The sequence below is a fragment of the Marinobacter sp. genome (assembly GCF_048259445.1).
In the GTDB taxonomy this organism is placed as follows: domain Bacteria; phylum Pseudomonadota; class Gammaproteobacteria; order Pseudomonadales; family Oleiphilaceae; genus Marinobacter.
The window spans coordinates 1-47,063 of the sequence record NZ_JBLXHQ010000032.1; the positions used below are offsets into that span (position 1 = coordinate 1).

42 protein-coding genes, 1 tRNA gene and 2 riboswitches are annotated in these 47,063 nt (G+C 55.6%); of the genes, 27 read left to right on the forward strand and 16 right to left on the reverse strand.

Going from position 1 to position 47,063, the window contains the following annotated elements; translation table 11 throughout:
• The first annotated feature begins 28 nt into the window (after window positions 1-28).
• From ACN0RL_RS17560 to ACN0RL_RS17610, 11 genes are all read left to right on the forward strand, one after another.
• Window positions 29-823: an IclR family transcriptional regulator gene (locus tag ACN0RL_RS17560; protein ID WP_417519216.1), complete on the forward strand. Its 795-nt coding sequence runs from the start codon at window positions 29-31 to the stop codon at window positions 821-823.
• Window positions 824-974: 151 nt separating this feature from the next.
• Window positions 975-3,068, forward strand: a complete 2,094-nt coding sequence (locus tag ACN0RL_RS17565) for a 3-hydroxyacyl-CoA dehydrogenase NAD-binding domain-containing protein (RefSeq protein WP_417519137.1) — start codon at window positions 975-977, stop codon at window positions 3,066-3,068.
• A gap of 217 nt (window positions 3,069-3,285) precedes the next feature.
• The gene (locus tag ACN0RL_RS17570) at window positions 3,286-4,470 is read left to right on the forward strand and encodes an acetyl-CoA C-acyltransferase (protein WP_417519139.1); all 1,185 of its coding nucleotides are present in this window, start codon (window positions 3,286-3,288) and stop codon (window positions 4,468-4,470) included.
• A gap of 195 nt (window positions 4,471-4,665) precedes the next feature.
• Window positions 4,666-5,775, forward strand: coding sequence for a zinc-binding dehydrogenase (locus tag ACN0RL_RS17575; protein WP_417519141.1), 1,110 nt, complete (start codon window positions 4,666-4,668; stop codon window positions 5,773-5,775).
• Window position 5,776: 1 nt separating this feature from the next.
• Window positions 5,777-6,757 carry an NAD(P)H-dependent flavin oxidoreductase gene (locus ACN0RL_RS17580; protein WP_417519143.1) on the forward strand — a complete coding sequence of 327 codons (981 nt, stop codon included), beginning with the start codon at window positions 5,777-5,779 and terminating at the stop codon, window positions 6,755-6,757.
• 321 nt (window positions 6,758-7,078) lie between these two features.
• Window positions 7,079-8,125, forward strand: coding sequence for a polyamine ABC transporter substrate-binding protein (locus tag ACN0RL_RS17585; RefSeq protein ID WP_417519145.1), 1,047 nt, complete (start codon window positions 7,079-7,081; stop codon window positions 8,123-8,125).
• Between the two features lie 32 nt (window positions 8,126-8,157).
• The gene (locus ACN0RL_RS17590) at window positions 8,158-9,234 is read left to right on the forward strand and encodes a polyamine ABC transporter substrate-binding protein (RefSeq protein ID WP_417519147.1); all 1,077 of its coding nucleotides are present in this window, start codon (window positions 8,158-8,160) and stop codon (window positions 9,232-9,234) included.
• Window positions 9,235-9,240: 6 nt separating this feature from the next.
• Complete coding sequence (locus tag ACN0RL_RS17595; protein WP_417519149.1) at window positions 9,241-11,715, forward strand: EAL domain-containing protein; 2,475 nt, start codon at window positions 9,241-9,243, stop codon at window positions 11,713-11,715.
• A gap of 48 nt (window positions 11,716-11,763) precedes the next feature.
• Window positions 11,764-12,471 (forward strand): VWA domain-containing protein, encoded by a 708-nt coding sequence (locus ACN0RL_RS17600; RefSeq protein WP_417519151.1) that lies wholly within the window; start codon window positions 11,764-11,766, stop codon window positions 12,469-12,471.
• A gap of 46 nt (window positions 12,472-12,517) precedes the next feature.
• The gene (locus tag ACN0RL_RS17605; protein WP_417519153.1) at window positions 12,518-13,243 is read left to right on the forward strand and encodes a molecular chaperone DnaJ; all 726 of its coding nucleotides are present in this window, start codon (window positions 12,518-12,520) and stop codon (window positions 13,241-13,243) included.
• Between the two features lie 41 nt (window positions 13,244-13,284).
• Window positions 13,285-14,217 carry a formate/nitrite transporter family protein gene (locus ACN0RL_RS17610; protein ID WP_417519155.1) on the forward strand — a complete coding sequence of 311 codons (933 nt, stop codon included), beginning with the start codon at window positions 13,285-13,287 and terminating at the stop codon, window positions 14,215-14,217.
• Window positions 14,218-14,272: 55 nt separating this feature from the next.
• Here ACN0RL_RS17610 and ACN0RL_RS17615 read toward each other — a convergent pair whose 3' ends face one another.
• From ACN0RL_RS17615 to ACN0RL_RS17640, 6 genes are all read right to left on the reverse strand, one after another.
• Window positions 14,273-15,355, reverse strand: coding sequence for an alpha/beta hydrolase (locus ACN0RL_RS17615; protein WP_417519157.1), 1,083 nt, complete (start codon window positions 15,353-15,355; stop codon window positions 14,273-14,275).
• A gap of 29 nt (window positions 15,356-15,384) precedes the next feature.
• Window positions 15,385-15,771: a hypothetical protein gene (locus ACN0RL_RS17620; RefSeq protein WP_417519159.1), complete on the reverse strand. Its 387-nt coding sequence runs from the start codon at window positions 15,769-15,771 to the stop codon at window positions 15,385-15,387.
• Between the two features lie 323 nt (window positions 15,772-16,094).
• A complete protein-coding gene (gene atzF / locus ACN0RL_RS17625; protein ID WP_417519161.1) occupies window positions 16,095-17,888 on the reverse strand; it encodes an allophanate hydrolase in 1,794 nt (597 codons plus the stop codon).
• 7 nt (window positions 17,889-17,895) lie between these two features.
• Window positions 17,896-18,681 carry an ABC transporter ATP-binding protein gene (locus tag ACN0RL_RS17630; protein ID WP_417519163.1) on the reverse strand — a complete coding sequence of 262 codons (786 nt, stop codon included), beginning with the start codon at window positions 18,679-18,681 and terminating at the stop codon, window positions 17,896-17,898.
• The gene (locus tag ACN0RL_RS17635) at window positions 18,681-19,496 is read right to left on the reverse strand and encodes an ABC transporter permease (protein ID WP_417519165.1); all 816 of its coding nucleotides are present in this window, start codon (window positions 19,494-19,496) and stop codon (window positions 18,681-18,683) included. The genes ACN0RL_RS17630 and ACN0RL_RS17635 overlap by 1 nt, the downstream gene beginning before the upstream one ends.
• Before the next feature lie 66 nt (window positions 19,497-19,562).
• Window positions 19,563-19,676, reverse strand: a riboswitch (guanidine-I (ykkC/yxkD leader).
• Window positions 19,677-19,881: 205 nt separating this feature from the next.
• Window positions 19,882-20,913 (reverse strand): alpha/beta fold hydrolase, encoded by a 1,032-nt coding sequence (locus ACN0RL_RS17640; RefSeq protein ID WP_417519167.1) that lies wholly within the window; start codon window positions 20,911-20,913, stop codon window positions 19,882-19,884.
• Window positions 20,914-21,069: 156 nt separating this feature from the next.
• Between ACN0RL_RS17640 and glnT the strand changes: the two genes are divergently transcribed.
• Window positions 21,070-22,428, forward strand: a complete 1,359-nt coding sequence (gene glnT / locus ACN0RL_RS17645; protein WP_417519169.1) for a type III glutamate--ammonia ligase — start codon at window positions 21,070-21,072, stop codon at window positions 22,426-22,428.
• A gap of 20 nt (window positions 22,429-22,448) precedes the next feature.
• On the opposite strand, the gene ACN0RL_RS17650 is transcribed toward glnT, so the two are convergent.
• The 5 genes from ACN0RL_RS17650 to ACN0RL_RS17670 form a co-directional block, all read right to left on the reverse strand.
• Window positions 22,449-23,060: a TetR family transcriptional regulator gene (locus ACN0RL_RS17650; RefSeq protein WP_417519171.1), complete on the reverse strand. Its 612-nt coding sequence runs from the start codon at window positions 23,058-23,060 to the stop codon at window positions 22,449-22,451.
• Between the two features lie 99 nt (window positions 23,061-23,159).
• Window positions 23,160-24,227: a putative urea ABC transporter substrate-binding protein gene (locus ACN0RL_RS17655; RefSeq protein ID WP_417519173.1), complete on the reverse strand. Its 1,068-nt coding sequence runs from the start codon at window positions 24,225-24,227 to the stop codon at window positions 23,160-23,162.
• A gap of 27 nt (window positions 24,228-24,254) precedes the next feature.
• Complete coding sequence (gene uca, locus ACN0RL_RS17660; RefSeq protein ID WP_417519175.1) at window positions 24,255-27,881, reverse strand: urea carboxylase; 3,627 nt, start codon at window positions 27,879-27,881, stop codon at window positions 24,255-24,257.
• Window positions 27,872-28,510, reverse strand: coding sequence for an urea amidolyase associated protein UAAP2 (locus ACN0RL_RS17665; protein ID WP_417519177.1), 639 nt, complete (start codon window positions 28,508-28,510; stop codon window positions 27,872-27,874). Before ACN0RL_RS17665 ends, uca begins: the two co-directional genes overlap by 10 nt.
• A gap of 13 nt (window positions 28,511-28,523) precedes the next feature.
• Entirely contained in the window at window positions 28,524-29,249 is a 726-nt protein-coding gene (locus ACN0RL_RS17670; RefSeq protein WP_417519179.1) for an urea amidolyase associated protein UAAP1, read from the reverse strand.
• Window positions 29,250-29,307: 58 nt separating this feature from the next.
• Window positions 29,308-29,413: riboswitch (guanidine-I (ykkC/yxkD leader) on the reverse strand.
• A 356-nt stretch (window positions 29,414-29,769) separates the two neighbouring features.
• Between ACN0RL_RS17670 and ACN0RL_RS17675 the strand changes: the two genes are divergently transcribed.
• Both ACN0RL_RS17675 and ACN0RL_RS17680 read left to right on the forward strand, forming a co-directional pair.
• Window positions 29,770-30,720 carry a 7TM diverse intracellular signaling domain-containing protein gene (locus ACN0RL_RS17675; protein WP_417519181.1) on the forward strand — a complete coding sequence of 317 codons (951 nt, stop codon included), beginning with the start codon at window positions 29,770-29,772 and terminating at the stop codon, window positions 30,718-30,720.
• Entirely contained in the window at window positions 30,692-31,282 is a 591-nt protein-coding gene (locus ACN0RL_RS17680) for a GGDEF domain-containing protein (RefSeq protein ID WP_417519218.1), read from the forward strand. Before ACN0RL_RS17675 ends, ACN0RL_RS17680 begins: the two co-directional genes overlap by 29 nt.
• Before the next feature lie 243 nt (window positions 31,283-31,525).
• Here the strand turns inward: ACN0RL_RS17680 and ACN0RL_RS17685 are convergent, their stop codons facing one another.
• A complete protein-coding gene (locus ACN0RL_RS17685; RefSeq protein WP_417519183.1) occupies window positions 31,526-31,705 on the reverse strand; it encodes an RSP_7527 family protein in 180 nt (59 codons plus the stop codon).
• A gap of 126 nt (window positions 31,706-31,831) precedes the next feature.
• On the opposite strand from ACN0RL_RS17685, the gene gcvA reads away from it, so the two are divergent.
• The gene (gene gcvA, locus ACN0RL_RS17690) at window positions 31,832-32,773 is read left to right on the forward strand and encodes a transcriptional regulator GcvA (RefSeq protein ID WP_417519185.1); all 942 of its coding nucleotides are present in this window, start codon (window positions 31,832-31,834) and stop codon (window positions 32,771-32,773) included.
• A gap of 125 nt (window positions 32,774-32,898) precedes the next feature.
• On the opposite strand, the gene ACN0RL_RS17695 is transcribed toward gcvA, so the two are convergent.
• Window positions 32,899-32,975 (reverse strand) — tRNA-Arg (locus tag ACN0RL_RS17695).
• A gap of 99 nt (window positions 32,976-33,074) precedes the next feature.
• On the reverse strand, window positions 33,075-33,614 hold the full coding sequence (locus ACN0RL_RS17700; RefSeq protein WP_417519187.1) for a YaeQ family protein: 540 nt from the start codon (window positions 33,612-33,614) through the stop codon (window positions 33,075-33,077).
• 75 nt (window positions 33,615-33,689) lie between these two features.
• Between ACN0RL_RS17700 and ACN0RL_RS17705 the strand changes: the two genes are divergently transcribed.
• From ACN0RL_RS17705 to ACN0RL_RS17760, 12 genes are all read left to right on the forward strand, one after another.
• Entirely contained in the window at window positions 33,690-34,055 is a 366-nt protein-coding gene (locus ACN0RL_RS17705) for a CidA/LrgA family protein (protein ID WP_144778689.1), read from the forward strand.
• A complete protein-coding gene (locus ACN0RL_RS17710; RefSeq protein WP_417519189.1) occupies window positions 34,048-34,770 on the forward strand; it encodes an LrgB family protein in 723 nt (240 codons plus the stop codon). Before ACN0RL_RS17705 ends, ACN0RL_RS17710 begins: the two co-directional genes overlap by 8 nt.
• 204 nt (window positions 34,771-34,974) lie before the next feature.
• Window positions 34,975-36,537 carry an ABC transporter substrate-binding protein gene (locus ACN0RL_RS17715; RefSeq protein ID WP_417519191.1) on the forward strand — a complete coding sequence of 521 codons (1,563 nt, stop codon included), beginning with the start codon at window positions 34,975-34,977 and terminating at the stop codon, window positions 36,535-36,537.
• Between the two features lie 81 nt (window positions 36,538-36,618).
• On the forward strand, window positions 36,619-37,668 hold the full coding sequence (locus ACN0RL_RS17720) for an ABC transporter permease (protein ID WP_417519193.1): 1,050 nt from the start codon (window positions 36,619-36,621) through the stop codon (window positions 37,666-37,668).
• Complete coding sequence (locus ACN0RL_RS17725) at window positions 37,665-38,597, forward strand: ABC transporter permease (RefSeq protein ID WP_417519197.1); 933 nt, start codon at window positions 37,665-37,667, stop codon at window positions 38,595-38,597. The genes ACN0RL_RS17720 and ACN0RL_RS17725 overlap by 4 nt, the downstream gene beginning before the upstream one ends.
• Window positions 38,598-38,602: 5 nt before the next feature.
• The gene (locus ACN0RL_RS17730; RefSeq protein ID WP_417519199.1) at window positions 38,603-39,613 is read left to right on the forward strand and encodes an ABC transporter ATP-binding protein; all 1,011 of its coding nucleotides are present in this window, start codon (window positions 38,603-38,605) and stop codon (window positions 39,611-39,613) included.
• Window positions 39,610-40,620: an ABC transporter ATP-binding protein gene (locus tag ACN0RL_RS17735; protein WP_417519201.1), complete on the forward strand. Its 1,011-nt coding sequence runs from the start codon at window positions 39,610-39,612 to the stop codon at window positions 40,618-40,620. Before ACN0RL_RS17730 ends, ACN0RL_RS17735 begins: the two co-directional genes overlap by 4 nt.
• A 128-nt stretch (window positions 40,621-40,748) precedes the next feature.
• Entirely contained in the window at window positions 40,749-41,663 is a 915-nt protein-coding gene (locus ACN0RL_RS17740; RefSeq protein WP_417519203.1) for a LysR family transcriptional regulator, read from the forward strand.
• Window positions 41,656-42,948 carry a Xaa-Pro dipeptidase gene (gene pepQ, locus ACN0RL_RS17745; RefSeq protein ID WP_417519205.1) on the forward strand — a complete coding sequence of 431 codons (1,293 nt, stop codon included), beginning with the start codon at window positions 41,656-41,658 and terminating at the stop codon, window positions 42,946-42,948. Before ACN0RL_RS17740 ends, pepQ begins: the two co-directional genes overlap by 8 nt.
• Before the next feature lie 98 nt (window positions 42,949-43,046).
• Window positions 43,047-43,253 (forward strand): bacterioferritin-associated ferredoxin, encoded by a 207-nt coding sequence (locus ACN0RL_RS17750; protein ID WP_144778698.1) that lies wholly within the window; start codon window positions 43,047-43,049, stop codon window positions 43,251-43,253.
• Between the two features lie 180 nt (window positions 43,254-43,433).
• Complete coding sequence (gene bfr, locus ACN0RL_RS17755) at window positions 43,434-43,910, forward strand: bacterioferritin (protein WP_417519208.1); 477 nt, start codon at window positions 43,434-43,436, stop codon at window positions 43,908-43,910.
• A gap of 8 nt (window positions 43,911-43,918) precedes the next feature.
• Window positions 43,919-45,274 (forward strand): phosphomannomutase, encoded by a 1,356-nt coding sequence (locus ACN0RL_RS17760; protein WP_417519210.1) that lies wholly within the window; start codon window positions 43,919-43,921, stop codon window positions 45,272-45,274.
• A gap of 179 nt (window positions 45,275-45,453) precedes the next feature.
• Here ACN0RL_RS17760 and ACN0RL_RS17765 read toward each other — a convergent pair whose 3' ends face one another.
• Window positions 45,454-46,581 (reverse strand): phospholipase A, encoded by a 1,128-nt coding sequence (locus tag ACN0RL_RS17765; RefSeq protein WP_417519212.1) that lies wholly within the window; start codon window positions 46,579-46,581, stop codon window positions 45,454-45,456.
• 13 nt (window positions 46,582-46,594) lie between these two features.
• Window positions 46,595-46,933, reverse strand: a complete 339-nt coding sequence (locus ACN0RL_RS17770; RefSeq protein ID WP_417519214.1) for a hypothetical protein — start codon at window positions 46,931-46,933, stop codon at window positions 46,595-46,597.
• Window positions 46,934-47,063: the final 130 nt, after the last annotated feature.

Here is a 47,063-nt window from a genome sequence, read left to right on the forward strand (position 1 = left end):
TAAAGCAAAAACCTTTTCACCGGAACTGATGGCAGCCTCCGGTGACGGCGAACCGGTGAAGCCGGAGAAAGATCGGAAATTCGTCGAGGCGCTGTCGCGTGGTCTGGATGTGTTGCGTGCTTTCAGTCAGGGTTCGGTGATTCTCGGTAACCAGGATATTGCCCGGCTTACCGGCCTGCCCAAGCCAACCGTGTCCCGTATGACCTATACGCTGACCAAACTGGGGTATCTGAGTTACAACACCCAGCTGGAAAAATATCAGCTCAGCTCCGGCGTGCTGGCGCTGGGTTATGCGTATGTGTCCAACCTGAAAGTTCGTCAGCTGGCCAAGCCTTACATGGATGAGTTTGCCCGCCAGAATAATATGTCTATCGGCCTGACCTGCCATGATCGCCTGCATATGATTTATGTGGAAAACCGCCTGCCGCCGGAAGCCTCCCTGTTGCGCATGGATATAGGTAAAAAATTGCCTTTGGCGACGACGTCTGCGGGCAGGGCTTATTACTGTGCGATTTCAGACAAGGGGCGAAAGGTTATTGATGACGCGATGGCGGTGAAATATGGCTCGGAAGCCTGGCCTGAGAAAAAGGAAGGCCTGGATCGCGCCATGGAAGACTATAAGAAGCATGGCTTCTGCCTTTCACTCGGTGAGTGGGATCGCAACATCAACTCTGCGGGTGTCCCCGTTCATTTGCAAGACGGAACGACCATGGCATTGACCTGTGCAGCACCGTCCTACCTGGTTCCAGCTGAAAGGCTTCGCGACTCGATTGCGCACCAGCTGGCGATGCTGGCAAGTGACATTGAATCGCTGGGCGTTTAACCCGGCCGCATAAAAAAACCGCAGGATTCCCTCCTGCGGTTTTTTTATGCACGGTATTAAATGGTGGTTGAAACCCGGAGAGAACTTGTATTAAATCGTACAGATGTTTCGCTTGTTAAAACTAAATTCCATATAAAGCGAGGAAAAGATTATGTCTGAAGTCGTAACTTACAGTCTTGAAGGCAATATTGGCGTGATTACAGTGGATTACCCGCCGGTCAATGCCCTCAGCCATGCGGTGCGTTCAGGCCTGGTTGCCGCGCTGGAACAAGGGCAAAAGGATTCTGAGGCCAAGGTGCTTTTGCTGGTGTGTGAAGGACGTACCTTTATTGCGGGTGCCGATATTCGTGAGTTTGGTAAGCCTATGCAGGACCCCGGTTTGCCTGCGGTAGTTGAACAATTCGAGAACAGCGACAAGCCCCTTGTAGCTGCGATCCACGGCACGGCGCTGGGCGGCGGGCTGGAGACAGCACTTGGTTGCCATTACCGGGTTGCACTGAGCAGCGCCAAAGTGGGCCTGCCGGAAGTAAAGCTCGGCCTGCTGCCTGGTGCCGGTGGTACTCAACGTTTGCCGCGCCTGGCTGGCGCGCAGAAAGCACTGGAGATGATCACCACAGGCGAGTTCGTCGCAGCCAAAGATGCGCTGGCCTTCGGCATTGTGGATGCCGTTGATGATGGCAATGATGTTAAAGCGGCCGGTATGGCCTATGCACAGAAGATTGCCGACGAGGGCAGGCCTGTTCGCCGGGTTCGTGACCTGACGGACAAGATTGCGGCCGACAAGGGCAGCGACGTGTTTGAGCAGTTCCGTGCGGCTCTTCAAAAGAAGGCTCGCGGTCAGTTTTCTCCGTTCAAGTGTGTGGATGCCGTTGAAGCAGCGTTTAACCTGCCGTTCCCGGAAGGTATGAAGCGCGAACGAGAACTGTTCATGGAGTGCATGGACTCACCGCAGCGCGCCGGGCTGATTCACTCCTTCTTCGCAGAGCGCCAGGTTTCCAAAGTAAAGGGCTTGCCCAAGGATACGCCAGTACGTGATGTGAACAGCGTTGGCATCATTGGTGCAGGCACCATGGGCGGCGGCATTGCCATGAACTTCGCTAACGTTGGTATCCCCGTCACCATCGTGGAAATGAAGCAGGAGGCCCTTGATAAAGGGTTGGGCATTATCCGCAAGAATTACGAAAGCTCCGCAAAGAAAGGTCGTATCACCCAGGAGCAGGTGGAAGACCGGATGGCGCTGATCACCGGCAGCCTGAACTATGACGATTTCAAGGACGTGGACCTGGTGATCGAGGCTGTGTTTGAAAACATGGCGGTTAAAAAAGAGATCTTTGCCAAGCTGGACAGTGTCTGTAAGCCCGGAGCCATTCTGGCCTCCAACACGTCTACGCTCGACATTGATGAAATTGCCTCTGCGACGAAGCGCCCGGAAGATGTTGTAGGTATGCACTTCTTCAGCCCGGCCAATGTGATGCGGCTGTTGGAGAACGTTCGCGGTAGCAAGACCTCTGATGAGGTGAAGGCGACAGTGATGGCCGTTGCCAAGAAAATCAAGAAAGTGGGTGTGCTGGTAGGTAACTGCCACGGTTTCGTGGGCAACCGCATGTTGCACAAGCGCGGTACTGAAGCCATGGCGCTGGTTAATGAAGGCGCTACACCACAGCAGGTCGACAAGGTGCTGACGGATCTGGGTTACCCTATGGGTCAGTTTGCCATGTCGGATCTGGCTGGTATTGATGTGGGGTATCGCATTCGTGAAGAGTTGCGTAACGCCGGCGAAGATGTAGCGCCCAGCTGGATGGACAAGCTTGCAGAACAGAATCGCCTGGGCCAGAAGACCATGGCGGGTGTTTACAAGTATGAGGAAGGCAGCCGTAAGCCGATTCCGGATCCTGAGGTGGAGCGGATTATTGAGGATTTCCGCAAGGAGCAGGGTATTGCTTCCCGTGAGATTACGGATCAGGAGATTCTTGAGCGCTGCATGTATGTGATGGTGAATGAGGCAGCGAAGATTCTGGAGGAGGGTATTGCTGACCGGGCTCTGGATATCGATGTGGTCTGGATTTATGGCTATGGTTTCCCGGCTTATCGTGGTGGGCCTATGTTCTGGGCGGATCAGGTTGGGCTGGATGTGATTCTGGCTGCGGTGGAGAAGTATCACGCTTCGGTTGGTGGGGAGCAGTGGAAGCCTGCTGGTCTGCTGAAGCAGTTGGTTGCTGATGGTCGGAAGTTTAGCGACTTGTGAGGCCGTTTGAGGTTTGTGCTGGCCTCTGATTGATCAAGCTTCGGGGGCTGGCTCGGCGCGGGTGGTCTTTTCTTCTGGAAAAAACAACTCGCTGCGCTCAGACATTTTTTTCCGGCAGAAAAGACCACCCGCACCAAGCCGGCTTGGTTAGGGCATTTGTATCGTTTTCGTACCCTTCGGCGGGGTAGTACTTCATTTTTATTTTGAGGCAATTTTTATGTCAGATGCGCTTATTGTTTCTACTGCACGTACCGGTCTTGGGAAGTCATACCGCGGCGCTTTGAACGCCACGCACAGTGTGGATCTTGCAGGGCACGTTATTGAACACGCGGTTGCTCGTGCGGGTATTGATCCGGCGATTGTTGAAGATGTGATTCTTGGGGCCACGTTCCACGAGGGCGCTCAGGGCAAGAACATGGCGCGTTTGGCGGCTATTCGTGCGGGTTTGCCGGTGACCACTGCCGGATTGTCGATCAACCGTTTTTGCAGTTCGGGTTTGCAGTCGATCACTATCGCCGCACAGCGGGTGGTTTCCGAGAAGGTGCCGGCGATGGTGGCCGGTGGCGTGGAGTCTATTTCTCTGGTGCAGAACGATAAGCTCAACAGCTTTCATGCGACCAATGAGTGGTTGATGAAGAACAAGCCTGAGCTGTACATGTCGATGATTGAAACGGCCGATATCGTCGCCCAGCGTTACAACGTGAGCCGTGAGTCTCAGGATGAATACGCTCTGATCTCTCAGCAGCGCACGGCTGCCGCCCAGGAAGCGGGCAGGTTCGATGATGAGATCGTGCCGTTCGACGCCACGATGATGGTGAAGGACAAGGAAACGGGTGAAGTCAGTAAGAAAGACGTCACTCTCACACGTGATGAGTGCAATCGCCCGAACACGACGCTTGAGGGCCTGCAGAGCCTGAACGCGGTGCGCGGTGAGGGCAATTTTGTGACGGCGGGTAATGCCAGTCAGTTGTCTGACGGTGCGTCTGTTTGCACGGTGATGAACAGCACTTACGCTGAGAAGCACAACATTGAGCCTATGGGCATTTTCCGGGGCTTTGCCGTTGCCGGATGCGAGCCGGATGAGATGGGCATTGGCCCGGTGTTTGCCATTCCGCGCCTGTTGGAGCGCAATGGTCTGACCATGGATGACATTGATCTGTGGGAACTGAACGAAGCCTTTGCCTCGCAAGTGGTTTACTGCCGTGATCGTCTGGGTATTCCCATGGAAAAGCTGAACGTTAACGGCGGCTCCATTTCCATCGGCCACCCGTACGGTGTGACCGGTTCTCGCCTGGCAGGTCATGCTTTGATTGAAGGCAAACGCCGCGGCGCCAAATACGTTGTCGTCACCATGTGCATAGGCGGAGGCCAAGGCGCAGCTGGTTTATTTGAAGTTGTATAACCTGTGAATACGATTGGCAGCAGGAAAGTCAGAACAAGCCGAGGCGACTAATTGGTCCGGGGGTGGGGTGCCTTTTCTGTCGGGAAAAAATGTCTGAGCGCAGCGAGTTGTTTTTCCCAGAAGAAAAGGCACCCCACCCCAGGGCCAGCCCCCAAAGTTCCAGTCCCTCCAGATCACCAACAGGAAGCACTTACCATGGACAGAAAAGCCAAAGCTGTTGTTTGCCGTGAATGGGGCCAACCCGTTCAGGTGGAGACCATTACTGTTGAAGGCCCGAAACGGGGTGAAATAACCCTGAAAATAGCCGCCTGCGGCGTATGCCACAGCGACCTCTCCGCCACCACTGGCAAAATCCCGTACCCACCACCTTTGGTGCTCGGGCATGAGGCTGCTGGTGTGGTCATTGAAGTAGGTGAGGGCGTAACCGAATTTCAGGAAGGCGACCACGTCGTCAGCTCCTTTATTTCCATGTGCGGCAAGTGCCGCCAGTGCGTGCGTGGTCGGCCGGTGCTGTGCGAGAACGCCCGTAAGGCCATGTTCACATTGCCCGATGGCACCGTGCGAACCAAAGACGCCAACGGCGAGCCCCTTAACGTATTCGGAGCCTGCGGTGTGATGGCGGAATACGCGACCATGCACGTGGATAACTGCGTAAAAATCGACAAAACCGTGCCCATGCAGAATGCAGCGCTTGTGGGTTGTGCGGTAATGACCGGCGTCGGCGCCGTCTTCAATACCGCGCAGTTGGAGCCAGGCTCCCGTGCGGCAGTCTTCGGGGTCGGTGGTGTTGGTCTCAACGCAATCCAGGGCTGTGCTACCGCCGGTGCAGAGATGATCGTAGCTGTAGACAGCAATCCCGGGAAGCTGGAGATAGCGAAAGAGTTTGGTGCTACCCACACGATCAACATCAACGAAGTAGAGGATGCAGCCAAGGCCGTTAAAAAGCTGACTGGCGGCGTGGACTACGCCTTTGAATGCGTTGGCGCAGGCGCTGTTGTAGAGCAGGCCTACAAAAGTCTTGGCCGTGGCGGCACTGCCATCGTTGTGGGCGTTTCCGACCCGAAAGACAAAACCTCAATCACCACACTGACCCTGCCGGCTGACGAGCGCACCCTGAAAGGAAGTTGGCTGGGTTCGGCCCGCCCGCAATATGATTTTCCGCGCATCATCGGGCTTTACAAAGCCGGCAAGCTGAAGCTGGATGAGCTGGTTACACGTACCTACCCTATTGAAGAAGCTGCCCAGGCTTTTGATGACATGGTGGCGGGCAAGAATGCCCGCGGCGTGATCGTGATGGAGCCGTGATATGAAAACCAGAATCACCGAGATGTTTGGCATCCGCTACCCGATCATCCAGGGCGGCATGCACCATGTCGGCTATGCCGAACTGGCATCCGCCGTGTCCAATGCCGGCGGCCTGGGTATTATCACCGGGCTTACCCAGCCTACGCCTGAGGATCTTGCTCGGGAGATTGCCCGTTGCCACAAGATGACCGACCAACCCTTTGGCGTGAACCTCACCTTCCTGCCTTCGTTCAATGCACCGCCTTATCCCGAGTATATCGATGCGATTGTTGAAGGTGGAGTAAAAGCCGTTGAAACGGCGGGCCGCAGCCCTGAAAAGTATATGCCTCAGCTCAAGGCGGCTGGCATCAAGGTGATTCACAAATGCACCTCCGTGCGACATGCCCTGAAAGCGGAAAGGATTGGCTGTGATGCTGTCAGCGTTGATGGCTTCGAGTGTGGTGGCCACCCGGGTGAAGACGACATACCAAACTTCATCCTGCTCCCTCGGGCGGCTGAAGAGTTGAAGATTCCGTTTGTTGCCTCAGGCGGCATGGCCGATGGCCGCAGCCTGGTGGCAGCCATGGCTCTGGGGGCGGAGGGCATGAACATGGGCACCCGCTTTTTGGCCACCAGGGATGCCCCGATTCACGATAACGTCAAGCAGGCGATCGTGGAGTCGGATGAGCTGCAGACTCGTCTGATTATGCGCAACCTGCGCAATACAGAAAGGGTTTTGAAAAACGCCGCCGTTGAAGAAATCATCCGTATTGAAAAAGAAAAGGGAGAAGAGGTGACCATTGATGATATCCGCCACCTGGTCACCGGCGCCAAGGGCCGTCTTGTACTACAGGAGGGCAAAATGGACGAAGCCGCCTGGAGCTGCGGCATGGTGGCGGGGCTGATTCACGATATCCCCACCTGCGATGAGCTGATTCAGCGCATCATGGCAGAGGCCGAGTCGATTGTGCGTGAGCGTCTGGCGGGCTTTCTCGAGGGCTAGTGCATTCGATTTCCCGGGCTTACCGGGAAATCGTCTTGTTGGCAGACGCAGGCCAATCACTCTCAAGACCGTTATCCGTCTTTAATCTCGCCGTGATCCATGGCTCGGCCTCGTGGCGTCAAATTATCGTCGTTAGCGACATTGGGATGCACTCAACTGAATTGGAATGCAGTTTTATTTATTGAGCCCTGTTGCGGAACGCTTTGTGATCTACAATTTATCCGTGGTAATAATGAATTTCGTACGTATTAATGGGAGAGGGTGGATTCGTAGCACGGAGCTGGCTGTGTGCGTTATTGCCTGCAATTGAAGGGAAATACGATGCGTTCTGGTAAAACGACATGGGCAAGGTGTTTGTTGCTCGTTGCCGCAGTTTTTGCGCAAGCGGCAGACTCGAAGGAACTGGTATTTCTTAGTTGGCCGGATTACATGGATCCGGAACTGCTTGTGGAGTTCAAGCAACGCACCGGTATTACGGTTAAACAAAGTTATTTCGATTCCGATACAGCCAGGGGCGAACTGCTGCTCGAGACAGAGGGCAAGGGTTTTGATGTGGCGCTTATCAATGGCGCCTCAATCAGGATTTTGGCGAAGCGCGGTTGGCTCGAGCCTCTTGATGAGTCGAGTATTCCTAACCTGAAGCACGTGGATCCTCGCTGGCGTACCGCGTTTGAAAAAGCCGAGGATTTTGGCGTGCCCTATTTCTGGGGCACGCTCGGCATTGTCTATCGTCAGGATATGGTTCCTTTCCCTGTGATCAGCTGGATGGACCTGTTACAGCCGGTAAATGAGCTGCACGGCAAAATCAGCATGATTGGCGATAGCGCGGATATGATTGGCGCGGCTCTCAAGGCCCTCGGCTACTCGCTCAACAGCACCGAGCCAAGAGAGCTCAAGGAAGCCGAGGCATTGCTGCAAGCGCAGGCTCCTGCGGTCGAAACCTACCGTTATATTTCCCTTAACGAAGATTCCGCGTTATTAACCGGCCAGGTTGCCATGAGCATGATGTATAACGGCGACACGCGGATGTTGCAGGATTACAGCGACAACATTGCCTTTGTGCTTCCGGAAGAGGGCAGCAATATCTGGACCGACTATTTGAGCGTGCTGAGCGCCTCATCCAATAAGGCGGACGCTAAACGATTCATCAACTTTCTCAATGAGCCGGAGATCGCTGCGCAGCTGGCACAATATGTCCATTATGCTACTCCCAACCAAGCCGCCGAAGCATTGCTCCCGGCAAGCTTCATAGAGGATCCGGTTATCTATCCGAGTGCCGAGGCGCTGGAGAACTCGGAAGCCTATCAGCGCTTGCCTCCCCGGGCTCAGAAAAATCGCGCGGCCATTTTCTCACGTATTGTCTATTGACCACCGATCGCTCATCTCACGGGCCTTTTGCGATGAATAGAAACAAAGCCCCCGTAAACAAACATAAAGCCTTGCTGGTGGGGTTGTTTCTGTTTGTGCTTGGTGTGCCGGTGCAGGCGGCAGCGCCAGTGGAACTGAACTTCCTCAATTGGTCGGACTACATGGATCCCGAGATCCTGAAAGAGTTCAAACAACGCACCGGCATTGTGGTGAAGCAAACCTATTTCGAATCGGATGCTCATCGGGATGAGCTTCTGGTCGCAACCGGCGGGCGAGGCTTTGATTTAGCGCTTATCGATGGCACCGCGATTCGGATTCTGGCGAAGCGCGGCTGGCTAGAGCCAGTCGACGAAACGGATATTCCCAACCTGAAGCACATTGATCCGCGCTGGCGCGCTGTTCACGAGGAGGCAGAGGTGTATAGCGTGCCCTATTTCTGGGGTACATTGGGCATCGTCTACCGTCAGGACCTGGTGCCTTTTCGGGTGACTAGCTGGATGGATTTGTTACGACCCGTGGAGGGGCTGCGCGGCAAGGTTGCGATGATCAGCGATACCAGAGACCTGATTGGCGTGGCACTGAAAGCGTCAGGCTATTCGCTCAACAGCACCGATACGCAAGAACTCAAGGAGGCCGAGGCGCTACTGCAAACGCAGGCACCTGCAGTCAGGACCTACAAATACATTTCCAGGGATAAGCATTCCGCCTTGTTAAACGGCCAGATTACCATGAGCATGATGTATAACGGCGATGCCTTGATGATTCAGGGTTACCACGACGAGATTGCTTTCGTACTACCCAAGGAAGGCAGCAATATCTGGGTAGATTATCTGAGTGTTCTCAGCGCCTCTCCCAATAAATCAGCCGCTAATCAGTTCATCAATTTCCTCAACGAGCCGGAGATCGCTGCGCGATTGGCGCAGTTCGTCTATTACGCCACTCCAAACCTTGCAGCTGAAGCACTGTTGCCGGCTGAGTTCAAAAACGACCCGATTCTTTACCCAAGCAAGGAGGCGCTGGAAAAATCGGAAACTTATCATCGCCTGTCGGCTCGCGCGCAAAAACGCCGTGCAGCGATTTTTTCCCGTATCGTGAACCGGGCCCCATAAACGCTTATGCGTCTTCATGCCAAGGTTCTGTTAGTCGTTGTACCCCTGGCGGTTATTCCGCTGTTGATCCTGGGCTGGTTTGCCTATGACCAGCTGCGCACGACGGCAATAGAGCGCAGCTCAAGCCAGATGACAGCGCTGGTAGATCAAATGGCACGCAACTTCCAGATGCATCAGGACGTTGCAGAAGCGAACGTCAAACTGTTTTCCGATGCCTCGCTGATGCGTGCTTACGCGCTGACAGAAGACGAGGAAGAGCGGTATGTGTTGATGCTGCCTTCCCTGCTTAAGCTGTTCTCCAGTTATCTACGGGCCTATCCTGACTATTCCGAGATCCGTTTTCTGCTTCCGGACGGCTACGAGGATGCCCGCTCCACATCGATACCGATACGGAATGTCACCGAGGAGGAGGGCGATACACCGTTCTTTAAGGAGCTCACCCGTTTCGAGGGCGAGACATTTATCAAGGTGTCCAATAGCCCCGATATTGATGCGTTGACGCTGCAGGTCGCACGGCCCATCCGACTGATCGACCTGGCCACTCAGGACCCACTCAACAGCACGCCGACGCTACGCGGTTATCTGGTGGTCACCGTGCGGCTGGATTTCATGGCAGAGCAGGTGGCTACCAGCCGGGTTGGTGAAAACGGCCATACGTTTATCGTCAGTGAAACCGGCGAGATCCTTTTCCATAAAGATCCCGCTCAGCTGGGCAAGAGTATGCCGGCGTCACTGATTACCAAGGCCTTGGAGGCCGGGGAAAGCGCACAGCTCGTGTCTGTGACCTATCAGGATTCGAAGAGTCTGTTGTCAACCCGGCGCTTGAGCGAAGGCTTATTGCTGATCGGTTTGCTGCCGGAAGCAGAGCTGCTCAAAGCGGGCGGACGTCTTGGAAGAACCGTCGCTTGGGTCGTACTGGGCACCGTAATACTGTTGATTACCGTTTTGTTGGTCGCCATGAGCTTTCTGATGACCCGACCATTAAGGCACCTGATGATCGCCATCAGCGAGATCGGCGATGGAAACCTGACGCCGAAGATCGCGTTATCTTCGAAGGATGAGCTTGGCCAGTTGGTGCGGAGCTTTCAGGAAATGGCAGGTAACCTGGAAAAGTCACGCGTCAAGATCGAGCGTCTGGCCTATCACGACAGCCTGACCGGCCTGCCCAATCGATTCCTGGCTCATGAAAATCTACGCCACATGATCTCTCTCGCCCGCCGGCAGAATGGCAAAATGGCCGTACTGTTTCTCGATCTGGATAACTTCAAGCGGGTCAACGATACCCTGGGTCATCAGGTGGGTGATCAACTGCTCAAGGAAATGGCGGTCCGTCTCACGTCTATCCTTCGGGCGGAAGATTTCATTCATCAGGATACTGTTCCCGACACATCGGGCGTTCTTGCTCGCCTCGGTGGCGATGAGTTCATTGTGTTGCTGCCCAAGGTCATTGATTCCCTGGACGCAGCCAAGGTTGCCTCACGCATTCTCGATATCGTGAAAGTACCCTTCTATTTTGAGCATCAGGAGATCTACAGCGGCAGCAGCATCGGTATATCACTGTTTCCCGATGACGGTACTGAGGTGGATGATCTGATAAAACGTGCCGATGCCGCCATGTATCAGGCCAAGGAGCAGGGGCGTAACAATTTCCAGTTCTATTCCGCCTCTTACAGTCTTGCTGTGTTCGAACATATCTCGCTGGAAGGCAGGCTAAGGCGGGCGTTAAGCAACAATGAGCTGGAGCTTTATTATCAGCCGTTGGTACAGGCCCGAACCGGTAAAGTCATAGGGTTGGAGGCGCTGTTGCGTTGGGATGATCCACTTGAGGGCATTATTCCCCCTGACCGGTTTATTCCAATCGCCGAAGACAGCGGGTTGATTCTGCCGATTGGTGAGTGGGTTCTGCGTGAGGCGGGGCGCCAGTTAAGCGTCTGGCAGGCTGCGGGGTTTACCGATGGCTTTGTTTCGGTCAACGTCTCTGCGATACAACTACAGCGCCAGGACCTTGTCACTATAGTGAGTGAGGTGTTGGAGGATAACTCGCTTTACCCCTGGCAGTTGGAGATTGAAATTACAGAAACCGCGTTGATGAGGGTCCGGCCGGAGGTGATCAGTGATCTGGATGCGATGCGTAAAAAAGGTGCGACGATTTCACTCGATGATTTTGGTACGGGTTACTCATCCTTGAGTCTTCTGCAGGAATTGCCCATAGACAAGCTCAAGATCGATAAAGGCTTCGTGCGGGATATGCTTGTTGACCCCAAAGATGCCGCCATCGTATCGGCCATTCTGTTTATCGCCAAAAGCCTGGGGTTGCGCTCAACCGCTGAGGGCGTCGAAACTCCAGAACAGGCAGCTCGTCTTGCGGGTGAGGGATGTGATCAGCTGCAGGGCTATCTGCTCTGCCGACCGTTGCCCGCGCCTGAGATGGCCCGGTTTTTGAAGGATAGAGAACTCACTGCGGCTCTCAAGCCAATATAGAGGCCGCATCGATATCATTTTTTGGCGGAACGAGGGGTGCTAACGCCTATGTCTGACAAAGAGCTTCGTACCAAATCCGATAAACAGTCCATCGACCAGTTTATCCAACAGGTTCGCAAACTGCCTCAGCGAGGTGGTGGGCGAGGTGGCGAGCCCGGTCGGCTGATATTCGCTCTGGACGCCACGGCAAGTCGTGATGCTACCTGGGATCAGGCGTGTCACTTGCAGAGCGAGCTTTTTCTGGCGACCAGGGATCTTGGTGGCCTGGCGATTCAGCTATGCTACTACCGCGGTTTCCGGGAATTCAAAGCCACGGGTTTTGTCAGCGAGACCGGCCAGCTGCTAGGCCTGATGAACGGCGTTTCCTGTATGGGCGGGCGAACCCAGATTAGCAGGGTGCTGGCGCACGCCAGGGACGAAACCCGGGCAAAGGCCGTCAAGGCCGTGGTGTTTATCGGGGATTGTTGTGAGGAGCCGGTGGACGAACTCTGTCATATTGCTGGTGAGTTGGGCATGTTGAGAACCCCGGTGTTCATGTTCCACGAGGGCACCGACCCACATGCCAAAGCAGTGTTTCAACAGGTGAGCAAATTGTCGGGGGGTGCCTATGCGCCCTTTGATCGTAACAGCCCTCAGGTGCTGAAGGATCTTATGGCCGCTGTTGCGGTCTATGCTTCGGGGGGAGCCAAGGCTTTGCAGGATTATTCCAGCCGTAGCTCCGCGGAGGTTAAGCGTTTGACTCAGCAGATCAGATAGCGCTTGTTTCAATCAACCGGTGGGCCATTTTGCCCGGAGTATCCGAGTGCCATTAACGCTTCTGGTTATCGCAATAACAGTTGTGGCGTGGGTCTGGTTACGCAGCCAGCCGCCCAGCCAACGAAAACCGGCTATTATTAAACTGGCGTTGATTGCCAGCGTTCTGATACTGGCTCTTTTGGCCGTTACCGGTCGTTTGAACATCCTGTTTGCCTTGCTGGTTTTCCTGCTTCCACTGTTGCGCCGGGTACTGCCATCTTTGTTGATGGGTCGGGTGGCGGGTTTGGGAATGGGGGGAGCCAAGGCCAAACCGGGCAGCCAGTCTCATGTTTCCAGCGATATCCTCGACATGACCCTGGATCACGACTCCGGAACCATGAGTGGTGAGGTATTGAAAGGCCCCATGGCCGGGCGGGCGCTGGCGGATCTGGGCGAGAGTGATTTCATCGAATTGTTGCAGTATTGCCGTGACAACGACGAAGATTCTGCCCGGCTTCTGGAAACCTATCTGGACCGTCGCTTCGGTGATTCCTGGCGCGCTGATGATCCGGCTGGCGCTGACGACGCCGCTGGTAGTGAGCGTGAGCATTCCGGCAGCGGTGGCCTCACCGACAGCGAAGCCCTGGATATCCTCGGGTTGGAGGCGGGCGCCAGCCGGGATGAGATCGTCCAGGCCCACCGCCGGGTGATGCAAAAAATACACCCGGACCGTGGTGGCAGTAACTACCTCGCAGCTCGCGTGAATGAAGCCAAAGAGCGCCTGCTGAGCTGAAAGGCATAATGGCACCTACTGGATCGCTAAAGGACAGTTAAATGAGAGACGGGGAAGCCGATCGGAACACCTCCTCCAAAAAGAAGGCCGAGGAAGTCGCGGAAGAGCAAGAGACTCGTGCCAAAGCGCAGGATCGCGAATCCCGCGAGCAGACGCCAACGCAGAGCGAAAAGTCACTGACTCAGAAAGAGCGCAATACCGTATCCGAGCATGGCAATCTGTCGCCCCTGACCGTTTACTCTATTATTCTGCGCGAGGGCGAAGATGAGCTTCGTCGGCCAAAAATCTCACTTTGGTGGTCGGGTGTGGCGGCAGGGGTCGGAATTTCGACCTCGGTCCTTGTCGAAGGAATTATCCGCTCCAACCTTGGCTCGGATCACCCGTACCTGACGCTGATTGAAAGCCTTGGTTACTCGTTCGGATTCGTTCTGGTTATCCTGTGCAGGCTTCAACTGTTCACCGAAAACACGATCACAGTTGTGCTGCCGGTTCTGGCTGATCCGACGCGCAACCGGTTCTATTGCGCCGCTCGCCTTTGGGGGATTGTGCTCGCTGCCAATTTGTGTGGCACGTTTCTTACTGCCGCCATCGGCGTCCATGGGGGTATCCTTCCCGCCGAAACCCTCGCGGCGATCATGGAAATATCGCGCCATTTGGCGGAGCTGACTCCGGTCGAGACGTTTTTACGCGGTATACCATCCGGTTTTTTCATAGCGGCAATGGTTTGGATGCTGCCTTCGGCGAAGAGATCCGAAGTGTTGGTTATCGTCATGTTCACCTGGTTGATCGCGGCGGGTGATTTTACCCATGTCATTGCTGGGTCAAATGAAATTTTCACTCTGGTGCTGAGTGGGGAAATGAATATCTTTACCGCCTTGATCTACCATATTTCCCCTGTACTCCTCGGCAACATTCTCGGCGGTACGGGTTTGTTCGCAATGCTGGCCTATGGCCAGGTTCATGAAGAAATGTGATGCGAAATGGAGGGAAGGCGTATGGCCTCAGATGGCCTATAGAGACGCCACGATTCTATTTCGCTGAGCTAGCCTCTACCCGAGTCAGAAATTCACCAATATGCTCGAATGCTTCCTCTGCCTCTGGCAAAAGAGGCGTGAACAGATGCCATACATGAACCATGTCGGGCCAGGTTTCTATTTCCACCGGGGAACCAGCCTCCTGAGCTTTTGCCGCGTATCGTTGGGCGTTTTCCAGCAGTAATTCCGATTCACTGACGTGAATGAGTGTTGGCGAGAGGTCGTGAAGGGCGCCTCGTATTGGAGAGGCTATCGGGCTGGTGGGCAGCACCCGAAAGCCCAAAACCGTGCCCCACCACAGTAGCGGAAGGGGTACCCGCGCCAGTTTCTCGATGGTTGGCCCGAGCATGGCATCGGTTTTCAGGTTGGCTCGTTTCCCCAGTGACGTGAGCATGAGCTCGGTAGACGGCGATAGAGCAACAGCAGCATTCGGTGGTCGCAGCCCCTGGTCTCGTATCCAGGCATTCAGCCCAAGAGTATGGCTGCCACCAGCGGAGTCCCCGGCGACCACCATGAAATCGGCTGCAGCCTTCCCGTCCGGGCCGTTGTCGAGTAGCCAGCGGTAAGCCTGCTGGCAGTCGGCGATGCCGTCGAGGTAGCGGTTTTCCGGCATCAGCCGGTAATCGATGGCGAACACGCAGGCGTTGGCCAGCCTCGACAGCCGGTCCGTGATGGCGCGGTGGCTTTTCGGGCTGCCGGCGATCCAGGAGCCGCCGTGAATGTAGAGAATCCTGCGATTGGGTTTTGCACCGGGTGCAATCACCCACTCCCCTTTGGGCTCGTCGGTTACAGAAGGGCGGATTTCCGAGACGAATTCCAGGCCATCGCTCATGCTATCCATATAGCGACGCAGCGCCTTCACACGAGCCCGGCCATGAAGGCCGTCAGCCGCGGTATGTATTCCTTTGACCATTTCAAGCACTTGCTGGTGGGCTTCGCTTTGTTCGGGGCGAGTGATCGCTTCGCGTTCATCCCGGGCATTGCGTTTGCGGCGCCGTAAAAACACCACCGCCGCCACCAGCGCGACCATCAACAGGCCAAACCACATCATTGCAAACCAGGCGATTCCGAAAATCATGAGTAATCCTTGCGTGGTTTCAGGGCAGTTTACGGGTGAGCTGCCAGCAGGAAGCGCTGGTGCTCGTAAAAACTGAAGTAAGGTATACGGCTAGGCGCCTGGCGCGAGCTGCGCTCAGGCATCCCGGTCAAAGCGATCGCATCTGCTCTTTCCATTAAATCCGAAATGTAATGAACCTGATCCAGTGCTGTTTCGAGCATAAATTTGCAGAACAACGCCAGGCGCTCCTCACTCAGTGGCCCACGGCCGTCATGAGAGCCTTGCCTGGGATAGTTCGCCGGTGCCAACGCTGCTTTGTAGTCCGACGACTGGCGAGCCAAGCCTCGGCTGAGGCACCAGATATCATAACTCTCCAATCCTTCTGCCTGGAAGAGGGCGTCTGTCCAAGGTCGAACTTCCCGGCCGTTCACATCCATGAATAGGTGAATCCATAAAAAACGGTGATGGGCACAGGTGAGGCTGATCCGTCGTTTATTACCCGGGTAACGAGCTGACCGGTATTCATCGCAAAATCCTTCCATCGAACTGTTCAAGCCGTTAGCTTCTGGAGGAGGGTGTCTCCCGACTATGACATTCTGCTGGCGCCACATCCCGGGCTCTTCCGTTACGACGACCTTATCACCACCGCTGACTTGTCTCAGGGACGTATGTGACCAGACATGGGCGCATTTAAAAGTTGTCGCGCCCAGCAGGATTCGAACCTGCGCCCCCGTCGGAGGGCCACATCGGGGCTAGGTGATCAGCGCGACTGGAGGAAACCCCGCCAGCCGCCCAAGTGGGTGATTTCCTCGGCACCTTCCAGCCCGATTGGCTCGCAGATAAAGCCTGACACCCAGCGGCCGTCCGCCAGTTTCACCTGGCCAATACCCAAGGGCGCAGGAATACCCCCCACAAAACTGCCGAACTGATCCGCTGGTACTCGCCAGATTTCCACTGGCAGGCTGGTGCCGCCGCTTTCATCACGGACCATGCCCGGGCGCAGAGGCGGCCCTCCTGCCAGCAGGTACATGCGGTAGCAACTGGCTGTTTCGGTGGTTTCCGACAACACCGCGTTGCGGCTGGTGAGTTGATGGTTCAGGGGCAGCCCGGTGAGGTGGGCGCCGCACACCAGTACCTCTATTGTGCCGGCTGTGGCCGTCAGTGCTGGACTGTCCAGGGTATCTTCGAGCGCGCCAACAGTGTTGCATGCCAGGGGGTGTAGGCGGCTGGCCAGAGCCAGCAGGGCCTCGTCCTGGAAGGCTGGCATGAACAGCGTGCAGCCCAGCGGCAGCCCGGTATCGAGGAACCCGGACGGCACCGAGATGGCACTGTAGTCCAGCAGGTTCATGAAGTTGGTGTAAGTGCCCAAGCGACTGTTACGGGCCACCGGCTCCTGTTTCAACTGATCGATAGTGTAGATGGTCGGGGTAGTCGGGGTCAGCATAACGTCGACCTGCTCCCATACCCGGTCCGCCTCATGCTTGAGTGCTTTCAGTCGGTACTGAGCCCGAAAGGCATCGGCAGCGGAGCCATTGGCGCCCTGGCTGATAACACCACGGGTTACTTCCATTAGTGCCTCAGGTTGCTCCTGGATCAGCGGGCTGGTGGCAAGGTAGCGTTCTGCCACCCATGGGCCCTCGTACAACAGTTTGGCTGCATCCAGAAATGGCTGAAAATCCACTGTGACCTTTTCGCCACCGAGAGACTCCAATTGGTGAACGGACTTGGCAAATAGCGCTCGGGCACCCTCATCACTGTCAAAGTCCAGTTGCTCATCTGATGGCACACCAAAACGGAACTGTGACGGCATTGGGCGATTCCCGATGGGGGCCTGGAGCTGCCAGGGATCCTCGGGGTCGGGCACGGAAGCCACCGTGAGTACGCTCTGAGCCTGCTGGGCGGTGCGGGCGAAGATGGCGACGCAGTCCAGGCTCTGGCAGGCGGGTACCACGCCGCGCACACTCAGTCGCCCCAGCGTGGGTTTCAGCCCGATCACGTTGTTGAATGCTGCTGGAACCCGGCCGGAGCCGGCGGTATCTGTTCCTAGCGCAAAACTGACGAGTCCCAAGGCGGTGGCAACAGCCGAACCGGAGGAGGACCCGCCAGAAACATAGTCAGTATTAAAACTGTTACGGCAGGCTCCCCAGGGTTCCGGTGAACGGGTGCCCACCAACCCGGTGGCGAACTGGTCGAGGTTGGTTTTGCCTAATGGAATAGCACCGGCGCCAACCAGGGCCTCGACCACGGCAGCGTGCCGTTCCGGCTGATAGCGATAGGCCTCACAGGCTGCGGTGGTGGGCATGCCAGCCACGTCAATGTTGTCTTTCACGGCAAACGGTACACCATACAGAGGCAGCTCATCCGGGCTGGCTTGCTGCAGGCGCTCCAGGTAGGGGGCCAGCTCCTCTTCACTAGCCAGATGAATCCAGGCGTTGTGATGGCTGAACTCTGCTGCGCGTTGTAGCAAGTGGGACACCACGGTTGCTGGTGTCAGGTCGCCGCTGCGGTAGGCTTGCAGCAATGAAGGTATGTCGAGGTTAATGGTGGTTCTCATAGGTGTCTCACGCTGACAGGCTCCGGGCCGTTTTCGACACGGAGGTTTCAATCGATTCATAGGTCTGCCGATCGGTCTGACCGATTGGCAGGTCATAGGTGATGGTGGCGCCGTACGCTTCCGGTTGTTGCGGGTCGTTGCGGACCTTGTCGAATACCAGCAGGCGGGTACCCAGATGAAAGCCTTCGTAAAGGTCGTGGGTCACCATAAAGATAGTGGTACCGGTATCGCGCCAGAGCTTGAGAATCAGCTCATGCATGTCGCCGCGTATGCCTGGGTCCAGCGCACCGAAGGGCTCATCCAACAGCAGAATCCGGGGTTTCATGACAAAGGATTGGGCAATGGCCAAACGCTGCTGCATGCCTCCGGACAGTTCGTGGGGCCACTTGTTGGCGGCGTGAGCCAGCCCAACAGCCTCCAGCATGGCGTCTACGTCCTTCAGGGCCTCCCTGCGGGCTAAACCGAATAACTTGCCCATCAAGGGGCTTTGCTCCAGCTCCAGTCCCAGCAATACGTTCTGTCGCACCGTAAGATGCGGAAACACCGAGTAACGTTGAAACACGATGCCGCGGTTGCGGTCTGGCTCTTCGGGAAAGGCATTTCCTTCGAGCAACAGCTCACCCCGGCTCAATGTTTCCTGTCCGAGAAGCATTTTCAGGAAGGTGGACTTGCCGCAACCGGATGCACCTACCAGAGTGCAGAACTCGCCCTGATTGACACTCAGGTTCAGGTTCTCCAGCACGACCTGATTGCCATACTCTTTCCAAAGATTTTTAACGGTAATGAAGCTCATCAGTGGCCTCCCGCATTGTACCAAGGGAACAGTCTACGGTTGGCTAAGCGCAGACACTGGTCGATTACGATGGCGAGAATGGTAATCCAGATGACATAGGGCAAGATCACATCCATTGCCAGATAGCGTCGGACGAGGAAGATGCGGTAGCCCAGACCTTCGGTGGACGCTATGGCTTCCGCGGCAATCAGGAACAGCCAGGCTGGGCCCAGGCTGAGTCGAACTGCATCGATCAGTCGGGGCAGAATCTGGGGCAAAACCATGCGAACAATGACCTGCCAAGAGTTGGCGCCCAAGGTCTGGATCTTGATCAGTTGCTCGCCCGGGAGTTCCCGGACCCGTTGAGCCACATCCCGCATCATGATCGGCGCGGTACCAATGACAATCAGCATGACCTTGGATAGCTCGCCAAGACCGAACACGATAAACAGAATGGGTAAGAGCGCTAGTGGCGGTACCATCGAGAGCGTCGATACCAGCGGCGCCAGGTTGGCCCTGATGAGTGGCAGAACTCCGTTGAGCAAACCCACCACTAAAGCCAGTGACGCGGCAATGCCAACACCCATACCCAGGCGCTGGAGGCTTGCGGTTGTGTCTTGCCACATCAGATAATCGCCGCTTCGGCGGTCTTCCTGGAACGCCATGCGATCAATGGCGGCCGTCATCTGTTCGACGCCGGGTAACAGTTTGTCGTTGGGGTTTTCTGCCAGGCGCTCCTGGGAAGCCAGGCTGTAGATCAGCATGATCAACAGGAAGGGGAGCAGGCCTAACAGGGTAGCCGAGACCCGCCCCGGATGGCGGTTGATCAGTCGCATAGGTTATCTCCTCTGGTCACACATCACGGCACGGTCATCGCTGGGAACAGCATTCCTTACGATTCAGTCTCCCGGGCTTTTGTCCCGCCGTGTAACCTCCCAGAGGTCGGTAACTCTCGGACCAGCCATCCGGGCTGCCATTGCAGAGCCGTCCGGACCGGAACCCTAGTCACCCATTTTGTCCGTTTTTATTCGCCGCGTGATTCGCGCCCGCTTAAGGGCGCTATGAACGATGCTGTAAACGGGTCAGGTTTCTCAAAACCATCTGCCTGAATCATTGCAGGTGGCGTGCCAGATTCGTGAAAGCGGTGTATCCGCCGCAGTCTGGTTTGGTGCGGCACAGATGTGCGCCCCATTTTTGTGCAATGGGCGTTCAGGTGCACTTTTATGGCCCTGTTTCTCTTAACAGAGATGCGGCTGCTGCCAGAATTTTCTGGTGACTCTGTTGCTCACGCCCGGCGCCGCCGGCAATGTGCCCCCAGTCAGAAGGGAGTGCTTCAAACGTGGCGCCCGGCATTTGACAGGCATCCCGGGCGGCGTCTTCTGCGGTGAAATAGAGATCTGTGGCGCTCGGCATTACCCGCGTGGGCATGGTGATCGCGGCAAGGGCGGCCTTGTAGTTGCCTTTGAACACTGGATTGTCGCTGATGTCACCTCGTTGCCAGGTGTCCAGAACAGTCAGCAGGTTGTTTGCGTCCTGAGTGAGATGGTCCTGTTCCCAGAATTGAAGCAGAGCCTCGATGGAGTGAAACCCAAGGTTCCGCCAGAGTTCGTGGCGGAAGAAGGCCTGGGAATAGGCCCAGCCAGCGTAAACCCGGCCAAAGGCTCTGAGCCCCTGTTCTGGCGGGCTCTGATAATGGCCACCCTGAAAGTTCTGGTCACAGGCCAGGGCAGCTTTGACGCCCTCCAGAAACACTTTGTTATGGGGATAACAGCGTGCAGTACAACAGGTAGCCAGTACGGCGCGCACCTGTTGAGGAAACAGGCAGCCCCATTGAAGTGCCTGCATTCCGCCCATGGACCAGCCCATTACCAAGGCAATGTGGGCGCCCCCGAACACCTCGTCAACCAGTCGTTTCTGCAGCATCACGTTGTCGTACAGGCTGATGGCGGGGAAGCCTGCGGCGGAATCCTGGCCGTGGGTGTTTGATGGAGAGGACGACTCGCCTGCGCCCAGCATGGAAGGAATGACAATGCAGTACTTGTCTGGGTCAAGTGGACAGTCCGGACCAACCCAAGGGTAATTGCCGGCGGCTGCACCACCATAATACGTCGGCAGCAGAATCAAGTTGTCTTTTGGTGCGTTCAGCTCTCCGATTCGATGATAGCGCAGGCTTGCGGCATGCAGTGTTTTACCGTTATTCAAAACCAGGTCGCCTGCCTTGAAATCATTTTTAAACCATTGCTTTTTGGACATTTTCCCCCCGGGAGATGTGGCTGGTTTTAGCCTTTTATTTAAGGTTATTTGAATTATATATACATGCTGGCATGTAAGTTGAATGGTAAAAGCCTAGGAAGAAACATGCCAGAACGCACAATGATTGCCCGTCGCAGGGCGAAAAGAGGATAAAAGATGACTGACCTGACAAGTACTCAAGCTCTAAAACAGCACCTCACTGATGCAGGCGTGAAATACGTCATTGCCAGTTATGTGGATATTCACGGCATTACCAAGGGCAAGTTTGTCCCGGTCGCCCATCTTGGCCAGATGATGGAAGGTTCCGAGCTTTACACCGGTGCTGCTCTTGATGGCGTGCCCCAGGATATTTCGGACGACGAAGTGGCCTCTATGCCAGACGCTAAGGGGATGGCGATCTGCCCATGGAACCGCCAACTGGCCTGGTTTCCTGGCAATCTGTACCTTAATGGTAAGCCATTTGAAGCCTGCTCCCGCAATATCTTTCGGCGCCAGCTGAGTGCTGCTGCCGATATGGGTTACCGTTTTAACCTGGGTATCGAAACCGAGTTCTTTTTGTTCCGTGACACGGAGAATGGAGGCTTTGCTCCACTGAGCGACCGCGATACCCTCGGCAAGCCCTGTTACGACCCGCGCACCCTGATGGATAATCTGCCCATCATGGATGAAATGGTAGACGCCATGAACGAACTGGGCTGGGACGTGTATTCCTTTGATCATGAAGATGCCAACGGCCAGTTCGAAACCGACTTCAAGTACGCCGATGGCCTTACCATGGCAGACCGGCTGGTGTTTTTCCGGATGATGGCTAATGAAATCGCCCGCAAGCACGGCGCCTTCGCCAGCTTTATGCCTAAACCTTTTGCCGACCGCACTGGCAGTGGCGCGCATTACAATATGTCCCTGGCAGATGTCAAAACCGGCGAGAATCTGTTCGAGCCGAAAGCTGATGATCTGCACAACTGCGGTATCAGCAAGATCGCTTATCACTTCATCGCTGGTGTGCTGAAGCATGGCGCTGCGATCAGTGCCGTTATTGCTCCAACGGTGAACAGCTACAAGCGCCTGGTGCGACAGGGCAGCATGTCTGGCTCCACCTGGGCACCGGTGTTCATGTGCTACGGCTCGAATAATCGCACCAACATGATCCGCATTCCCAGCATGGGTGGTCGCATCGAATGCCGTGCCGCAGACATCGCCTGCAACCCTTATTTGGGGAGCGCACTGATTCTCGCAGCCGGCCTTGAAGGCATTCGTGAAGGTCTGGATGCCGGCGCGCCTCACCATGAAAACATGTACAACTACAGCGACGCAGAAATCGCAGCGCAGGGCATCGAGTATCTGCCAAGGAATCTTGGAGAGGCTGTGGATGCGTTCGAAGCAGATTCGTTGGCGAAAGAGGTCTTTGGCGAAGCCATGTTCCAGAGCTTTATCGATAACAAGCGCGGCGAGTGGGACAGCTACCAGAACCACGTATCGGAGTGGGAGGTTAAGCGCTACCTGAAGATGTTCTGATTGGAGGGGGCTAGCCCCCGCTATTTTTTACCGAGCAAAGCCCAGAATTGCCGTTGAAAAAACGGCATTTCTTTTTTCAGTGAAAAAAGTTTTGGTGAAAACAGCCAAGTCTGGGTAATTCCCATCAAGTAAGTGTAGCTCAGTAACCCGAGTTCTTTCGGGTTCTCCTGCGTTGTTATCAAACCTTTCTCTGCGGCCCTTTCTACCAGGACCTGAAACAATCCGATAATTGATTGGGTGAGTGCCCGCTCTCGCTTCAGCGTTCGGGTCATGGCTTCCGTCAACTCGGTTTTGTTGAGCAGGATCTCGAACGATTGGCGGTACTGTCGGTTATTTGCCAGCAACCCGAGCCACTGTTCAATGAACCGGTTCATTGCTTCGATCGGGGCATCCAGCATTTCGGAACATTCGGCAACCAGGGCTTCTAGCGGCTCTTGGGAATAGCTGAGCACAGCTTCGTACAGGTCATCCTTGTTCTCGAAGTGCCAGTAAATCGGCCCACGGCTGCACCCGGCCTCTTTTGCGATTCGACTCAGCGTCGTCAGAGAGTAACCGTCCCGGCTAAACAGTTTTAACGCTGCTTCCAGAACCGTCTGGCGAGTTTTTTCGGCATCTTCCTTGGTACGACGCATAAATGGTTTTTCTCCACACCAACCTGTCGGCGAAGTTTAAACAAAAAAAGGGCACGAATGTTCGTGCCCGATTATTTTAAATAAAATGGATGCGATGGGTTAGATTTCCCCGTCTGCAGCCATTTCCATGTAGCTATCGTCGAACCGAAGCTTCACATTGGATTTGTTGCCCATAACAGAGCCATCCGGAAACTCGATGCCTACGAAGTCCGGGCTCGTGGCACCCTGACCGAGCAGACCCTTGTCAAACGAAAACTGACGAACACTGTCCATCGCTTCCCGGGCTTTGTTGCTGCGGATGAACTCGAGCGAATTTTGCGGCTTCCAGAACATCTTCATGCCGTCCAGCTGGGCTTCATAACCTAGCTGGTCGGTACCGGAGATTTCCCCGAGAAATGCTCTGGCTTCTTCGCCCTGCTCAGAGTCCGACGCCAGAATGCTCATGGTTTCATACCAGGCACCCACAAGCGCTTTGCCCAGTTTAGGGTTGTCCGCAAGTGTTTTGGTGTTGACCAGCGTCAGGTCCTTGATGTGCCCCGCAATCTGGCTGGAATCGAACAGCGGCGTGGCTCCCGGAAAGTTGGCCACTTCAGTCAGTAACGGATTCCAGGTTGCGACGTGGCGTACGTCGTCGGTCTGGAACGCGGAGACCAGGTCTGCATCAGAAATGTTAACCACGCTGATGTCCCGCTCTTCGAGGCCGGCGGTATTCAGGGCTCGAACCAGCAGGTAGTGGGAGACGGATAGCTCAACGAGGTGTACGGTTTCGCCTTCCAGTTCTTCAATGGATGTCGCATCCTTGGACACCAGGCCATCGTTGCCGTTCGAGTAGTCACCGACGATCAGCGCCGTGGTGTCCAATCCAGACGCTGCTGGAATCGAGAGACCATCCATGCTGGTAGCTACCACGCCATCAAATTGCCCAGCGGTATACTGGTTGATCGATTCGATGTAGTCGTTGACCTGCACGATATCCACTTCGATATCGTACTTGTCCGCCCACTTTTTCATGATTCCGTAGTCCTCAGCATATTGCCAGGGAACCCACCCTGCGTAGATGGTCCAGGCAATGCTGAAGGAGTCTCTCTCCTGGGCCAGTGCGCCCATCGAAAGGGAGGCGGTGAACAGACCGGCCGCGAGCTGCTTGCTGAAGTTGCGTGTTTTCATGGTTCTCTCCTCGGGTCATGCCCGTGTTTACTGGGTAATTTCTTCGACGATCACCACCGGAGTGCCCGGTGAGACTGCCTGGCCCGCTTCGCGTCGCACTTCGATAACGCGACCGGAAACCGGGCTCAGTAACTCAATTTCCATCTTCATGGATTCGATAACCGCCACCGGGCGCTGGGCCTCAATGGTGTCGCCAGGCCTGACCAGACATTCCCAGAGGTTGCCCGCCACGTGGCTTTCGACCGCGTGTTGGCCTGCTGGCAGGTTGCTGATGTCGTCTTCACCGGTTTCCTCTATTGGCGCCTCGGAACTGAAGTTGATCTGCCCCGACTCGATCCAGCGCTGCAATTCCTCATCAAAGGCTTGCTTGCGCTTGTTGGTGAAGAGCTGAATACCGTCATTGTTGTCGGTAAGAAACTGCTCGTATTCCTTCAGGTTGAAACGGGTTTCCTCAATGCGGATCGGGTAGTCTCCGTTGGGAAAATCGCGGCGGATCTGCTGCAGCTCCTCGGAACTGACTTCGTAAAACCGCACCTGGTCGAAGAATCGCAGCAGCCAGGGCTTGCCCGCCTCGAAATAGTCGGTAGTACGGTAACGGTTCCACATCTGCAGGGTTCGGCCAACGAACTGGTAGCCGCCGGGACCTTCCATGCCATAGATACACAGATAGGCCCCGCCGATGCCGACGGAGTTCTCCGCGGTCCAGGTCCTGGCCGGGTTGTATTTTGTGGTCACCAGTCGATGTCTGGGATCAAGGGGGGTGGCCACTGGTGCGCCGAGGTATACATCCCCCAGGCCCATGACCAGGTAGCTGGCGTCGAAGACAGTTTTCTTGACCTGATCGATGCTCTCAAGGCCGTTAATGCGGCGAATAAACTCCAGGTTGCTCGGGCACCAGGGCGCGTCTTTACGAACCGACTGCATGTACTTGGCGATGGCGGTCTGGCAAGCCTCGTCGTCCCAGGACAGGGGCAAATGCACGATGCGCGCCGGCACATCCCATTCCGGCTGCTTTTCCAGTTCCTTCTCGGCGCTGATGAGCAGGTCCAGCAGCGCGCGTTGCTGCAGTTTCTGGCTGTTGTAGTGCACTTGCAGTGAGCGGATGCCGGGGGTTAACTCCAGAATGGCCGGGTGGTTCTGTTCCCTTAGCCAGAGCATCAGGGCGTGGGCCCGGAAGCGCAGACCGATATCCAGCTCCATGGGGCCGTATTCCACCAGCACATAGTTGTCGCCGGCGGCCCGGTATACAACGCCGGTTTCATGGTCGTTGGTGCTGAGTGAATCCAGAACAGGAGTTACCGGTTTGATGGGGGTGATATGAGCTGTGGCTGTTGTCAGTGTGGCCACCGACTCATCCAGCGCTTCACGCAGGGCAACCGCCTGATCCTGGCAGACCGGCACGAATTGCACTTTGTCACCCGCCTTGAGCTGGCCTAGCTTCCAAAGGTCGGCGCTGATCACCGTGACCGGGCACACGAAGCCTCCGAGGCTGGGGCCGTCAGGACCGAGAATCACCGGCATGTCACCGGTGAAGTCCACGGTACCCACCGCATAGGCGTTATCGTGGATATTGGACGGGTGCATGCCGGCCTCGCCGCCGTCGCTGCGGGCCCATTCCGGTTTCGGGCCGATCAGTCTCACGCCGGTGCGGCTGGAGTTGTAATGAATCTCCCATTCGCTGGCAAAAAAGGTGTCGATGTCCTGGCCGGTAAAATAGTCGGGTGCGCCGTGAGGGCCATAGGTAACATGAAGTTTCCAGGTTTTGCCGATCGCAGGCTTCAACTCTGCTGGCAGGGAAGCGGCCTCTGACGGCGTCGCTTCGCCCAGGGCCAGCACATCGCCGGCGCGCAGCGCACGGCCGCAATGGCCCCCAAACTGCCCCAGGGTAAATGTACTGCAAGAGGTCAGGTATTCAGGGCAGTCCAGTCCGCCCCGGAAGAGCACATAGGCACGGGCGCCATCAGCGGTAGTGGCGCCGAGCTTCAGGGTGGCGCCGGCGGGTACATCAACGACTTGCCAGAACTCGACCGGCTGATCGTTTAGCGTGGCCTCGAGTGTTGCACCGGCAAGGACGACCTGGGTGGCCCGATTGAAGGTAAGTACCGGCCCTTTGAGGGTGATCTCCAGGCCCGCTGCACTTTCGGAATTGCCCAGCAGCCGGTTCCCCAGTCGGAAGGAATAGCTGTCGAACGGCCCGGACGGCGGAACGCCGATTTCCCAGTAGCCAATGCGCCCCGGGTAATCCTGGATGGTGGTCAGGGTGCCGCCACTGACAACATCAACCGTGGCGGGCCGATAATCGAATTCGTTCAGGGTACGGGTGAAAAGACGGCCTTCCACAAACCGAGGGTCGCTCAGCACCTGTCCGACATACTTCAGGTTGGTTTCGATACCATACAGCTGACTATGATCAAGGGCGTGCATCAGCCGTTTGCGGGCCATTTCACGATCTGCTTCATGCACGATGACCTTGGCCAGCATGGGGTCGAAAAGCGGCGATACCTCGGTGCCCGGCTGGATCCAGGTATCGATTCGCAGGCCTTCGTCTTCTGGCCAGGTGACGTTCGTCAGTAAGCCGGCACCGGGCTGGAAGTCCTTGTTGGGATCTTCCGCATAGATCCGGGCCTGAATAGCATGGCCGGAAGCGGTCAGGTTGCCGCCCAATTTCGTAAGGTCGGGCAGGGAGCCCGCGCCGAGTTCTACCATCCAGCGCACCAGGTCTACGCTGTAAACTTGTTCAGTAACGCCATGCTCTACCTGTAAGCGTGTATTTACTTCCAGGAAATAGAATTCTGTGCTTTCCGGGTCGTAGATAAACTCCACGGTACCGGCACTTCGATAGCCGATGCTTTCGCCAAGCTGGCGCGCAGTGGCGTGCATGCGGGTACGCACGTCCTCGCTCAGGCCTGGTGCTGGCGCCTCTTCAATCACTTTCTGGTTGCGACGTTGTGCCGAACAGTCCCGTTCGCCAAGAGCGATGACCTTCCCCCGTCCGTCACCGAACAACTGCACCTCAATGTGCCGGGCATATTCCACGAATTTTTCCAGAAACACGCCGCTGTTGCTGAAGTTGTTCTGGCTTAATCGCTGGACTGAGTCGAAGCTCTTACCGAGATCCTCGGCGTTGTAACAGCGAGACATGCCAATGCCGCCACCACCGGCGGTACTCTTTAGCATGACCGGATAGCCGATGGCGTCGGCGGCGTTCAGCGCGTCGTCCAGATCTGTCAGCAGACCGGTGCCGGGTAGTAAGGGTACGCCGGCGTTTTCTGCCAAAGCACGGGCGGTGTGTTTTAGACCGAACTCCTCCATCTGTTCGGGCGTAGGGCCCAGAAAAACCACACCTTCAGCGTCGCAGCGGCGGGCAAAATCCGCATTTTCGCTCAGAAAACCGTATCCCGGGTGAATGGCGCCGGCACCGCTTTTACGGATCACGTCAAACAGCTTGTCCTGATCAAGATAAGTTGCCGACGCCGAACCTTCGCCCAGACAGTAAGCTTCGTCTGCCTGGCGCACATGCAGGGAGTCAGCATCCGCCTCAGCGTAGACCGCGACCGAACCAATGCCCATGGCTTTCAGGGTGCGAGCCACGCGGCAGGCGATAGCGCCCCGGTTGGCGATAAGAACCTTGTCGAATCCGCTGGTCAGTTCCATACCAGCACCTCAATCGGTGTCGGGTTGTATGCATTACAGGGGTTGTTCAGCTGCGGGCAGTTGGAAATCATGACCAGCACATCCATTGCAGCCTTTAATTCGACGTACTTACCCGCATCGGAAATGCCGTCGGCGAACGTGAGGCCTCCATCTGCGGTTACCGGGACGTTCATGAAGAAGTTGATGTTGTGGGTGATGTCACGCTTGCTCAGCCCCAGTTCTTCGTGCTCGGTGACTGCTACCAGCCAGCTGTCCCGGCAGGCGTGCATGCATTTTTTCTCCAGTGCATAGCGGGTCGTGTTGCTCTCCGCCGCACAGGCGCCGCCGAGGGTATCGTGGCGGCCGCAGGTGTCCGCAGTGATCTCCAACATGACGTTGTTTTCCGAAGACATCAGCTTCGAACCGGCGGTCAGGTAAACATTGCCCTGTTCGCGGATGGTATCTACGGCGCTGTAGCGTTCCGTCGGGTTGCTGGCGTTGTAGAACAGAGTATCTGCGGCCTGGTTGCCTTCCAGATCCAGGATGCGCAGGGTTTCGCCAGCTTTCACTACTTTCAGGAAGTATTCGCCCGCCGGTACGATTTCACGGAAGGCAGCGTTCTCAGGGTTCTGGGAGCTTTCTTTGATCATGTCCGGCATCCTTTTACTGCATCAGGTGGTACAGGGCGGTATTGGCGAAGGCACGAGTGGCCTCCGGCGACGAGATCTTGCAGGGATCGGCATCGGTAACCGGAGCCGCCTTGAAGAGCTGGTACCGCAGAGGATTGCTGGGGTATTCGGGTGTCGGGTCCAGTGGGTGCGGGCAAGTATGCAGCACCACAATGGTATCCATCTCAAAGCGCAGGTCGACGGTAGCGCCGGCGTGTGAGTGATCACTCACGTAGCTCATGTTGCCTTCGTCATCTGTCTTTACACGGCTGAACCAGTTCAGGTTGGCGGTCAGGTCTTTCTTGTTCAGGCCATACTTGGCCAGCTCATTGAGGAAGCTGGTCAAGCCGTTGCGATGGTAGTGGTTATGAGCTTGCTGATAGGTCTTGCAGCCCCAGCGCTGTTTGACCAGATCGGCGTTGCAGGTGCCGCTGACCGTGTCATGCCAGCCCAGGTCATCATGGGTGATAGAGGCAAATACCCGGCCCATGTCGGACAGCAATACATGGCCTTCGGTGAGTTTGAACGTGTGCTGGTTTTTCAGGGTGTCCGGCATGTTGTAACGCTCGAGAGGGTTCTCGGGGTTGTACATCAGCATGCCAACATTGGCGTGGCCGGTTTCGTCGATGAGTCGCAGAACATGGCCTTTGCGCATGACAAATGACCAATGGGATCCGCCGGGAATCAGATCGTCGTAGAGAGGGGCTGCTGTTTCGAGCATGGCCAATTTCTCCTGGCTTGGTGGTACAAAAACACGAGAGACGTCAGTCACTGAACGATTCTCCCGGGCTTTTGTCCCGCCGTGTAGCCTTGGAAAAGGCCGTCAACTCTCGGACCAGTCATCTGTGCTGTTAACAGCAGATCGGAACCCTAGTTGACCTCTTTGTCAGATTGTTTCGCGTTGATAAGTGGTGCTTGAAATCCGCCTCTCGCTGCGTGTTTTGATAAAAGCAAGTTTGGAGCCAATAATTTCATACTAATGAAATTATTGGCTTTTATGGGTTTTCTGGAGGGCTGAAGGTGTGATGGCCGATACAGTCGGGCACTAATTTAGTGCGTTGGGCCAGAATTGGTGCGTGAAATAAGAGGGGCTTGAGGCGCCCGATAGAAAAAGGCTGAAAAGTCACTGTGCTTCTGCTGCTATAATTTTTTGCGCCGTGATCCTTTGCACCAGCCGTTCAATTGGAAAGGAGATGCGCGTTTGCTGTCTGTTGGTGAACTGACGTTCGAGCAGGTGCGCAGTGGAATCCCGCTCGAACCAGCGTCTTGACCGAATGCTTGAGTTTACCTACGCCTATCTGGATGACATTCGCCTCTATCGCGTGAATACCAATGGCACGGTTGAGCGGATGCGCTCAGGGCGCGCCCCGGCGCCGGCGGATCGCGTGGTGGCCCACCGCAAGCCGGTGTTTCCGCTTTCGTTTGAGCCTGGAGAGCGGGCGACGCTGTACCTGCGAGTGGCTACCCACGCCAGCATGACCCTCAACGGCCGGCTGGCGCCGACCTTTGAATTCTACGAAGACAGTGATCAGGAATATGTCTGGCTGGCCCTGTACTTCGGCGTGCTGGTGGCGCTAGGGGCTTATAATTTTCTGTTGTATTCGTTGTTTGTTTTCAGCTTCGGTGTTGCCGCCTCCAGCATGAACGGTCTGGGCCCTCTGCTACTGTGGCCAGGACTGGTCGGGGAGTGGGGCAACCGCATTCTGCCAACCGGGTATACCCTGGCCGCTATCCTGGCGGTGATGTTTGCTCGCAGCTTTCTGAATATGCGCAGTATTGCTCCGCGCTGGGACCAGGCGCTATCGGTCATAGCGATATGTTGGTGGTGCGCGACCGTGCTGACGTTACTGGTGTCAGTGCAGGATGCCCTCAGGATTATGTCGGCGATGGGTGTGTTGACCACAGCATTTTTGATCACCAGTGGGGTTGCCGGTGTACGCTACCTCATTCCTGCTGCCCGGATATACCTCTTGGCCTGGTTGCTCCTGTTGGTGGGCGCCGCGTTGCTGTCAGTCCGCAACCTGGGCTGGATACCATCCAATTTTTTCACCGTTTATGGCCTGCAGGTCGATTCCGCAATCGAGATGATCCTGCTGTCCTTCGGTCTGGCGACCCGATTTAACGAACTCAAGCGTCAAAAAGGAAGAGGCTCAGCGCCAGTTGGTGTTGTCGCTTCAGCAACTAGAGCGTGAACTGGAGAACCGGGTTGTTCAACGCACCTCAGAGTTGGAGGTCGCGAAGGCCGAACTGGAGTGCCGTGTAGTGAAAGACCCGCTCACCGGGCTCTATAACCGGTATGGCCTGATGATCCATCTGGAAAAATTCACACAGCGGGCGCAGCAGCGGGACGAGTTTCTGGCGGTAATCCTGATCGATCTGGACGGATTTAAACCGGTGAACGACCAGTACCGCCATGAAGCGGGTGATGTATTGCTTCAGATAATCGCCCATCGCTTGCAGCAGGAAGCTCGGGACAGTGACTGTGTGGCCCGGATGGGAGGCGATGAGTTTGTGGTGGTTACCGAGAACGTCGAATCAGAAGCCTGCGCACTGGAAATCGGCCAGAGACTGCGCGACGCCATCTCACAGCCGGTACCCCTGCCCTCGGGAGATTCGGTATGGATTGGTGCCAGCGTGGGTATCTGCATTGGTCGGGGTGGAGAACAGACAGGCAGTGAGCTGATCCGGGGAGCGGATGAGGCCATGTATCGGGTTAAAAAAGAGCGCAAGAATGACGTTTGCCTGATGGTTTAGGGGGTTGAGCAACGGGTAGGCTCCCGTCGACGCCTCCTGCAAGTGCTGATGCCAGGGCTTTGGTTGGGCATAATTTGGACACCGGAAACAAAAAAAGGCCCTACGCTTGCACGTAAGGCCAAAAAAACAGAGCGAGCCCAACAGGATTTGAGTCAGTGATACGCCCCACTGAAACGCTAAAGATGGGGCCTAACGTCTGGTCAATGGCTTCCGGCCTGACGCAGATTCCTGGATGGAAGCTAATTAGTGACTCGGAGCCAGCTTGGAAGCCACAGTCTCGGAGAAAGAGCGGGATGCAGCTTTGAGCTTTGCGACCAGTGAGCCCACGCCTTCCGCGATGTATTGGTTACGCTCTCTTCTGGCGCGTTTCATCAGATCGTTAATTTCGTCAATGCTAGGTGTGGTTGAAAGTTCTTTAGCCATCGGGCGATTCTCCTCGGTTGCACCTTAAATCTCTATGTGACACATGCTACTGAGATCGTTAGAGTTGGAAAAGCGATCCTTCCTAAGCAAAATGATGAGAAAAACTCATGATTAGTGGTAACCCTTATGCGCCGCCTTCCCCCTTTGAATGCACTAAGAGTGTTTGAAGCATCTGCCAGAAAAGGCAGTTTTGCAGCGGCTGGCGACGAGTTGTCCGTGACGGCATCTGCTGTAAGTCACCAAATAAAGACACTTGAGGAATATTTAGGGGTAAGGCTGTTTAGTCGTAGCAAACGAAAGGTTGAGCTAACTCCGTCCGGAGAGCAGTACCTGATGTCGGTCAAACACGCGCTGGACGAAATCGAAATGGCGACTCACAGGTTGGCAGACAACCAGGAATCGAATGTGGTTCGTATCAGCGTAGCGCCCAACTTTCTGACTCGGTGGCTGATGCCGCGCATGTCTCGTTTCAGAGAGATATATCCGGACATTGAGCTGCAGATAAGTGCCTCTTTAGGTTTGCTAGATTTCAATCAATCGAACACGGATATGGCGGTCTACTATGGAAATGGCGAATGGGATGACATTGAGGTTTATTTTCTGCAGAAAGTAAGGCTTGTGCCTGTATGTAGCCCGAAGCTTTTGGAGGGAAATTACCCTTTGCGGGTTCCGAATGACCTGCGCCATCACACCTTGATCTATGTCGGTACACGCAAGTGGGAATGGGAGAACTGGTTACAACTTGCCGGCGCGGAGTTCATTGCGCCCAAGGACAGCCTTCAGTTGTCCAGTAGTCAACTAACTACGGCGGCAGCGCAGGAAAACCTTGGAGTTGCGCTCGCGGACCCCACGCTGACTTCCAGGGAAATCAGTTCCGGGAATCTGGTAGTGCCGTTCGATATTCCGCTTGATACCCGCAAAGCCTTTTATCTGGTTTATCAGAAGCACCGCCCGTTGACTATGGGCATGAAGGCGTTCAAAGAATGGTTGATCAACGAAATGCAGGCTACCGATGCATATGGGGTGGAAAATGTGTCCCTGCCAGGCAAGGCCGCGGAACAGACGTAATTGTCTTGGTTAAGGTCACAATTACTGCACCAAAAAAAGCAAAAATTCGTGGACACACCATGGATACATTTTGGACACAGCCAAATAAAAAGGCCCTACGCTCTCACGTAAGGCCTTGAAAAATATGGCGCGCCCGACAGGATTCGAACCTGTGACCCCTGCCTTCGGAGGGCAGTACTCTATCCAGCTGAGCTACGGGCGCATTCGAGTGTGACGGCGAAGCGTCAATTTCGAGTGCGCAATCTTACGTGTGCGGGCGTACTCTGTCCAGTACAGGTTCGTTGGTTGCACGTGCTTGTTATCACGGAAAAAGGGGCGTTGGCGTTATGTTTACCAGGGCGCTTTCATTGCCGAAAGACACTTCACCATCCTGAATGGATATCTGGAAGTTCATGTTGCGTTCTACCAGCCCAGCGAGGATTTCTGTGGATTCACTTGGCAGTTCAACAATCGTGAGGTTGCGGAAGCGGCTCAGCTTATTTTTGTGCTTCTCCAGCCATACTGGCACGGCGCGAGCACCATATGCGTACAGGATGACCTGGCGTGAGCGGTTGCAGGCTTTGCGTAGGCGGCTTTCGTCGGGCAGACCCAGCTCAATCCACAACTCAATTTCGTCACTCAGGCTTTTCTGCCACAGTTCGGGCTCGTCGTCGGTGCTCAGGCCTTTGGTGAACTCGAGCCCCTCGCAGGCGTTCAGTGCAAAGGCCAGCAGGCGAATCATCATGCGCTCGTCATTTTCCGACGGGTGTCGGGCCAAGGTAAGCTGATGATCCGCGTAATAGTGCCTGTCCATGTCGGCAATATTGAGCGTGGCTTTAAAAATGGTTGCTTTGAGCGCCATGACCGTCCTGCAGTGGTATCAAGATGTTGGTTTGCGATAGTGTAATGCAATTCTCCGGATGATGAGCATTACGGCATGTCGATGTTGCGCGGTTTTCTAATACTGGTTCTGTTTTTTCTTTTTGGCGAGGCATTGCGGCTGGTGTTTCTCATTCCGGTTAGCGGCGGTGTGCTGGGTATGATCCTGATGACGCTAACGCTGATGTTGCGAGGCAGGGTAAGCGATGCGCTTGCTTCGTCAAGCCAGGCACTGATCTCCATCCTCGTACTGCTGATCATGCCTGGCGTGGTCGGGGTATTCTTCATGGCATCGCAGTTTTCCGGGCAGTGGCTGGCCGTCTCGGCCGCATTGCTGCTGGGTACTTTTCTGAGCGTTTTGACGACGCTGCTGTTAATGAAGAGCATGGTGCGACTGTCTGCGCGGAGCCAGGCAAATGACTGAGCTTGTTGAGCGCTTTGTCGCACTCCCTGACATTTTTTCTGCCAGCCCGATATTTGCAATCGGGCTCACCTTGAGTGCTTTTTTTGCCGGGAACTGGCTGTTTGCCCGCATGGGGCGCCCCCTATGGATGCCGCCGGTGGTGCTCTCGGCCGTGATGTTGGCGGCGGTGATTGCAGTTTTGTCAGTAGACTATGTTCGCTATCAGGAAGGAGCGCTCTGGATAACGGTGTTGCTTGGCCCCGCCACGGTGGCTTTGGGGATTCCGCTGTATCAGCAGATTCACCATATCCGGGCTATGTGGATCCCGATTGTGGTCACACTGCCGCTGGCGGCCACGATGGCGGCGGTGTATGCCGTGGTAATCGCGTGGGCGATGGGCGCTACGCCAGAGGTGCTGGCATCGTTGGCTCCCAAGTCTGTGACAGCACCGATCGCTATTGGTATCACCGAGCAATTGGGTGGGTCGGTGCCACTGATGATGGGCGGTCTGTTGATAACCGGTGTGGTTGCAACGCTGTTTGTTGATCTGCTGGCAAAGTGGTTACCGGTCGAAGATGAACGCATTCTCGGTTTTGCGCTTGGTCTCAATGGCCACGCGATTGGTACGGCCAGGGCGTTTGAAATTAGCCATACCGCTGGTGCTTTTGCCTCTCTGGGTATGGGGCTGACGGGCGTTTTTACCGCACTTATCCTGCCTTTGGTCTTTCGCCTTTAAACGCTGGTGGCGGCTGCGTGTGCAAGCCGTCATTCAGTTCACGAATAACCGCAAGTTGTAATTTCGATTGCCGTACGTAGTTTCCAAGACTAGTTTCTACGGTAGACGTCCGGCGCGCCTGAGCTTCGATGTGTCTTTAGAAAGCACCGTAGGAAAAACTTGGAAAGTGCCGTAAAAATTCGTAAAACAACGACGGAAAACATAATGAAAAAATTACTTGCAGCTTTAGTCGGTACCATGGCGCTGGCCACGGCTCCGGTTGCTCTGTCTGCCGAGGCGACGAAAGAGCTTAAGATGGCGTACGACGCCGATCCGGTCACCCTCGATATTCACGAGCAGTTATCCGGGGGCATCCTGCAATTATCCCACATGTCTTTTGACCCTCTGGTGCGCTGGACGAAAGATCTTGGTTTTGAAGCCCGGCTGGCTGAAAGTTGGGAGCGCGTGGATGACAAAACCATGCGGTTCAAACTCCGCGAAGGGGTAAAGTTCCATTCCGGTAATGAACTCACCACCAAGGATGTGAAGTTCACCTACGACCGACTGAAGGAAAGCCAGGATTTCAAGGCCATCTTCAAGCCGTTTAGTGGCATAACTATCGTTGATGACTACACTTTTGAGCTTGTGACCAGCGAGCCTTTTCCGCTGCTACTCAATACCGCTACCTATATTTTTCCGCTGGACAGTGAGTTTTATTCCGGCGAGACAGCAGATGGCAAGAAGAAAGACGCTATTCAAAAGCACGGCAACTCCTTTGCATCCGGCAACTTGTCCGGCACTGGCCCCTACTTGGTCACATCACGCCAGCAAGGCGTGCGCATGGAATTTGAGCGCTTTGCGGATTACTGGGATGAAGAATCCCCCGGCAACGTAAAGAAAATCGTGCTGACTCCGATCAAGGAAAACAACACCCGGGTTTCTGCACTGCTGTCTGGCGGTGTGGACTTCATCGCGCCGGTGCCGCCTACGGATCTCGAACGCATCAAGCGCGACAAAAATTCGGATCTGGTCACCATGAGTGGCACCCGGATTATCCTGTTCCACCTGAATCAGGAACGGGTTGAAGCTTTCAAAAATCCGAAGGTGCGTCAAGCAGTTGCTTATGCCATCAATCAGGAAGGTATTGCCGCCAAGATCATGAAAGGTTTTGCCACGCCTGCTTCCCAGTTATCACCGGCGGGTTATCAGGGTCACAACGAATCCCTGAAGCCGCGCTATGATGTGAAAAAAGCCCAGCAGCTGATGAAAGAGGCCGGTTATGAAGATGGTTTCACCATCACCATGATGGCGCCAAACAATCGCTACGTGAACGACGACAAGATCGCTCAGGCCGCAGCTGCGATGCTGGCCCGTATCAACATCAAAGTGGATCTCAAAACACTGCCCAAGGCCCAGTACTGGCCCGAGTACGACAACCGCTCGGGAGACATGATGTTGATTGGCTGGCATGCAGACACCGAAGATTCCGCCAATTTCTATGAGTTCCTGACATTCTGCCCGGAGGCCGACAGCGGCTCTGGCCAGTATAACGCTGGCAACTACTGCAACCCGGAAATCGATGCGCTGGTTGAAAAGGCCAACGTCGAAACCGATGTGGACAAGCGCACCGCGATGCTGCAGGAAGTGGAGCAGCGCCTGTACGACGATGCCGCTTTCGTTCCTCTGCATTGGCAGGATCTGGCTTGGGCCAGTAAGAAAAACGTGAAGGTCGAACCGATTCTGAACGTGATGAATTTCCCCTACCTGGGTGATCTGGTCGTAGAGTAACGGGGGACTTATCCCTGGCTCCAAACCTCTCTCCCGCAATGGGAGAGGGGCTTTAAATTACTCATTAGCGGTAAATTCTTCATGTTAGCGTTTTTGGTTCAGCGCATATCCCAAGCTGTTCTGGTCATGTTCGTGATCAGTGTGATCGCGTTTGCCATTCAGGATGGCCTTGGCGATCCGCTTCAGGAAATGGTGGGCATGTCCGTCTCCATGGAAGAGCGGGAAGCTCTGCGAGAGGAACTGGGACTGAATGATTCCATGGTGGTTCAGTATCTGCGCTTTGCGGGCAATGCTGTACAGGGGGATCTGGGCAACTCCTATTTTTACGGCAAGCCTACCCTAGAGGTGATTTTTGAGCACCTGCCGGCCACTTTGGAGCTGGTGATCGGTGCCAGCCTGATCATCATGCTGTTGTCGGTGCCCATTGGCGTCTATGCCGCCATTCGGCCACAGGCTTTGTTGGCCAAGTTTTTTATGGGTGTGAGTACGGTCGGGATATCCATCCCGGTGTTCCTCACGGCCATTGTTCTTATCCAGATATACTCCATCGGCGTGACCGTCGAATGGTTCCCAGTGGACACAGGCTGGGGCCAGTGGCTAAACGGTGCTTTGAGCACTGAAGGCGGCATGCCGTCCTATGGCCGGGGTGATGATCTTACTCATCTTTTTGGCACCTGGTATTCCGGTTTCTTCTCAGAGATCGGGCTGATGCATCTGGTGCTGCCTTGCGTGTCTTTGGCGTCCATCATGTTGCCGCTGTTTATCCGCCTGATTCGTGCAGAAATGATGGAAGTGCTGCAAAGCGATTATATCCGCTATGCCCGGGCCAAAGGCCTGAGTGCGGTACGAATCAACTTTCTCCATGCCCTCAAGAACACCATGCTGCCGGTTATCACCGTGGGTGGTGTGCAGGTAGGCGTTATGGTGGCTTATACGATTCTCACAGAAACCGTTTTCCAGTGGCCCGGCGTTGGGCTGATGTTTCTGGAAGCCATTACCCGCAGTGATATTCCATTGATTGTTGCCTACTTGATGGTGGTGGGGCTGATTTTTGTGATTACTAACACGCTGGTGGATCTGGTTTACGGGCTGGTGAATCCCACGGTGAAACTGACAGGTAAGAAAGCATGACAACAGCGACGCTTTCCCGCTGGAATCGCTTTCGCGAGTCCTTCCTCTGGTACAGCTTCAAGCGCGACAAGGTGGCGATTGCCAGCTTCATTGTGCTGCTCTTGATGGTGTTTGCGGCCATTTTCGCGCCTCTGTTCGCCCCAACGGATCCTTACGATCTGGCGCAGATCGACATCATGAATTCGGAACTGCCGCCGGTGGGGATGCCGGGGGCCGATCCGACATTTCCTCTGGGTACAGACGCTCAGGGCCGGGATATGCTCTCTACCATTCTTTATGGTACTCGAGTGTCCCTGCTGATCGGCTTTGGTGCCGTGGTGCTGCAGGCTGCGCTGGGCATTCTGTTCGGGCTGCTGGCGGGTTATCTGGGTGGCCGGGTGGATTCCATCCTGATGCGCATTGCCGATGTTCAGCTCTCCTTCTCCACCCTGATGGTTGCGATTATTGTGGGTGCGGTATTCAAAGCCAGTTTTGGTAACCTGATGTTTGGCGAAATCGCCATTTACATGCTGATTTTTATCATCGGTATTGCCGAATGGCCGCAGATTGCACGCACCGTGCGTGCGTCTGTGCTGGCGGAGAAAAAGAAGGAGTACGTGGATGCTGCAAAGGTGATGGGCTTTCGCACCAATCGCATTATGTTCCGCCATATTCTGCCCAATACCCTTTCTCCGATTTTTGTTATCGCCACCGTGCAGATCGCCAACGCGATTATTTCTGAGGCGGCGCTGTCGTTCCTTGGGCTTGGAATGCCGGAAACCCAGCCGTCTCTGGGCTCGCTGATCAAATCCGGCTTTGATTACATTCAGAGCGGTTCCTGGTGGATTACCCTGATTCCCGGCCTGGTGCTGGTCGTGCTCGTACTGGTCATCAACCTTCTGGGTGACTGGCTGCGGGATGTCATGAACCCACGGCTGTACAAGGGCTAAAAACCATGAAAAGCGACACGCCATTGCTGGAAGTAAAAGATCTGGATGTCCGGTTTGCCGTGCGCGGCGGCGACCTTACGGCCCTGCGCGGTATCAGCTTCAGCCTTGATAAAGGTGAGCGGCTGGGCCTGGTGGGGGAATCCGGCGCCGGTAAATCCGTAGCGGCTTTCTCGATTCTCAATTTGATAGCGCGCCCGGGTTACATTGCTAGTGGGCAGATTTTGTTTGAAGGGAAAGATCTGGCTGCCATGAGCGAGCGGGAACTGCGCAAGATTCGCGGCAACCGCATTGCCATGATTTTTCAGGATCCGATGATGACGCTTAACCCGGTGCTGAGCATTGGCACCCAGATGGTGGAAGCCATCCAGGCGCACCGCCGGGTCAGTACGAAAGCAGCGCGGGATATTGCCTTGAGCAAACTGCGCAAGGTGCAGATACCTTCCCCGGAAAAGCGGCTCGACCAGTACCCCCATGAGTTGTCGGGTGGCATGCGCCAGCGGGTGATTATTGCCATTGCCCTGTTGCTGGACCCGGAAATCATTGTTGCCGATGAACCCACCACTGCGCTTGATGTCACCATCCAGGCGGAAATCATGGCGCTGCTGCTGGATCTGTGTGAACAGGAAAATGTCGCGTTGATGCTGATTACCCACGATCTGGGTGTGGTATCCCAGGTTACCCAGCGCATGTTGGTGATGTATTCGGGTCGCATTATCGAACAGGGGCCCACCCGGGAGATCATCAACGATGCCCAGCACCCCTATACCCAGGGACTGATCAATGCGCTGCCGCAAATGGGCGAGCCCGGTGCGAGGTTGTTCCAGATTCCCGGCTCCATGCCGTCCCTGAAAAACGTGCCGACTGGCTGTCCGTTCCACCCACGCTGTGATTTCGCCACCGATCAGTGCCGAAAGACCATGCCTGAGTACGTGCGTTCCGGGAACGTGGATGTGGCGTGTTACGAGGTCAGCAACTTGATCGAGCAGGAGAAAAACATGCAGGAGGCCGGATCATGACCTCCCCACTGGTAGACATCCGCGGGTTGGAAAAGCGGTTTGACCTCTCTGGAAGTTTGCTTGAGCAGATTACGTTCAAGGGCGGCCGCTTCCATCGCAAGCAGGAAGCCGTTCATGCCATCAACGGCGTAGATCTGCAGGTGCACAAAGGGGAGGCGTTGTGCGTGGTAGGCGAATCCGGCTGCGGCAAGTCCACGGTTGCCCGCACGGTTATGGGTTTGTTGTCGCCCAGCGCGGGCGAGGTGCATTACGGCGGCCAGCGCATTGATAATCTCAAGGGTCGGGATGTGCTGCCCTATCGTCGCAAAATGCAGATGATTTTCCAGAACCCCTATGCCTCTCTGAACCCCCGAATGACGATTCAGCAGACGCTGGAAGAGCCGATTCACTTTCATCGCCCGGAGTTGGCGCGCACCGAGGTGCTTAGCAAGGTTCAGGAGGTGATGCAGTCGGTGGGAATAGACCCGGACTGGGGCAGTCGGTTTGGCCACGAGTTCTCCGGCGGCCAGCGCCAGCGTATTGCCATTGCCCGTGCCCTGGCGGTAGACCCTGAGTTCATCGTCGCGGACGAGCCCATCTCGGCGCTGGACGTGTCTATTCAGGCACAGGTGCTGAACCTGCTGATGGAAGCGCAGGAAACCCGCAATCTGACCTACCTGTTCATCACCCATGATCTTGCCGTGGTAGAACACTTCGGCACCCGTGTCGCGGTGATGTACCTCGGCAGGGTATGCGAGCTGGCGGACACCAAAACGCTGTTTGCCGAGCCACGACATCCCTACACCCAGGCGTTGCTCTCGGCTATCCCGAAACTGGAAGACGACAGGCCCAACTACATTCGGCTACAAGGTGAAGTGCCAACACCGGTAAATCTGCCATCCGGATGCGTGTTCCATGGGCGCTGCCCTTATGCCAATGAACGCTGTCATCAGGAAATACCCCAGATGATCGCCACGGATGGCGGTACACAGGTGGCCTGCCATGCGGTGGAAGAGGGCCGGCTGTAAGAGGACAGGTTTTAAGAATGCAGGTTTTAAGAGTGCCGGTGCTATAGGCTATGATGCGCGCAGTGAGTAGCCTTTGAAAAACCGTCACCCTTGACCTGCACTCTTTACTGTCATTCGCTGGGGAGCCCATGGAAATACGCTGGCTGGAAGACTTCATGGCGTTAGCCCGCACGCGCCATTTTTCGCGGGCCGCCGAACTGCAGCATGTAAGCCAGCCCACGTTCAGCCGTCGTATCAAGCTGCTTGAAGAAGCCATGGGTGCCACTCTGATTAACCGGCAGACGCTGCCCTTGTCTCTTACGCCTGCCGGGGAGCGGTTTTTTGATTTGTGCCAGCGGGTAACCCGAGATGTCCGGGACGTCCGCGGCCAGATTGCCGAGCTGGAAGCGGAGGTGTCTGCGCGTATCAGCGTGGGCTCTACCCAGGGACTGTTTTCTCATTTTTATCAGGGTTGGGCCAGTGACGTGGGCGTTGCCGACCGCCTTCAACTGAACCTCAAAGCGACAAGCTGGGTAGGGGAGCGGTTTCTGGATGCTCTGGACGGCGGCGAATGCGATTTGGTGTTGTGCTACTGGCACCAGGATTTACCCTGGGGCGACCGATTGGCCCGGGGCGAGTACGAATCCATCATGCTCGCCCGCGAGTGGCTGGTGCCGGTGAGTGTTGCGGCGGATAACGGGGAGCCCCGATTTCCGCTGCCGGGAGCCGCAGGCAAGGTCGTGCCGCTGATTGCCTATCACTCACGGGGCTTTTTGCAGTCCGCCATTGAGGCGCACCTGGCGCGCAGCAAAGACTCCGTAAACCTCTTGCCACTGAACGAAAACACTCAATCAGCAAGCATCAAAGCGCTGGTCAAGCAGGGCTTTGGAATGGGTTGGCTGCCCAGCCGGATGACGGAAAAGAGTGAGCACTTTGGCAGCCTGACACGGGCCGGTGACGAGCGCTGGGATGTGCCACTGGAAATCCGCCTGATCCGGCTGCGTGAGCCACGTTCAGACGACCTTTTAACACTCTGGAAAACACTGGAAAGCCAACATGCCTGACACCGACCTGCTATCCCTTCAGATTGATCACGTGGGTATTCTGCAGGACCGCTATGAGCAGGTTCTGGAAGATCATGGCTATGACAGCCTGCTGATCAGTTCCGGCGCGGCGCCCATGCGCTACGGTGATGATCAGTCCTGGCACTTTCAGGGCTATGGCCCGTTCCTGCACTGGACCGGGCTGGCCGGTTATGAACACGCCTGGCTGCTGATCCGGAAAGGCCGCAAGCCAATACTGTCACTGCATCAGCCGGTTGATTTCTGGCACGCGGGTCTTGAGCTGGCGCAGGAACCCTGGCTGGCGGAATTCGAGCTTCGTTTCAGTGAAAGCCGCTCGGCGCCTGAACTGGACAGCATGAGCCAGCTCGCGGTTATTGGTGATTCCTCACTGCTGGCAGACGTGCCTGGCGATGAAAACCCGGGCGCCCTGTGCGCCGCGCTTGATGAAACCCGGGTACATAAGACTGCCTACGAAATAGCCTGCCTGGCTTATGCCAACAAGCTGGCAATGGCAGGCCATCACGCTGCCCGCGATGCGTTTCTGGTCGGTGCCAGTGAGTTTGAAATCAACCTGGCCTACCAGCGCGCAACGCAACAGCGTGAGGCTGACGCGCCTTACCACAGCATTATTGGGGTAAACGATCACGCTGGCACGCTGCACTATCAATATTACGACACGGCTGCTCCTGCCAGATCGCGCAGCTTGCTGATTGATGCCGGCGTGCGTTATCGAGGCTATTGCTCCGACATTACCCGCACCACCGCGGGTGTCAGGGAAGGGCGCTTTGCCGCTCTGGTACAAGGGCTGGAACAGTTGCAGTTCCGGCTCTGCAAGATGGTGGCACCGGGCGTTGAATATGTGGATATCCACCGTAAAGCGCACCTGGGTATTGCGGCACTGCTGAGCGCGGCAGGGCTGGTCAGCGATTTGAGCGATAAGGAAATGGTGGCCGAAGGCGTTACCCGGGCCTTCTTTCCTCATGGAATCGGTCACTTCCTGGGCGTGCAGGTACACGATGTTGCCGGCAAGCCGGCTCCATCGCCCGCTGATGCACCTTTTTTGCGGCTGATGCGAACGCTGGAACCCGGCATGGTCGTGACGATAGAACCGGGGTTGTACTTCATTCCTTCCCTGCTGGAGCCGCTGCTGTCCGGCCCTCTTGGACGCCACATTAATCGTCCGTTGCTCGATGAGTTGCGGGGGTGTGGCGGGATACGCATAGAGGACAACGTGGTGGTAACGGATTCAGGCGGCCGAAACCTGACCCGGGAAGCCGAGGGCTGAAACAATCCGTTGCACAAAATTAATACGATGTGCTTGCAATCCGGGATGCTAATGACAATAATTATCACTAACATTATTGTCGTTGGTGGAGTTGCTTTATGTATGTATGCCTTTGCCACGGGGTCACAGACCGGGACATCCGTGAAGCGTCAGAGAACGGTGTGTCTTCCATGCGTCAGCTTGGGAAAGAGCTGGGTGTAGGCACCCAGTGCGGGCGCTGCGCCTCCATGGCACGCGGCATTCTGCGTGAAAGCCGAACTCCGGATTACCTGGCGCTGGCGAACATGTTGGCAAGTCCCGCCTGACGCGTCTGGTGTTTATTTCCTTTCCGCAATTTTGTAATGCGCTTTAAAGCGCTATCCTTGTCGGGTGACGAGAGAACCACTTAGAGAGCTTTGAAAGCTCACCGAACCCGAATCAATCAGCCGGGTAGGCCTTTCGTCTGAGAAGGGCGAGTTAGCCGGCTGGGATCAAGGAGTGCTGCAATGAAAGGCGATAAAAAAGTCATCCAGTTTCTGAACAAAGTTCTTGCCAACGAACTGACGGCCATCAACCAGTATTTCCTGCATTCACGCATGTACAAAGACTGGGGCATCACCAAGCTTGCGGCCAAGGAATACGAAGAGTCCATTGACGAGATGAAACACGCCGATCAATTGATCGAGCGCATCCTGTTTCTGGAAGGCCTGCCCAACCTGCAAGACCTGAACAAGCTGATGATCGGCGAGAACGTTGAGGAAATGATTGCCTGTGACCTCAAAATCGAACACATCGCCCATGTCGATCTGAAAGAAGCCATTGCTTACTGCGAAGAAATTCAGGATTACACCAGCCGCCAGCTGTTCCGCAGCATACTCGACAGCGAAGAAGAGCACATTGACTGGCTCGAAACCCAACTGGAAATGATTAACCAGATGGGCATTCAGAACTACATCCAACTGCAATCTGCCGCAGCGGAGTAATACCGATAATGGATCTGTCCTGCTTTAAAGCCTACGACCTGCGCGGCAGTGTGCCAGAGCAGCTGAACCCGGCTCTGGCCGAGCGCATCGGGCGCGCGTATGTGGAAATCACCGGCGCCAAAAAAGTCATCGTCGGATACGATATCCGCCTCTCCAGCCCGGAAATCACCGAAGCCCTGAATTCCGGGCTTATGGCGGCAGGCGCCGACGTGTTTGATATAGGCTTGTGTGGCACAGAATACGTGTACTTTGCCACCAGCCACTATGGCATGGACGGTGGCATCATGGTCACCGCCAGCCACAACCCCAAGAATCACAACGGCATGAAAATGGTCGGGCCCGAATCTCGCCCTATCAGCTCTGATAATGGCCTGAACGACATTCGTGACAGAGTGCGGGAACCTTTTGCAGATGCGCCGGTACAGGGCAGATATGAAGCGCTGGAAGTCACCAGTGCCTACATAGATCACTTGCTGGGCTACATCGACGCGGCCGCACTGGCACCGATCAAGATTGTCGTCAACGCCGGTAACGGCGGCGCTGGTTTGGTGATCGACGAACTCGAAAAGCACCTGCCTTTCGAATTCATCAAAGTACACCACCAGCCTGACGGCAACTTCCCCCACGGCGTGCCCAACCCCATTCTGGAAGAAAACCGCGCGGCCACAGCCGACGCAGTGGTCGAGCACGGCGCCGCCATGGGCATTGCCTGGGATGGCGACTACGATCGCTGCTTCTTCTTCGACGAAAATGGCCGGTTTATTGAGGGCTACTACATCGTCGGCCTTCTGGCGGACCAATTCCTGCGCAAGACCGGCCCCGGAAAAGTCATCCACGACCCGAGGCTGATCTGGAACACCCAGGACCTGGTAGAAGCCGCCGGCGGCGAAGCCATTGAAAGCAAAACCGGCCACGCCTTCATCAAACAGCGCATGCGCGACGAAGACGCGGTATACGGTGGCGAAATGAGCGCACACCACTACTTCCGTGACTTCGCCTACTGCGACAGCGGTATGATCCCCTGGTTGCTGCTCGCTGAACGCCTGTGCCAGTCCGGAAAACCGTTCTCATCCCTCATCGACGCCCGTATCGAAGCCTATCCGGCCAGCGGCGAAATCAACCGCACCATCGACAACCCACCCAAGGTAATCGCGGCCATAGAGGAAAAATACGGCGCCAACGCAAAGAGCGTCAGCTACGTAGACGGCCTCAGCGTGGAATTCGACAACTGGCGCTTCAACCTGCGCATGTCCAACACCGAACCCGTCGTTCGCCTGAACGTGGAATCCCGTGGTGACATACCGTTGATGAAAGCGAAAACCGAAGAGCTGCTCGCAGAAATGGAGCGGTTGAATAACCTGTAGGGATGATTTGTACCTTTGTCTCAGGCTATCCTGCAGTTGGGGCTGGCCTGGCGGTACGAGTTGCGAAAACTGTGCGGAGCCATGGATGGCGGAGCTCAAGCGTCACATGGATGTGCCGCAAGGAGCGTGTTTTCGCAACTCGTACCGCCAGGCCAGCTTGCACCGCAGCCTGATATAACTCAGAGCCAGTCGTTCAGCATAATCCCAAGCCCGAACCGCTCAATCCGATGATTGTAATCAATCAGACTTTCCCCATACCCGTTGTAATACTGGAAGAACCCCTTGATCGTATCGCCAATAGGGAAACTATAACCAAATTCCACAGACGTGCGGTTATCCGAGCGGAGATTGTTCATAAGCTGTAGGGAAAATGTCCGATCCTCTGCAAGCTTGTAAACAATGTTGTAGTTGGCGTATCCCAGATAACTCTCAATGTCTGCATTGTCGTCCTCGCTGGCGCTCTCCGGAATCCGATACCAGGGCCTTACAGCAAACAGCCAGCGATCATAAGTAACGGCGGCGCCTGCCACAATCCGGTTCCAGCTCCGTGAGCGGGGTTCCGACTGACCATTGGACTGGTGATTGATGCCAATCGTAAAGCCGCTAAGCGTCACATCGCCCATGTTCCAGTTGGCCTGGTGACGGAGAAAAATCTCGGGTTCGTAGTTGGTCTCACGGAACGGCGCAGATTCATCCTGATTATAAACCTGCCAGAACGAACGCTGGGTATAACCGAACCATAACGTCGTGCGATTATCCAGCCAGCCTGTCAGCATTGGAACCTTGAAGCTGATCTGATACTTGGCTTCCTCGTTTTCAAGCCCATAATCGTAACTCGTCGCACCCAGCCTGGGGCTAGTCGGCGTTGTGTTGGGGTCATCCGCCCAGGTGAATGGCATGATGTAAGTGGGGCGATGGCTAATGAAACTGCCAGAGAATGAAAACAGCGCTTTTTCGGCGGTTAGGGATTGATCCACGATATTGGTCATCACGCCACTGTCGGGATCATCCTCGTCGATGGCCTCAGCCAGTCGTGCCTGGCTTTCCCTGTTCGGGGCCAATGTGTCTGCTGCCAGCTCGGCGTCTTCGACGTCCTGCTCGCTCGCCTGGTCGCGGGCGGATTGCGGATCGTTGAATGAGTCGTAACAGGCCAGGCGCTGAACGCCCTCCCGAATCAGGGCGCATTCCTCAGGGGAGGTTGCCTGGCGACTCTCGATCAGAGTGGATTCCTGTGCAATTGTCAGTGCTGGCCACAGAATTACAAACGTGGCGGCCTTCAAAACCCGGGAATTGGGGCGTTTGTACATACTCCGAATCTCTCTATGCGGCATTGAGGCTGAGCCATGTGCTGGCGATACCGTAAACCCAGACGCCGATCAGGGTAACGGCCAGTAAAGAAAAAACAATTTTGTGTCGAAGCTGGTTGGCAGCACTCACCGCTACAACCCAACGCAGGTACATAAGGCCAATGAAGCTCAGGAAAACAGCAAAGCTTGCGAACGCGGGTATCAGCAGCCAGGCCGGGTTGATACTATGGCCGGTATCCGTCTGGCTCGAGAACCAGCCCATGGATGCCAGCAGCACTGCCAACGCGCTGAACTCTGTAATCAGAAGTGCTTTACGCAATGGGTGCGGTGCGGGTTTCTCCGGGTTATTCATGAATCCGATCCTGGAAGTTCTGAGGTAAGCTGCGACATGTTAACCGGATGTCGTGAAAGAGTCTCCACGCTTACGTAATGGCAATAAAAATGGTGGAAATCAATTTATGATTTTGCTATTCGGTTTTTTT

Coding starts and splice junctions, on each gene's coding strand:
- ACN0RL_RS17560 (WP_417519216.1), top strand. CDS start 29: ATGGCAGCCTCCGGTGACGGCGAACCGGTGAAGCCGGAGAAAGATCGG.
- ACN0RL_RS17565 (WP_417519137.1), top strand. CDS start 975: ATGTCTGAAGTCGTAACTTACAGTCTTGAAGGCAATATTGGCGTGATT.
- ACN0RL_RS17570 (WP_417519139.1), top strand. CDS start 3,286: ATGTCAGATGCGCTTATTGTTTCTACTGCACGTACCGGTCTTGGGAAG.
- ACN0RL_RS17575 (WP_417519141.1), top strand. CDS start 4,666: ATGGACAGAAAAGCCAAAGCTGTTGTTTGCCGTGAATGGGGCCAACCC.
- ACN0RL_RS17580 (WP_417519143.1), top strand. CDS start 5,777: ATGAAAACCAGAATCACCGAGATGTTTGGCATCCGCTACCCGATCATC.
- ACN0RL_RS17585 (WP_417519145.1), top strand. CDS start 7,079: ATGCGTTCTGGTAAAACGACATGGGCAAGGTGTTTGTTGCTCGTTGCC.
- ACN0RL_RS17590 (WP_417519147.1), top strand. CDS start 8,158: ATGAATAGAAACAAAGCCCCCGTAAACAAACATAAAGCCTTGCTGGTG.
- ACN0RL_RS17595 (WP_417519149.1), top strand. CDS start 9,241: ATGCGTCTTCATGCCAAGGTTCTGTTAGTCGTTGTACCCCTGGCGGTT.
- ACN0RL_RS17600 (WP_417519151.1), top strand. CDS start 11,764: ATGTCTGACAAAGAGCTTCGTACCAAATCCGATAAACAGTCCATCGAC.
- ACN0RL_RS17610 (WP_417519155.1), top strand. CDS start 13,285: ATGAGAGACGGGGAAGCCGATCGGAACACCTCCTCCAAAAAGAAGGCC.
- ACN0RL_RS17615 (WP_417519157.1), bottom strand. CDS start 15,355: ATGATTTTCGGAATCGCCTGGTTTGCAATGATGTGGTTTGGCCTGTTG.
- ACN0RL_RS17620 (WP_417519159.1), bottom strand. CDS start 15,771: ATGGATGTGAACGGCCGGGAAGTTCGACCTTGGACAGACGCCCTCTTC.
- atzF (WP_417519161.1), bottom strand. CDS start 17,888: ATGAGAACCACCATTAACCTCGACATACCTTCATTGCTGCAAGCCTAC.
- ACN0RL_RS17630 (WP_417519163.1), bottom strand. CDS start 18,681: ATGAGCTTCATTACCGTTAAAAATCTTTGGAAAGAGTATGGCAATCAG.
- ACN0RL_RS17635 (WP_417519165.1), bottom strand. CDS start 19,496: ATGCGACTGATCAACCGCCATCCGGGGCGGGTCTCGGCTACCCTGTTA.
- ACN0RL_RS17640 (WP_417519167.1), bottom strand. CDS start 20,913: ATGTCCAAAAAGCAATGGTTTAAAAATGATTTCAAGGCAGGCGACCTG.
- glnT (WP_417519169.1), top strand. CDS start 21,070: ATGACTGACCTGACAAGTACTCAAGCTCTAAAACAGCACCTCACTGAT.
- ACN0RL_RS17650 (WP_417519171.1), bottom strand. CDS start 23,060: ATGCGTCGTACCAAGGAAGATGCCGAAAAAACTCGCCAGACGGTTCTG.
- ACN0RL_RS17655 (WP_417519173.1), bottom strand. CDS start 24,227: ATGAAAACACGCAACTTCAGCAAGCAGCTCGCGGCCGGTCTGTTCACC.
- uca (WP_417519175.1), bottom strand. CDS start 27,881: ATGGAACTGACCAGCGGATTCGACAAGGTTCTTATCGCCAACCGGGGC.
- ACN0RL_RS17665 (WP_417519177.1), bottom strand. CDS start 28,510: ATGATCAAAGAAAGCTCCCAGAACCCTGAGAACGCTGCCTTCCGTGAA.
- ACN0RL_RS17670 (WP_417519179.1), bottom strand. CDS start 29,249: ATGCTCGAAACAGCAGCCCCTCTCTACGACGATCTGATTCCCGGCGGA.
- ACN0RL_RS17685 (WP_417519183.1), bottom strand. CDS start 31,705: ATGGCTAAAGAACTTTCAACCACACCTAGCATTGACGAAATTAACGAT.
- gcvA (WP_417519185.1), top strand. CDS start 31,832: ATGCGCCGCCTTCCCCCTTTGAATGCACTAAGAGTGTTTGAAGCATCT.
- ACN0RL_RS17700 (WP_417519187.1), bottom strand. CDS start 33,614: ATGGCGCTCAAAGCAACCATTTTTAAAGCCACGCTCAATATTGCCGAC.
- ACN0RL_RS17705 (WP_144778689.1), top strand. CDS start 33,690: ATGTCGATGTTGCGCGGTTTTCTAATACTGGTTCTGTTTTTTCTTTTT.
- ACN0RL_RS17710 (WP_417519189.1), top strand. CDS start 34,048: ATGACTGAGCTTGTTGAGCGCTTTGTCGCACTCCCTGACATTTTTTCT.
- ACN0RL_RS17715 (WP_417519191.1), top strand. CDS start 34,975: ATGAAAAAATTACTTGCAGCTTTAGTCGGTACCATGGCGCTGGCCACG.
- ACN0RL_RS17720 (WP_417519193.1), top strand. CDS start 36,619: ATGTTAGCGTTTTTGGTTCAGCGCATATCCCAAGCTGTTCTGGTCATG.
- ACN0RL_RS17725 (WP_417519197.1), top strand. CDS start 37,665: ATGACAACAGCGACGCTTTCCCGCTGGAATCGCTTTCGCGAGTCCTTC.
- ACN0RL_RS17730 (WP_417519199.1), top strand. CDS start 38,603: ATGAAAAGCGACACGCCATTGCTGGAAGTAAAAGATCTGGATGTCCGG.
- ACN0RL_RS17735 (WP_417519201.1), top strand. CDS start 39,610: ATGACCTCCCCACTGGTAGACATCCGCGGGTTGGAAAAGCGGTTTGAC.
- ACN0RL_RS17740 (WP_417519203.1), top strand. CDS start 40,749: ATGGAAATACGCTGGCTGGAAGACTTCATGGCGTTAGCCCGCACGCGC.
- pepQ (WP_417519205.1), top strand. CDS start 41,656: ATGCCTGACACCGACCTGCTATCCCTTCAGATTGATCACGTGGGTATT.
- ACN0RL_RS17750 (WP_144778698.1), top strand. CDS start 43,047: ATGTATGTATGCCTTTGCCACGGGGTCACAGACCGGGACATCCGTGAA.
- bfr (WP_417519208.1), top strand. CDS start 43,434: ATGAAAGGCGATAAAAAAGTCATCCAGTTTCTGAACAAAGTTCTTGCC.
- ACN0RL_RS17760 (WP_417519210.1), top strand. CDS start 43,919: ATGGATCTGTCCTGCTTTAAAGCCTACGACCTGCGCGGCAGTGTGCCA.
- ACN0RL_RS17765 (WP_417519212.1), bottom strand. CDS start 46,581: ATGTACAAACGCCCCAATTCCCGGGTTTTGAAGGCCGCCACGTTTGTA.
- ACN0RL_RS17770 (WP_417519214.1), bottom strand. CDS start 46,933: ATGAATAACCCGGAGAAACCCGCACCGCACCCATTGCGTAAAGCACTT.